Origin of the sequence: Shewanella sp. c952, assembly GCF_019654975.1 — a bacterium.
Classification (GTDB): Bacteria; Pseudomonadota; Gammaproteobacteria; order Enterobacterales; family Shewanellaceae; genus Shewanella.
In genome coordinates this window covers 115,343-173,013 of the sequence record NZ_BPEW01000006.1, presented here as the reverse complement: position 1 = coordinate 173,013, position 57,671 = coordinate 115,343, and the positions used below count along the sequence as shown (strand labels likewise).

Sequence of the window (57,671 nt, the reverse complement as noted above, 5' to 3'; positions counted from 1 at the left end):
GATTAATACCATCACGAATGGCAAAAACCAATTTTGGGAATACCGCGGTTTTACGGTTCTTACCTAAGCCAGCAATACGCACTTTCATCATCGACTGTTGAATAAGTCGAGACTCCCACGAAGTCCCCAGTCCAAAACCAAAGGTAACAAATGGCGTTTGACCGTTGGCGGTATGCAATGTGTTTACTTCATACTCAAGTGACTGAAATGCATCATGGCACTCTTTTTCAGTCAATGAGGTCGCAAATGCCTTAGCATCTGTAATTCCCCAAGTTAGTGCCACTTGATAATGCTTGTCGTAACTTTTGGCAACGAAAGGCGCTAACACTTCATCGATACGGTTAATCGTAGTTCCGCCATAAATATGGCTAGCAACCTGAGCAATAATCTGCGCAGTAACCGCAGTCGCTGTTGAAATTGATTTAGGTGTTTCAATCTCAGCGTTGCCCATCTTAAAACCATTGGTCAACATGCCACTGAGATCGATCAGCATACAGTTGAACATCGGGAAGAATGGCGCGTAATCTAAGTCATGATAGTGAATTTCACCTGACTCATGAGCGGCAACCACATCTTTTGGCAATATATGACATTTGGCGTAATGTTTAGCCACAATACCCGCGAGTAGATCGCGTTGAGTTGGGATGACTTTTGAATCTTTATTAGCATTTTCATTTAAAAGCGCAGCATTGCTCTGTTCAACGAGACCGCGGATCTCTTTATTTAATCGACTGCTAACTTCACGCTTTATATCTCTATCATGGCGGTATTCAATGTATACCCGAGCCAGCGATTTATAAGGCCCTTCCATCAATAAGTTTTCGACAGTATCTTGTAAATCGTGGATGTTTATTTCATCTAACATAGCGACAGAATCAGCAGCATTTTTTGCCACTTTTTCTGCATAGGCGCTATCATCAATACCTGCCGAGTTAGCAGCTGCTATCACTGCATCTTTAATCCTTGTTTCGTCAAAAGGCGTACGGTAACCATCCCGTTTAATAACCACTGGCATTGTATAGCTCCTATTTAGCATCATCCACAAGTAACACTACATATAGTATTACTTTAAATCAAAATCACAACATGTGGCGCATTAAGCTATAAAAAGACAAGCAGTACTTTGATCCAGATCATTATTTTACACAACGAAGATAATAAGAAAAAATAACTGGGGACGATCCCGCTTATCTAAAACTATGCCCTTGACGATGGCGATTAAGATCGCTAGTAGCAGGATAAAATTGGGATAAATTGTGGATAAAAATACAGAAGACTTTCGCGCCTAGGTTTAACTCGCTGGCATGACAACAGGAAATGAATCTAAGCCGCTACAAAACGCTATTATTGCGCCGTAAAGCCGACACAATAACAGTCAGATTAGTGTTAAATACTATTTAATCTTTTTAACAATAAATGTCTTTAACAGAGACGTTAAAAGGCCTATCAGTTTAATGCTGTTTTGCCAGTGCCAGATAACTGTTTAACTGGCCGGTTGCCTGTTGATGTTCACCCGTCATTGAGGCTAGCTGCATTAACGACTTTATTCCTTGATATTGGTTTTTCTGTTGATCGGTAAGTGTTCTATCAGACTCCAGCAGCGCCGTAATGTCACTTGCCACTCGATTTGCTTTTTGGGCTACCACTGGCGATTGAATCGCATCCATAGTGCGCATAACCCATTTTGCTTCATCTAAGGTGCCAGCCAACTCACGGTCTTCACTACTGTTGGTAAGTGTCGCACGCTGCTCGTCAATAAAATCAGCTAAAGATTGCTCTTCAGTCGGAGGGATATCAAAACCACTATTGGTCAAGCGATTCAACTGTCCATCCGACAGAATGCCATCTTGATATAAGCGTTGTATAAGGCTGGGGAGCTTTTCGCTGCTAAAGCTACCATCTTGAAAAAAATCTTTCGCCATCGCTTCAATCTTTTGCGCCCGCTCTGCACGGCCTGATAATACAAGACCGTTATCGTCCTTACTCGGAGCATTTGAAGCTGATGTTGAAGCGTTAGCATTAACGCCTTGAACGCCATTAGCACTGCCAACACTTGATTGGCTGCCAGAAGCACCATAGGCATCGGCAAGAACTGCACCGCTATTAACAGGGTTATTGATACTACTTAATGGATTCATCGTCAAAAATTCGGCACAGTGGTAATCATGCAACGATTAAAGCAGGAACTGTGCCGCTTTTTGAACGATTAAATTGACTGCTTACTTTTGATTCAACTGCGTAGTCAAGTTCAAGCATAGTACTCGCAGAGACTCAATCTCCTGCTCAGTCATACTCACCTTCTCTAATAGTGTTTGCTTTTGTGACAGCGCGTCGGCTTGCAGCGCCAAGCCGGTATTCGTTAGTGCTATCACCTTTTTACGCTCATCGGTTTCATCTGGCAGTCGCTGCAGAAACAATTTTGTCTCCAATCGCTTTACGATTGGTGTCAACGTGCCCATATCCAAACGTGTAGCTTGAGATAACTGCGTCATACTCGCCCTATCTTTTAGCCATAGCGCTTGCATAACCAAATATTGTGGATAGGTCAGTTCATACTGATCCAACAAAGGGCGGTAAGCGCGCATAAGTGCATTGCCAGCGGTATACAGCGCAAAACATACATTATCTGATAAACATGTTGGGCTATCATTATTTGACACTTGGTTATCCGCCACAGGTTATTACCTCAATTAAGTGTGGCAATTTTACCTGACTAGAATTAACAAAACTAGCCAATCTGCATTTAATTTGCGCAGAGTTATTTTGCGCGCAAACTATTTGCATAGCTCTCAATCTTTAGTTATGATGCGGGCAATTACTTTGCGCACAAACAAAAATAAAGGATCACTATGAACGCTAAGCAAATCCAACTTAAATCTCGCCCTGAAGGCCTGCCTAACGCTAACAATTTCGCTGAAGCTGAAGTGGCGTTAGCTGCTATTAAAGACGGTGAGTTTTTAGTTAAAAACTTATGGATGTCAGTCGACCCATACATGCGTGGCCGCATGATTGATAGAAAAAGCTACATTGCACCTTTTGAAATAGGCGCTGTACTTGAAGGTGGCGCAATTGGCGAAGTGGTGGAATCGAACAATAGCGAGTTCCCTGTTGGCAGCAAGGTTAACAGCATGCACGGCTGGCGCAGTCATTATGTTACCGACGGTACAGAGATCACTCGCCTGCCTCAAACACCTATCAGCGAATCACACTTCTTAGGTGTGCTTGGTATGCCTGGTATGACTGCTTGGACAGGCCTTAACCGTATCGCTGAACTAAAATCGGGCGAAACCTTGTTTGTCTCTGCAGCATCAGGCGCCGTTGGTAGCGTTGCGGTACAAATTGGCAAACTCATGGGCGCCCGAGTGGTTGCGTCGGTTGGTTCTGATGAGAAGGCAGAGCACATCAAGTCCCTCGGTGTAGATGCTGTGATCAACTACAAAACCTGTGGCGATCTAACGGCTGCGCTAGCACAAGCTGCGCCAGAAGGTATTGATGTCTATTTTGAGAACGTTGGCGGTGAACACTTAACCGCTGCGCTTAACAATATGAAAGATCATGGCCGCATCGCTGTTTGCGGCATGATTGCCCAATATAACGATACGGCGCCGACACCGGGACCTGCAAACTTAGCGCAAATCATTATGAAAAAACTTAAAATTGAAGGCTTTATTGTGTTTGAACATTGGGCACATTACCCCGAATTTGCCAAGCAGATGGGCCAATGGTTAGCTGAGGGCAAAGTCACCGCTGAACAAACAGTTTACGAAGGCCTCTCGAATGCACCTGAAGCCTTTATCGGCTTGTTCGAAGGTAAAAACCGCGGCAAGATGATTGTGAAGTTGGCTTAATCAATATTTGATAATGCAATAAAAAAGGGCTTTAAGCCCTTTTTTATTGTCCGATTTTTAAGGTTTACTCGCTTATCCGATGTGGTGCTAAAGCCGCTTCAATAAGGTGCGCGACTTGCTCTACAGCCGCCTCTCCTGCCGCAATTGCCTCTTCAGCGCGATGAAACTCCATGGTACCGATATCACCCAGATCCGGCACAATACAAATATCAGGCGGATCGCCCATTAATCGAGCTCTTTTATGCCGTTGCTCTAATATGTCCATAGATTGCGACATTACCGCTAACATTCCTGGGTTTGGGCTTTGGCTATTTTCGAGCTTTTGACTCAATGAAAGCTTATCAGTCAGGCCGCTAATGTAGTCTCTTCCTCGAGCTAACAAATCAGTAAAACCTTTCTCTTGATGCTTTTCAGCTTCCGCTTCTTCCTCTGTAGTAGGCTTGTTACTCTTCATATTGACTGGTAATACTTGTAAACGGCCACGGCGCAAACCATGAAGATCAACCGCTATCACAATATCGACGCCCATTGCACGACTAACTGACACCGGTACAGGGTTCACTACTGCGCCATCCACCAGCCAACGTTCGCCCACTTTAACAGGCGGTAAAATACCAGGCATAGAGCATGATGCTCTCACTGCATGGCGCAAATCACCCTCCGTAAACCAGATCTCTTGCCCTGAATAAAGATCGGTCGCTACTGCTGCAAATGGTTTTTTAAGCTGCTCAATCTGCATATCGCCCATGCGTTTTTGCAGCACGTCGAACACTTTTTCGCCACCGATTAAGCCACCTTTACGCCAACTCAAATCCATGAGCCCCAATACATCCCAGCTACTAAAGCTACGCACCCAATTTTCTAGTTCAGGTAAATTTTCATTAGCATATGCGGCGCCTACCACTGCACCAATGGAGCAGCCAGCAATTTTATCAGGGTAAACCCCCAGCTTAGCCAGCCCATTCAACACACCAATATGTGCCCAGCCCTTTGCAGCGCCACTTCCAAGGGCCAGTCCTATTCGAACGGAGTGATTTTTTTCTATCACAATTTGTGACTCCTAAAGCCAATAATAAGCTCAGCTACGAGCGACTAGCATTTTGAACGATGCCGATTTTACCACTCTAATGAGTCCTTCAGCTACACTCAGCCTATCCTAAGCGTTTAATTCAACTTCTTTAAGATAAACTTAATAGCTAGTCATAGCCCTGCTCTATCTATCTAGGCTATAATACGCGGTCAGATTATTTAAGGAGTTCACCTTTGCAATTCACCGATTTTTCACTGGATCAACGTCTGTTACAAACATTAAAACACATGGGCATAGACACCCCTACTGAGATCCAGGAACAAGCCATACCCATTGCCCTTGCTGGCAAAGATCTAATGGCATCATCTAAAACAGGTTCAGGCAAGACCTTGGCGTTTTTGCTACCTGCAATGCAAAGGATGATTTCGTGTAAAGCATTGAGTAAGCGCGACCCTCGTGCGGTTATTTTGCTACCCACTCGTGAGCTTGCAACCCAGGTTTATAGTCAACTGCGTTTATTAGTTGCTAATACACAGTTTAAAGCCACTAAAATTCTTGGTGGTGAGAACTTTAACGACCAAGCAAAAGCACTGGCTCGTGACCCGCACTTTGTTGTGGCCACACCGGGTCGCTTGGCCGATCACCTGAAACAGCATCATCTGCACCTCAATGGTCTCGAGCTACTTATCTTCGATGAAGCCGACCGTATGTTGGATTTAGGCTTTGCTGAGCAGCTTAAACAAATTAACGATGCGGCCGATCATAAACGTCGCCAAACATTGATGTTTTCGGCAACACTTGATCACGGCGATGTCGATGACATTGCTGCAGAGCTGCTTAAAACCCCAGAACATGTTGCTATTGGCGCTGGTAACTTAGAGCACAAAGATATTACTCAGCGTATATTCCTTTGTGATCACCTTGATCATAAAGAAGCGCTATTAACGCGCATTTTAAAAGATGAACAGCAAAAGCAGATCATCATCTTTACCGCGACTCGACAAGATACTGATCGCTTAGCGAAGAAACTTGCTGATGATGGCTTTAAAACAGCATCACTCAGTGGCGAGCTAAAACAAAATGCCCGTAACCAAATCATGGATGAGTTCAGCCGTGGTTTACAACAGATATTGGTGACTACTGATGTGGCATCTCGTGGTCTAGATTTACTCAATGTTTCTTTAGTGATCAACTTTGATATGCCAAAGTTTGCCGAAGAGTATGTTCACCGTATTGGACGTACTGGACGTGCTGGCGCTAAAGGCGACGCGGTTTCATTAGTCGGTCCTAAAGATTGGGTTAATTTTACCCAAGTACAAACCTTCCTGAATAAGCTGTTTGCTTTTAGTGAACTAGAAGGGTTAAAAGGTAAATTTACTGGCTTGAAACCGAAAGCACAGAGCAAGAAGAAAGCAAAGCCTGCCGCAGCAAAGAAAAAAGCGGCAACCGCGAAGAAAAAGTCTGCGGCTAAGGCTACAGCAAATCGCGATAGACGCTTTGCTACTGGCGTCGACGTCGGTGATGCTCCGATGCTTAGAAAGCCAAAAGCTAAGCTACAGGATACACCAGAAGATTAAGCTAATTACATAACGCTTTAAGCCGCTGTGATAGAGCACTATCACAGCGGCTTTTTATTTAAACAAGATCAAAGTTGAGGGTTTACTTAGCTATTTTTTCCAACCAGTTTTTGTCTGCACGCTCTATATATAAAGCGGTATCTTGTAACCATGTCTCCCGCACGCCAAGGCTATAGTTTAAGTAAAGCTTATTGTTCAAGATGGTAAATGCACTTGGGTCAGTGTCCACCACAAAGCCTTTCGACATGCCGTAGGCACAGTAACCACCGTATTGTGGTAGGTATTGTTGCTGATTTTGCTCAAACAACAACTTGTGTTCTTCACTGCTAAAAAGCCATTGGGTATCTTTATAATGGCTGCTAAATTCAAGGTTCCCCTTAACAGGTTGCTGCTCAGTAAAATAGGCAACCACATCGTAACCATTAACCGCAATGCCTTCATCTTGAAACGTAGGCTCACCGCCTAAGCTAGTACAGCCAACTAAAACAATACTCAATAAAATAGCCGTTAGATTGTAGATCCGCTTCATAACTTCCCCTCTTTTCCAGTACACAATACATAATACCAATTCCATTATGGATATACTCAGTTCAGTGCTTTCTCAGCGCTTTCAATTCAAGGCGCATTGTGGAAGAAAGGGTTACTCCCTTTTGAGACAATGCAACGCAGCAGTGAAAGTCCTGAGACGCTCACAACGTGCGGCTGATATTAAAGGCATGGAGACATCACTTAATACAGCGCATCTGGCATTCGATATAGAATAACGATTAGCGATAAGCCACTTACTTGTCTAAAGTGATTTTAACTCCCGCTGAATGAGCAACTCTTTATGGAGTTGGTATCATCTACTAGACCGAGTGACGCCTTAACGTATTTCATTGCCACTCATTTAAATGAAGTTAGCTGAAATGTCATACAACAAACCAAAATATATTTGCAATATGCTAATGCTAAACGCTGACCACTGAGCAAAATAACGCTACAATATGCGCAATATTGTTATTGTTAAGGTTTATCATGAGAGTTTGTGGCGTAGAGTTAAAAGGTGGCGAAGCCATCATCAGTTTATTAAGTTATGAAGGCGAAACCTATAATGTGCCTGATTGCCGTCAGAAATCATTCGCTATTTCAAACTCAGCGCAAACCGAGACGATTCGAGAGTTTCACTTTGCCTTTGGTAAACTTCTAGAAGATTACCGTGTTGATGAAGTTGTCATCATTGAACGCGAACAAAAAGGTAAAGGTGCTGGTAGCATAACCAGTTTTAAACTTGAGGCTGCTATTCAGGTATTAACACTGCCTGTAACACTCATCTCCCCTGTTATCATTAAAGCACAGCTCAAGCGTAATCCGCCACAAGTTGACTTTGAAGGTCTTGGGCTTAAGCGATTCCAAAAGAATGCTTTCGAAGCGGCTTATGCTTCTCATAACTTAACCATCTTCAAGGTAGAAGAAGAGTAGTAACAGAGAAATACAGCTAGGGACGTAAACCTTTAAGCAAATTAATTGCTAAAGGCCAGGCTAGATGCCATCGTCCCTTTCGTAATATCCCCTTAATTTACTAAACTCATTATGCAACCTCTTCCCTATCTAAACGGTTACCAAAGCGAGATTCAACAGCAAGTTCAAACCTTATTATCTCAAGGAAAACTAGCTGATGTACTACTGAAAAGACATCCAGAAATCCATTCGGTACGCACAGATAAAGCACTGTATGACTACACCATCGCTATAAAGAACCAATATCTGCGTAAATCTCAGCCACTGGCTAAAGTTATCTTTGATGACAAGATATCCCTAAAGCATCAAGCGCTGGGTCTGCACTCCTACGTTGCCCGTAAGCAAGGTGCTAAGATCAAAGCTAAGAATGAAATTCGTATCTCTTCACGTTTGAAAAAAGTACCTGAAGGTCTGCTAAGAATGGTGGTAGTGCATGAGCTTGCACACCTAAAAGAGAAAGAACACAACAAAGCTTTCTATCAGTTATGTTGTCATATGGAAGGCGATTATCATCAACTTGAGTTTGAACTTAGGCTATTGCTAACCCTCGTCGATGCCGATCAAAACCCCTATCGTTAAATTTCACAACCCACTTTAACTGATAACGATTTTCATTTACAATGTAAGCAATTGGCTAGGGCGGTTAATCTTTCGAGCTTAGTGTTTGTTCGATTATTTACCGTAAAGAATAATGCTTTTAAGGCAAGGCTTGAGCAATGATGCTTTGCTCGCTAAGTGAAAAGCGAGTAACGCAGTAATAAAAGCCAATAAACCGCGGCAAAAACAGCCGTGTAAGATCAACACCCTCTCGATTGCGAGTTGTCATGAAACCAAAGCTGCAAAGTCATCAACACAAATATCAAAACAAGTTAGCTAAATCACAGCGTAAACTTGGGTTTTACTTGTCTTTGACTGCAACAAACTGCATCGAACGTGCAATATCACAGAATAAGCGTCAACGAAAAATAGAGAAATATCAGCTCAAAATTCTCAAGTATCGAGCTAAACTTGCAAGTATCAATAGTATCACCCCACATCCTATAGCTTATAAAAGACTGCACAGTGCTAACGACAATGGTGCGTTTTCATCACTGAAACTCATCAACAAATTAAGCCTCAATAGTACAAGCCCCCATCGTCCTTACAAGCCCACTCCCTGTAAGAGTTGCCCAGCCCTTAGAGGCAAAGCTTGTCTTTGTGCGATGAAACAGCAACAACGGCTGCAAGCTTTATAGGTTTATTTTGTCGAAAATGGACTTAATTAGCCTTTGAAATACCCAGCTTAAACTTGTCCCATCATCATCTTTCTCACCCGCACGAGTTGCTCAAAAGCACCCATCTGCTTTTTAGATAATTGATTTGCCATTGGGATTTTGGCTTTCATAGGATCAACCGCTCGGCCATTAATATGAAATTCATAGTGTAAGTGCGGCCCAGTGATCCTGCCGGTATTGCCCGAAAGCGCGATGACTTGGCCACGAGATACTCGCTGGCCTTTATGCACCAAAGATTTCGACAGGTGTAAATAGCGAGTACGATATTTATTACCATGCTCGATCACCACATACTTACCTGCAAATCGATGATCGGTAACCAAAGAGACAATACCATCACCAGGCGCTATAACCTTAGTGCCTATAGGCGTGGCAAAATCAGTGCCGTTATGGGGTGATGTGCGGCCTGTAACAGGGTGATGACGATGTGGATTAAATCGCGAGCTTATACGATAATTTCGCTGCAGTGGAATTCGCTGAAAGGCACGCGCCAAGCTTCTTCCCTGCTCATCATAAAAATTACCATCGGTAAACTGATAAGCATTGATGCTGCTATGACCACGGTCAATACTCACACCCAAGATATCACTGCCACCAGTAGCCACCCCGTCAATATATTGATCATTGATTAATACTGAGAACTTATCGCCTGCACGCAGATCACGCGCGAAATTCAGCTTCTCTTTCAATAGTGACTCGACCCGTTGGATCTGCGCGGCGTTAAGCCCCATCTTTTGTGCTGAAAGATAAAATGAACCGTTTATTTCACCAGCAACGCTACGATTACGCCAAATGCCCTCAATGTTGACCTCATCAACATTGAAAGTTCCGTCCTCAAAACGGCTATAGGTAACTTGTCTAGCCGCGCTAAAATAGAGTGTTAACTTCTCAAGCTTGTCTGCTTCATCAAGCCAAAACTTGATCTCATTGCCAGGTTGCAATGTATCAAGTGCAAGTACGTTTAGATCTGCCTCTAGCACACGATACATGGTTTGTTGATCAACGCCGCCTTGTTCAAATAGGCCACTTAACGTATCCCCTTTAACAATCACTTTCTCGAATCTAGGTTTATCTAGCAGTGTATTGATTGCTGGTATCGGTGTTGACTGCGAGATCAAAGCGTCAATATCAAGCTCAACAGGGATCCTTTGTGATAATAACTGTTGGTTCTGTGGCAGCATAAATGCAGCGCCAAACAACAGTACTGAACCGATTAATATTTTCCGATGCAGAGGAGGCAGAGCTGCAAAACGAAAAAGCGACATTTTAAAAAAAGAAATTTTACCTGACTGCAACCTAAGTCCAACCTTGAATTATTATTTGTTTCATTCACGCCGAATGCCCCCTATTAATGAAGGCTAGCGCCAATTTATACCAAATAATCTCCCTGTAAAAAACTCTTTCAGCGCACAAAACAGCAATTTTATTGCATGTTTAACCTGAAATTCATCAGTCATAATCCTGCAAACAGATGAATTGACATGAAATAAAGTGTCAATATAGATTCTTAATCGATACAAAAAAGGCCTAAATCGAATATTTAGGCCTTGTTAAAATCTTAAAGCGGGTTTCTAACGGCAAGCACTATCACTTTAAGGCAGAACAATAGAAATTTCGCTACCAACGGCACTCTTGTTGATATCGATACGGGTGCCAATCTGCTCTTTCATTTCAGAAACATGAGAGATAACACCTATCATGCGCCCAGCTGATTGCAGATCCATTAAGGTGCGAACGGCCAAGTCGAGCGAGTCTTGATCTAAACTGCCAAAACCTTCATCAATAAATAGGGTATCAAGCTTAATACCACCAGCATAAGCCTGCACCACATCAGATAACCCCAATGCCATAGACAGTGCAGCCATAAAGCTTTCACCGCCGCTGAGTGTCGCCACAGGCCTTACCTTTGAGGTGTAAGCATCTTCCACTTCAAGCTCCAGCCCTGATGCTTTATTACCTTTGGCACGCTCTTCTTTGCGGATTAAACGGTAACGTCCCTTACTCATCAACTGCAGGCGCTCACTCGCTTCAAGTAATACATCGTCGAGTAATACGCTCAATACAAAACGCTGTAAACTCACTTTATTGCCAGTTTGCCCGTTAGCTACATCAGCCAGAGTGCCAACAATGGCATACTCATCTTCTAACTGTTTAGCTTGAGAGTCAGCATCGTTGAGCTGTTTTTGAGCTTGTGTTAGCTGAGTAACGCGCCCTTGCAACGCTTGCCACCCCTGCTCGGCTTGCTGTTGTTCTGTTTGCAATTGGCTCATTTGAGCAGCAATATTGTCCAATTCAGGTTTAGATTGTTGCTGCAGTTTTTCATGTAACTGCGCCAAATTAGCTTGGTTGGCTACACAATCTTGTTGATATTGATTTATCTCGGCAGCGAGTTGCTGTAGCTGCGCTTCCGGCAGCAGTGCTTGCATTAATGCCTCTAGCTCACTAAAGCCCGATGATATAAGCTGTTCATTCAGCGCTTGCAGCGCTTTATCAGCAAGTTCAGTCGCTTGTTGCAGATTGACCTCAGCACTTGCCAGCGCTGCTTTGGCTGATGCATCTTGCTCCAGCGAATGAGTGTGAGATTGACGAATAGCGTTTATGGTTTTATGTTGCTGGCTAAACCGTTCATTAGATTTAGCTATTGCGCTATTCAGCGAATCGACAGTGCGATATTGCTCTGGAATAGCCGCTAAAAGCTGCTCTAATTGCCCCTGCAATGTGGCAACTTGTGTCTGTACCCCTTGGTAAATCTCGCGCTCAGCATCAAGTGCAACTCGCAGCGCCTGCTCCTTAACTTGCCAAGTTTGCAGCTGCTCTCTTAATGTTGCTAGATGCTGTGTTGCATGGCTTCCGCTCTCAACCTGCTTTTTAAACGCTTGTTGTTGTTCGCTAAGATGCTCAGCAGATATCACAGCACTATCAGCGACGGTCTGTTCAATTCTTTGCTTCAGCTCATCAGCAACTTTTATTTGCTCTTGCAGTTTAGTACTGAGGCCTGAGTATTTAGCTCTAGCTTGAGTGAGAGCCTCCGCAGCTTGTTCCTCCGCATATTGAGCTTGTTGCAGCTGCTCTTCAGTCGGCAATTGCTGCTCACTTTGAGCAAGGTTAGGATGCTCAGCACTGCCGCAAACAGGGCACGGCTGACCAGAACTTAACTGTTGGGCTAATATCGCTGCCTGCCCGCGGTGCCAAACTAACTTTAATGTTTGATGCTGAGTCTGCGATTGTGTAAATAGCTGCCTACACTGCTGACCTTGCGCTTTTGCGGCTAGCAAAGCAGTCTGCGTGATCTCTACTTCAGACTTGGCTTTTTGCCAATGAACAAAGCGTTCCATTAGTTCAGTGTGCCCACTAAGTGCTTGTTGAGCATTCACCAAATCTGCAGCGACTAATTCCAATTGCGGTAGTTGTTGCTGCGCCGTTTGTCTTTCGGCTAATAACGCATCAAGCGCCGCTTTAGCGTTAACTCCTTTTTGTTTTGCCTGCTCGCGCTGAGTGGTTGCGAGAGCCAAGGCATTTTGCGCACTATCGAGCCCCTGAAGCTGAGGTACTAGTTGAGCTAGCTGCTGTTGCTCATTTTGAGTTTGTTGTAGCTGTAGCTCTAGTTCCGACAAACTATTAAATTGAGTTAAGCTGAGCGCTAATACGCGCTCTGCTTGCTGTTTAGTTAATTGCGCCTGCACTACCACATGCTGAGCTTGCGATGCTTCGGTATCGCGTGCTAAAGACATATCAAGCACGGGTTTAAGCAGCAGTGCCTTTTGACCAGCGTCTAGACTCGATTGCTGCAGATCCACTGTCTCTTTACGCGTGGCTAATTCAGCAGCAACTTGCTTAAGTTTATTTAAATGTTCAAAATCACTTAGCAGTAGTTTAGCCATTTCAAACTGCTTATTAACCTCAATCAAAGCCAGCTTGGCGGTTTCCTTTTGTTCGGCTGCCACTGCAAGTTGTGGCTCAAGGTTATTAAGCTCGTTTGACAGCGCTTCATCTGACTCCACTGCGATATTGTGCAACATACCGTCTCGTTTATTACGGTGATCCCGCACAGCGCCTTTTATTGCTGCAGCCTTAAACTTAAGCTTGTCTTCTATTTTGCGATAAATTTGCGTCTGGAATAACTGGCTAAATATTTTCTCTCGATCTTTAGAGTCAGCCATTAGCAGCTCTCTAAATTTACCTTGAGGTAACACCATTACTTGCCGAAATTGATCGGCATCGAGTCCGGTCAGTTGCTCAATTTCTGCTGTGGCTTCAGACACTTTACTCGGTACCAGTAGATGCTCTTTGCCATCTGCATCCAGCTTATAAAGCTGCGCTTCAGGCTTTTGTACCGTATAGCCATCGCCACTTTTCTTCGCTCGCTGTTGCTCTGGTACCCGGCGAATACGATATTGATTGTCAGCCAATGCAAACGTAAAAGTGACCTCTGTCAGCAAATCATCATTGGCATTATCGCAGCGCATCTGGCTGCCCTCACGCTCATCACCGGTTGTTTTACCGTATAGCGCAAAACAGATTGCATCGAGCAGTGTTGTCTTACCCGCACCCGTCGGACCATTAATCAAAAACAGTGGATGGCTGCCGAGTGCTTCAAAATCTGTCACTTGCTGGCCACTAAACGGCCCAAATGCAGACATTGTTAAATTAATAGGTCTCACGCTTGCTCTCCCTTATGCAGGGAATCAATAGTGTCGACAATGGCACTGTGTTGCTCCTCAGTTAACGACTCACCATATACTTGAGAGAAGAAGTCACTGAACATATCCAGTTCACCTTTTTTGATATGCTCTTTGCCAATATCAAGTTGCTGGTTTTGTGCCATTAGTCCAGTTCGTTCAAGGTGCAGTACATTGGGGTACACCGCGCGTAGTTTACCCATCGCGTCGAGAATGGCGCTTTTATCTAGCAGGCGCACCATTAGGTAATCATCTCTGTTCGGGTCAGTTTGACCTGCGAGTAGGATATCCGATAACAGTCCTCCAACGATGCGAACATCCCGCATGGCGCTTAAAGGCAGCAGGCTAATATCTGCTGTGCCAGTTGAGTCAAATTCAACCAGCGTGACTGACTTTTTCTGATTTTGTTCACTAAAAGAATATTTCAACGGCGAGCCAGAATATCGGATCTGCTCACTGCCTTTATATTGAGGACCATGCAAATGCCCTAAGGCTGTATATTGATAATCAGAAAATAGACTTGGTGATATTTTATCTGCGCCGCCGATGCTTATTGGCCTTTCTGAATCAGACTCAGTGCCACCATCTAAAAAGCAGTGGCTGATCACCACTTTTGGTAACTCTTTAGCATCATGTTCTGTCACTTGTTCAAGCAGTTTTTTCATCGCCTCTTCATGGGTGCTGACTTCACACTCAAACACATGCCGCACCATGGCAGGATCAGCATAAGGAAGCGGATAAAACATGGCACAGCCCTGCTTTCCTTTCAGCTTTATAGGATTTAAAGAAGCGCTTAAAGGCCCCACAATATGCAGTCCACTTTCTTGCATCTGCCTTGAAGCAAAACCTAAACGCTCATGGCCATCATGATTACCAGCTATCATAATGACTGATATTTTAAGCTCATTAACCAAGGTGTTTAACACTTCATTAAGCAATGCCACCGCATTTGCTGGTGGCACTGAGCGGTCATATATATCACCAGCAATGATCAGCGCATCGACATCTTTCTCTTTTGCCATTTCGATAATTTGCAGCAAGACATGTCGTTGATCGTCGAGTAGCGACTGATTATGTAATTGTCTGCCAATATGCCAGTCAGAAGTGTGGATGAATTTCATGCATTCTCGTTTATAAATGAAGGAGATGAGAGAGGCTTCTATAGTAAGAAAAGCCTCTTTGCTATACAAGTGTGATTGCCCACCTTGGTTGCTTATATTGTTGAAAGGGCTTTAGACCAGTATGCTTCTATTAGATCTTACTTTAGCACTTAAGAAAACCCAATGACGCCTATAGGGAAATTGGGGGCATTTACTCCTGTTTCTAGCATTAACTTTTTGTAATGAATCATCCACGTTGGTGCAAGGAGCACAACGTACAATTCAGTTCTCAGCAAACAACTCATTAGGATAACAAAATGAAATGTACTAAATTAATCTGTATTGCATTGGCTTTCACACCACTCGCAGCCTTTGCCGATAAAGAAGACGATGCTTTAGCAACATTGGCATTACAACGAGCGAATTTTAGCTTAGAGCAGGCTGTCGATAAGGTCACTGCAGATTATGCTAAACACATAGTCGAATTTGAAATTGATGATCATAATAATCAAGCGACCTACGAAATTGAAGCCGTTAACCTTAAAGCGGAAGAAAAACATAAAATTGAAATAAGCCTCACTGATGGTGCAGTGCTAAAACACAAGACTAAAAATGGTTTAAGTCGATTAGATGATGAGGATCTTTTAGCGCTACAAGAATTACAAGCATCAAACTTTAACTTAAGCGCAACCATTGCCCAATTAAAACTAAAATACACTGCTGATATCATTGAATTTGAGTTAGAAAATAAAAAAGGCATTACTTTCTATAAATTTAAATTAATGGGTGAACAAGGCCTAACACGCGTCATTGTAGATGTCACAACAGGTAAAGTTATACCTGTCATGAAGCGCTAATTCAGTCTATTTTATGGGGGAGATAGACTCCCCTTAGGAGTATTTTTGCGAATTCTTGTTATTGAAGATAACCTAACAACTCGGCAATACTTACAAAAAGCCCTTAAAGAGCAGGGTTATGAAGTTGATTTGGCTGAAAATGGCCAAGATGGTTTATTTTTAGCCCTTGAAGGCGACTACCAATTAATTTTACTCGATCGGATGCTACCTAAACTAGACGGTTTAACGGTATTAACCACGTTAAGAAATGCGGGCAAGCAAACTCCCGTTTTAATTCTAAGTGCTTTAGACAGCGTTTCTGAAAGAGTAAAAGGACTGCGCGAGGGCAGTGATGACTACTTGATCAAACCTTTTGCTCTTTCTGAATTGCTAGTGCGTATTGAGATATTGATTCACCGTAAAGGGTCGAATAGTGACAAACAAACCAACGTTTTGCAGGTCGCGGATCTAAAGATGGAGCTTCTGTCTCGAAAAGTATTCAGAGGAACAAATGAAGTCATTCTTCAGCCGAAAGAGTTTAAGCTACTACGTTATTTAATGGAGCATAGCGGACAAGTTGTGTCTCGCTCATTACTGTTTGAAGCCGTTTGGGATTATCAGTTTGATCCACAAACTAATGTGATTGATGTGCATATGGCAAGGTTACGAAAAAAGGTAGAATTTGATGGTCTTCCCTCCCTTCTTGAAACAGTACGTGGTGTTGGTTACCGTATGGTGGAACAGGGTTAAATCAGCTCACTCAGTATGGCGTTTAACCCGTTTATATACAGGCTTATTACTATCAGTAGTCGCCATATTGCTTGTTGTACTGTACCAATTAAGCATTGGTCAAATGAACCGCCAACAACAATTACAAATGACAAATATTATTGCTCAACAATCATTACTTGCTGAGCAATTGACGACTGCACAATTTATTGAACAATTTGAACTACAAGCTCAAAGTTCAAGGCAATACATCTTAAGCTATCAAACTAAACAACAATCTATTGGTAGATTGAGTGAAGCCCCTGCATTACCTCAATGCCCAAGCCTGGGCCGCTTCCCTATTTGGTTAGATCAATACGATGAAATTAGACTGGTTTCTGGTTGTGCACAGCCTTTAGGCTCTGGAAAGCTCATTGTCGCGGTCGATGATGAATCATTATATGAGCTTAAAGCACAATTCATTAGCGCGTCTGCGATAGCTTTGTGTTTGGCAATCTTGTTAGGCCTAATAACAGGCTTGGTATTCTCCATACGAGTGTTAAAACGTATCAATGGTTTTAACCAAGTGGCGTTGCAAGTTGAAGCAGGTCATCTTAGCGCGCGGGTTGCGGTATCAAAGCAGAATGATGAATACGATCACATGGCATTACATATCAATACTATGCTTAACCAATTGCAGCATTCTTTTGAAACTATAGCGGGTATAACTGATGCTATAGCCCATGATTTACGTACCCCCCTTAGCCATTTAAGGCAACAAATTGAATCAGAAATATTGGATAAGCAGCTTAAAAACCTGCCGACTGAATCATTGGAATCGATGCAAAGTAAACTTGATGGGGTATTGTTCACCTTTAGTTCAATGTTAGAACTTACTCGATTGCAGCAGCAACGCGAGGACAATAGCCAAAATTTCGCTACAGTTGATTTACAACAAGTCATCATCGACGCAGTCGACTTAATCGAGCCTCTTGCTGAAGAGAAGCAACAACTTGTGACTCTGCAGCTACCGTCTCCTTTATCAATCCAAGGTGATGCCACTTTACTGTTTCGTGCCATATACAATCTATTAGAAAACGCCAGTAAATATGCAGGTGTTAATGCACAAATTGAAGCGAGATTGACGCCTAACGGATTTATCATTAGCGATAATGGCCCTGGGATCAGCGATAGCGAAAAAGAGAAAGTCTTTCAGCGGTTATATCGCATTGAAAAAAGCCGTGGAGTAGCTGGTTTTGGCCTCGGTTTAACCTTAGTAAAAGCCATAATACAACTGCATAGTGGCACCATTGAGTTGTTGGATAATAAGCCAGGGCTCGCTGTTCAAATTACATTTCAGGATTGAGTGCTACTCAGAATTATCGACTTGTCGCTTACTCTGCACTTTTATTGCGCTTTGGCATTAATAAGTTCAACCATCCTGCTTGGAGAATGGTCCGCCATAGTGACAGGTTGTACCAACAAGAGTAAAAATATGTGGTTATAGAGTTAGCAACAAAGAAGAATTGCCTTAGAAATGGAGATGCCGACTGCAGAAAAAAGTGCAATGATGAACTTGCTCTGGGGCAGATTATGCCATTCACAGTGTACTCCACGATTAGAATCTGCAAATTAAAGTGGTAAACAAAGTCAGCTCAGGTAAGACAATCAAGCTTAACGACTAACATTGACCGCTTTAATGGCTAATACTGTAATGTGGACAAATAATTTACGATTTATCCTACAAAACATGACCCATTGCAAATTAGTCACTATTAAATAAAAAAATCAGTGCGTTTGTCGGTGAATATTGTTACTACAGGCTCAGATAAACCCTTTCGTCATTTTCAGGTATCGTTTTCATGCAGTATTCAAAGTTTGGTGAGAAATTTAATCGTAACTCCGGCATTAACCAGTTGATGCAAGATCTTAACGACGGACTGCGCACACCCGGTGCGATTATGCTGGGAGGCGGCAACCCTGCCAGCATTCCTGCAATGCAAGATTACTTTCATCAAGCATCAGCAGAAATGCTAGCAAATGGCGAACTTGTAGCAGCCTTAGGTAATTATGATGGTCCTCAAGGGAAAAATACTTTCTTAAAGGCGTTGGCAAACTTACTTAAAGAGACCTACGGCTGGGAGATCAGCGAAAAAAATATCAGTCTCACTAATGGCAGTCAAAGTGCATTTTTCTACTTATTTAATCTGCTCGCAGGCAAGCAAACTGATGGCAGCCACAAAAAAATTCTACTGCCTTTAGCACCTGAATATATTGGCTATAATGATGCGGGTTTAGATGATGATATCTTTGTCTCTTACCGTCCTGAAATTGAGCAACTCGATAACCGCCTATTTAAATACCATGTCGACTTTGAGCAACTAAAGGTTGATGACTCCGTGGCAGCAATATGTGTATCTCGCCCCACTAACCCAACGGGGAATGTACTGACTGACGCCGAAGTCGCCAAGCTCGATCAATTAGCCCGTGATAATGACATACCACTTATCATCGACAATGCCTACGGTACGCCGTTTCCAAATATCATTTTTGAGGAGGTTACTCCTTTTTGGAACAGCAATACCATCTTATGTATGAGCCTATCAAAATTGGGGTTGCCAGGCGTTCGCTGCGGCATCGTGATAGCGAGTGAAAAGATAACACAAGCATTGACCAACCTTAATGGCATCATCAGTCTAGCACCTGGAGGTTTCGGACCTGCGATTGCCAAGCACATGATTGAATCTGGCGATCTACTGCGCTTAAGTGAATCGGTTATTAAACCTTTTTATCAGCAAAAATCTGAATTTGCGCTGTCATTACTGCAGCAGTCAATTACTGATAAACGATTCAAAATACATAAACCCGAAGGGGCAATGTTTCTCTGGCTCTGGTTCGATGAACTGCCGATAACGACTATGGAACTTTATCGCCGCCTTAAAGAGCGTGGCGTATTGATTGTTCCTGGTGAGTATTTCTTCTTTGGTCAAAAAGAGGACTGGTCACACGCACATCAGTGTTTGCGGATGAACTACGTTCAGGATGAAGACAAAATGCGCGCTGGAATTGCGATAATCGCTGAAGAAGTGATTAAGGCGTATAAACAAGCATAGATTACTAAACAGAGCTTATAGATCATATAAGCTCTGTTTTACTTATCTGCAGCGCAATTTAATACGACAATGAATGCCAAACACCTTTAGTCAAAAACTCGTACCACTTCGGTAATGTAATGCCCTAATGTAGAAAGCTTTCTAATACGGGGCAGCAATGCAATATAACAATTTAAGAAAAAATTCCATATTGATCAGACAGTAGCTTTACGCTCATGGCAATAGACATAACAACCACCAATGGCTTGATTATTTTGGTACCTTTAGTGACCACTAAACGCGACCCTAATGTTGCTCCTATTGCTTGACCAACAAGCATGACTGCGCCAAGCATCCAGAAAACTTTACCGCCGATGGCAAAGAAAGTTAGTGATGCAATATTGGTGGAAAAGTTAAGTACCTTGGCATGGGCTGTCGCTTTTGCTAAACCAAAACCTGCAAGTGACACAAATGCTAAAGCAAAAAAACTACCAGTGCCGGGGCCAAAAAAACCGTCATAAAAACCAACGCCTAACGCCGCTGTAAAGGCAAAAACTGCAGGCGTAAGTACTTGATGCTTGTCCTCTTCGCTGATTTTCTTTGAGAATAGAAAGTAAGCACCAATCCCTAGAATAAGAAACGGCAACATCACCTCAAGAAACGCAGTATCTATCATCTGCACAGCAATAGTGCCAAGAGCGGCACCAACAAACGCGCAGGCAATACTGAGCTTCATATCTGCCAGGCTAACGAGGCCTTTACGAACGAAATACATACTGGCAAAAAAACTTCCGCCGCAGGCCTGTAACTTATTGGTAGCTAGCGCTGCTGTTGGTGGTAATCCCGCCCACATAAGGGCCGGAATAGTTAACAGACCGCCTCCTCCAGCAATTGCGTCGATAAAACCGGCTAGCATTGCCACAAAAAATAGTAGAGCAATTAACTCTAGAGTAAGTTCGATTGTCATTCAGATTAGAGCCCAAATCATTAAGTGCAGCTATTAAACGAGGTTTGCAGTAGAAACACAAAGGAGTTATCGTATATTTAGCGTGAGCAAAACTCACACAAGCATTAATAAGGTATGACGAATGTACGCACATCTTCCGCCACTTAACTCACTAAGAGCATTCGAATCTGCTGCGAGGCTCATGAGTTTTACGCTTGCTAGCAAAGAACTATATGTCACCCATGGTGCTATTAGCAAACAAGTAAAAATATTAGAAGAGTATGTAGGCATGCCGCTTTTTATACGGCAACACCGCAGCCTAAGACTCACTGATGAGGGTGAAATGTACTTCGTCAGCGTTCAATCAGCGCTGCAAACAATAAATAGCGCTAGCGCTGATTTGATGATTCAGCCATTACAGGCACAAACACTGGCGATTAATGTGTTGCCAAGTTTAACCATCAGCTGGCTTATTCCTAGAATGGAGCAGTTTAAAACGCGCTTTCCACATCTTTATGTTGATCTCTCGATTGGTGATTTTGAGGTTGATTTCAGCAGTGCGAAGTACGACATCGCAGTGCGCAGCGCCACAAGTGCACCGAAAGGCGCCAATGTAATGAAGTTGATGGATGAAGATCTTTGCCTTGTTTGTTCGCCAGAAATGAGCCTGCAACTATCCTCTTTGGAAGCCATCAATCAAATGACACTGCTCAAACACACGACTCGGCCCGATCTTTGGAATGTCTGGGCTGAAGATGTCGGCATAAATCTCACCACCGAGAACAAGTTTGGCGTAGAGCATTTTTATATGCTGAGCCAAGCTGCTGCGAGTGGTATGGGAGTGGCTCTCATTCCGCGTTTCTTTATTGAAGATGAACTCGCGAGTGGCAAACTGGTGATCCCCTTTGATGCAAAATTTACCAGTCCATACAGTTATTACTTATTAACGCCAAAATCGAGCAACCTATCTTTAAAGGTACAATCATTTATTGATTGGTTACTGGAAATCTTTCAACCTTATCGTAATTGATAAAGCGGGCTTTAATTAGGGACTGTTATCCCCGACCTACTTCAGCATAATCACCGAAGTAGGATGAGGACACTCTCTAGCTCTAAAACTCCTCTTCAGTGAGATCAAACAACTCTAAGTAATTCATCCCAGGTTGTATATTTATCTCGAAGCGTAATACCTTTTGGCACACATCATAGAGTGCCTCTCCGAACCATTCTCGGTCAAATGCATCAAGTGCTTGTATGATCCCAGCTTGTCCTAAATCGCCCTTTAGGTTGCCTGGAGTTAATGCATCGATAAAGCTCGCCACCAAACCATAAAGATCTTTCTCTGCCGGCCCCTCAACATCCCAAAGTGTAGGATCAGCATATTGACTTGCGTAATGACTTGCAGCGATATCTAAACCTATTCCGAAATTTACCAAAATTGCCTTATTGGGGTTACAGATTATATTTTTAGGACAAATGGCGCCGTGGTAGATATCCATTTGATGCATATACTGCAAACCAGTAATTAACTGTGTAAACCACATTATCGGTTGACCCAGTTCAATATCGGTAAGCTCATCAATTGAGACCCCATACTCCCAAGCTCTGGCTATGAACAACTCTTCACTTTGCGGTAACTGTCCAAAACTAAGCACTTTCTCTATATGAGGGTGGTACACTTTGGCCAAGCTTCGGTAGATGTTACTCAACATTGGCCAAGTCGCTTCTACACTGCTGTATATTGACACACCACACTGATACTGGCCTTGCAGGTGTTTAGCACGCCAAAACTGACTCGTGCTAGTGGCTGCAATAAACTGCTGTAACTCAAAGTGGTGATCAATGATTGCCCCTTTGGTAACATCAATCTTTTCTGGAACCGTGTCACACACTCCTTGATCAATCAAAGCTGACAGATCGCATCGCAATGCATCTAAATCGGTTGTTTCACCCGCAACAGCTGCTCTGTACCACTGGTAAACTCGAGGCTGTTTTGTTTGCTCCGCCAGCGCCAAGAAACCTTGCGCGTAAGCTTTAATATCGCTGCTAACACTCAATGTGTCCTTAATATCGATAAACTCAACATCACCCATGTCTGTCACAAATACACAATTACTCGTCCAGCCGCTGACCGTGAAACCGCGGCGATGGATCTGCTGCAATCCAGACACACTTCGGCGCAGGATCTCCAGTAACTGATATGTGGTCATCTGTTCAGATTCAAGTACATTGAGCGGCACACCACGAGGCATTCGAATAGGCAGCACTAATTGCTCACCATCTTGTATTAACGGCGCACAATACGGTACGCCACTGCAGCCTGATAGCGCCTGTAAACGTTGAAATTCGCTTCTTAACTGAGCCTCATGGGTTTCAGATTGGCTGCGATCTGCAAACTGAGTCGGGATCAATACTTTCAACAACCAAGGTGCAGTCCACTCACCTGGATTATATTCGGCTTGCCATACTTCTAGACCACTTTGAATAAACAAACATTTTAGTTTGGTAAAATCTTGAATTTTGTTGTTTCGTTGCTCAACAATTGCCACTTGGCCGATTGTTTCAAGTACCAATTCTTTCTGAGTATCGGTGACTTGGTGTTTTCTCGGCGCAGTAAGGCCCCACTCTTTGGTAAGGGCTGCGACTATCTGCTTTGGCGTGTAGATACTTAATGAGCCTTGATGCTTCTCAAGTTCAATCTCTTCGCCTTTTCGCCCAGTAATAAACACCATACCTTGGCACCAAGGAGCATAAACGCCGACCGGGATTTTGTGCTTGACGTTACCCGCTAAAACTCGCGCTACATAGTTTGCTTTAGCTAAGCTATTATCAACTTCTCGTCCATCAAGAGACCATGCATGTAATCCTGCATCTAATCGGCCTATGTAACCTTTAACATCGACGACATAAACGCCCCACTCACCAATAACGAGCGCATCAACTTCCATTGCTTGGCCCGATTTAGTCGGGATCTCAACATTGGTCAATAAAATATAGTCTTCTGGAAGCTCATCAGCCAACAGGGAGAATGCCCAACGTTCGGCATCATTAACCGGTGTTCCAAAACTAATCATTCTTGCCATTCTTATCTCCTTCAGTGGCAATTATATTATCTTCAACATTCTCAACGTCTGGACACAAAAAAGCCACTTATTTAAGTGGCCTTTTTTAAAACTAACATCTTACGCTTAATTTATGCGCAATTTAGTGTTTGCAGTCATCGCTGCATTCGTGGTCATCTTCAGCGAACTCATCGTCGCCCTCTTGATGCTGCATAACGCCCCAGCCATCGGTGACACCACCAAACTCTTGTGCAAACTCATGCAGGCTAAGCTCTTGCTCTACTATTGTATCGTACTCAGGGATCATATTCAGACATACGATCAATTCCCACTTACCAGAGTCATCATTTAATAGAAGCTCTATCTCGCCTTCTAAGTCTGACTTACCTAACTCTTCAATCGCAGATTCGGCATCGCGTTGATCTTCAAACACCAAGAAAAAATCAACATCGAGTGCTACGGATAGATCGATACCAGCATCGGCCATCGCTGCAAGCATTTTGCCGTTGTCATCATCTGGAAACTGCATATAAACCTCGTTTAATTGTTAAGCTTCGGCAATAATCTGCACAGATTCACCGTTAAAGCTAACCACTTCACCGGCAATCACTTTTTTACGTTTACGGGTTTCAACTTCACCGTCAACAGTCACCATACCTTCAGAAATAACATGCTTGGCTTCTCCGCCACCGCCTATCATTCCCTGTACCTTAAGTACTTTGTATAATTCTATGTATTCTTCGCCTGACTTTAATGTCAGCGTTGGAGTATCTGAACTCACTGTAATTCGCCTTAAAATAACTAAATTGACGGTATTATAACACTCTATTGGCAATCGACCTGAAAGCTTTTGCTGTGATTACACTCTTTCTGCGACGAGCAACCCATATAGGCGTTCATCTAGCCATGTATCACCGACTTTCCAGTTTTGCCTTAGTAGGCCTTCTTGGATAAAGCCACACTTATCAAGTACCTTAGTTGAAGCAATATTATCGTTTGCACAATGAGCTATCAGTTTATGTGGCGCATGCGCTAGGCATACCCAATCAACCAATGCGTTGAGTGCTTCACTTGCATAACCTTGGCCATGGGCCTCAGTATGCAACATATAACCGACCTCTAGTTGCCCTAGCGCCTCGCTGATATTATGTAAGCTAATAAAGCCTACAAATAAGTGTTGATGAACATCTTCTATCAGCAGTAATAATGTATCGTCTTCTTCCAAATTATTCGGTTTAATAATACGCTCGAACTTTTGTCGTATAACCGCTTCAGATTGAGGTTTGCGTACAAACTTATTCAACTCTTCACTTGAGTGAGTATAGAGAAAGTTGTCCCAATCACTGCTGACAACACTCCTTAATCTAAGTCTATCGGTATATAGTTCGAGCATATATTGTCCTACTTAAAACAAATGCGATTAGCCTCTGCTTGTTACTTCTAATAAATGGTAACCAAACTGAGTCTTAACAGGGCCTTGAACTTCGTTCAAAGGCGCGCTAAACACAACTTCGTCGAATTCTTTAACCATCATACCAGGGCCAAATGAACCTAGATCGCCACCTTGAGCTGAAGATGGGCAAGAAGAATTAGCTTTCGCTACATCACCAAAATCAGCGCCAGCTATAATCTGTTGCTTTAGCTCTTCACATTTTTCTTCTGTTTCTACGAGTAAGTGTCTTGCAGTTGCTTGTACCATGGGTTAACTCCTAATGTTATATAAACCTGTCAGTCGATACTTATGTATTGTTGACGAATTTTAGAAAATAAAAACCCAGCTAGTATATTGATAAAAGCTGGGTTTAAAAAGTATTTATATTACCTGCAGCTCAAGCCGCGAAAGTAAATTACTTCTGTGACGCAATCCATTCGTTCACTTTCAGTTCCATCACTTCCATTGGCAATGAACCTGAGGTGAGTATTTGATCATGAAATGCTTTCAGATCAAATCTATCACCTAAAGCTTCTTCTGCTTGTGCACGAAGGGCGAGGATCTTTAACTGGCCGACCTTATAAGATAATGCTTGACCGGGAATAGCCATGTAACGCTCAACTTCAGCAATGATGTCTGACTCAGCCATAGGAGAGTTATCCATCATGTACTGGATCGCTTGTTCACGAGTCCAGCCTTTGGCGTGTAATCCGGTATCAACAACAAGTCGCATAGCACGAAGCATCTCATCAGATAACTTACCAAAGTACTGGTATGGATCTTCAAAAAGTCCCATTTCAATGCCTAAGTATTCAGCATACAAGGCCCAGCCCTCTTCAAAGGCGGTGTAGTTACCAAAACGCTGAAATTCGGGAACACCGGTTAGCTCTTGCTTAATCGCAATTTGGAAATGATGTCCAGGTGCAGCCTCGTGTAATGACAAAGTCGTCATGCCCCACTTTGGCTGCGCTTTTAGGTTATAGGTATTGATGTAGAAAACGCCAGGACGCGAACCATCAACAGCTGGTGATTCATAAGATGCCCCAGCAGCTGATTTCTCTCTGAAACTTTCTACCGGTTTAACAACATAATCTGCTTTTGGCATAACGTTAAAGTATTTAGGTAACTCAACATTGATCTTGTCTTTTAACGCCATATAGCCATCGACTAGGCCCTGACGATCGTCAAAGAAATACTGTGGCTCAGAAGAAAGGGATGCGAAGAAAGCGGTCAAATCACCTTTAAAACCAACCTGCTGACGAACTTTATCCATCTCTGATAGTATTCTGGCAACCTCTTCAAGGCCTATTTTATGGATCTCATCGACAGGCATTGTGGTTGTAGTATGAGTATTGGCTAAATGTTGATACCAAACTTTACCATTTGGTAAGCCCCACCATCCATCACTTGCGCGTGCAGATTTGAGATACGTATTCTGGAAATAATCTCTCAATGCCGTCATTTCTGGGATCAGCTTGCCAGCAACAAGCGCTGTATATTCGGCCGTTAGCGCTGCTTTATCTTCAGCAGAGAAGGAATCTGGCATCATGCTGATAGGTGTATAAAACAAACTATCTTCTGGCTTAGCAACTAACTGAGCAGTCAGCTGTGGGATAATGCGATCGACTAGCACTCGCGGTAACACAACTTTGCTCTCAATCCCTTCATTCATACGTACTTGTGCTTGCTTCATCCACTCGATAAAACCAAGTAGACGTTTTTCCCAATTCCGATAATCTTCCTCCGTTTTAAATGGTTGAGCGCTTTCGCCGCTGCCTAACTGAACCATGCTAATCACAGTGCTATAAAACTGGTTCATCGGCATAAAGTGATTCGGGAATGTCTCATCAGCTAAGGCGACATTACGATCATAAGTAAACATGTCATAACTGAGTCTAAGATCTGCAGGTAACTGACTGCGATCTAACTTTTTAACTTCTGCTAAGTAGCGCTTATTTAAGTTATGACGCTTCGTGAGGTATGCATCAGACAAACCATCACCGAATTGGTCGTTGAAATCATTAACGCCAACAAAAGTGGCATAAATAGGCTCTAGTTCAAGTTGATCTTGGAAAAAATTATCGACTAATAATAGGTACGCTTGCTCAACCGTCTGCTCTTGGCTAGCGACTGGAGTCTTAACTGTATCTACTTCATTTAATTGGCTGTTTGATTTATCACCACAACCTGTCATAGCAAGTGCCATGCTTATGGACAATGCGACTATCGCCTTTTTCATTCCAAATCTTCCTTTTATTCAATGTAAGTGAGCGATCTTTTCTATACTTAACCATCAGTCGTATAGGAGTGACTCATGATTTACTCTTTTAGTAATTCTGGTTTTAGAGATCCTGAAACTGGCGTATATAACCAAACCTATTTCATGGAAGTATTCAATCGTGAATGGCATCGCCATATACGCGACCACCAAAGTCTGGCCTTATTGTATCTATGCCCGCACATTCATGAAACTATTTCCCAACCTCAATTGTTAGAATTATTCATGAAGCAGGTTCAACAGGCGTTAATGCGCACCACAGATCTGCTCGCTAGGATAAATAATCAATCATTTGCGCTAGCTATTTTCGAAACAGATATTAATGGTGCCAAGGTTGTTATCGAGCGTGTAGAACATAAAATAGCGGATTTCAATAAAACCTACCAAAGCCAAGCGCATACGGAAATATCCTATGAACTCAATGGCTGCATCTGTCTGCCTTCAGCCAATAAATACCCAGAAACACTATTTGAAACAGTCGAACAGCAAAGTCTCAGCATGCGTGATAATCACTCTAGAGCAGGTCAACTCATTAAACTTTGAGCCCAATATTTATAAGTACATAAATACCAATCAGTATAAAGGTTTGATCGCTCAGCGAGAGTTTAGCGGCTCAGAGGCAAGGCTATGAATGAAGGACATAGTTCTATCTACGTTCAAGTTCATTAAAGCAGCATCATTACCGCTAAAGCTGGCCTGTAGGAGTGCTTTTGGCTTCCTACTTCTGCGTTGCATAAACTCATAAGGGAATAACCATTATGTCATTGTTCACTTTGGATTAATCTGCCTTGAATTAGTCCGCAAAAAACACTCTGAGTAGATCAACTTCCTATACTGAGTGGGATAAACGATGTTATCTTCAGTTTCATTTACTACAGAAATAAAAAAAGCCTCTATAAAGAGGCTTTTTTTCACTCGTTAAAGTTAAAGCGCTACGTTATGAACACGTGCTTTTTCTTTAATGTAAGAGATATAACTTTTAGCTGCACGACCTGTTTTCTTGTCGTTTGCCGCAAGCTTGGCATACTTGTATGCGCTCTTATATTGCTTCAGATTAAGGTAAGCAAGTGCAAGTTCAAACTGAACTTCACCTGGGCTCTTAACGCCAGCATCAAGTGCTTTCTTAAGTGCTGTAATTGCCGGTTTACTTTTTCCGTCCAGAGACAAAATACGTCCTTGGCGAAGGTAAAGCTTACCATCATTGTCTATAGCAGCAGCTTTACCGTAAGTCGCAGCAGCCTCTTTCAGCTCCTTTGAATTATGGTAAAAACCAGCCAAGATAGTTAGCGTTTTCTCATCTTCTTTAACTAAACCTGACTTCATATGCTTAGCATAGATTTGAGCAGCGCGGTATGGCGAACCATTCTGTGCTAACAACTGCGTTAAACGTTGAATGTTACCCGCAGTTTCCAAAAATCCATTCTTGTAAGCTAAGTCATAAGTCGCTAGCGACTTGGTGAAGTCTTCAGTCATAAGATAGAACTGAGCGAGCTGAACCCAAAGGCGCTTATCTTCTTGGAACAATGGCACCATTGTTTCAAGTACTTTAACCGCTGCTTTGTAGTCCTTTTTGTTGAAATAAGCAGTCAACTTCATCTGATACAAACCTTTATCTGGCTTGTCAGAAATAGCTAAACCCTTATCGGCAACTTTAAGAACATTATCCCACTGCTTTTGTTCGGAGTAAGCAATACCTATACGACGATAGACCTGTGCATCTTCCTTACAGGTAAACTCCATCCAGCTGTAATAAGCTGGGATAGACTCTTTAAACTTCTTCTCTTGAATTAAGAGATCAGCATAAAGTCTTTGAGTTCCCGCATGGTCAACGCCGCCTAAAATATCGGCATCAACTGCTGTTTTTAAATACTTAACAGCGGTTTTCATCTGACCTTTTTCAGCGTAAAAGTTACCTAACATTCTCGCGACATATGCTTTATCAAAATCACTTTTAGCGTTTGCTTCCAGCAATATAGCAAGTGCTTCGTCAAGATTGCCTTCGGTATAGGCATCAAAAGATTTCTGAACTTTTTTAGCTACACTTTGACCTACAGCTTTAGATTTACGCTTATCTATCGGACATTTCTCTGCTGCAGATACAGCAGGGACGATAGCAAGGCTTCCGCCTAGAGTAAGCAATAAGGCGGCTGCGATAGTATTTACTTTACGCATAACTATCTTCCTCCTTTATCTAAAGTGAAATCAAGTTGAACAGTCTGACCAGGTACCCTTTGCGCTTTACCATCAATAATTCTAGGCTTGTATTTCCACTTTTTAAGTGCTCTACGAGCTTCTTTATCAAAGACACGCTTTGGTTGAGCTTTAATGACTTTTACGTCTTCAACACCACCAAGTTCGTTAATAGTAAAGCTTAGCTGTACCCAGCCTTCTTTACCATCACGGGCTGCTGCTATTGGATACTGAGGTTCGATTCGTACGATAGGCGTAGCATCGCCGTCTCGAGTCATCATGTTACCCAGTTTAAATCCAGTGTTAGCTCCGCCGGCATCGACTCCACCCATGTTAAATGACATATTTGTATCTATGTCAGATGAACTATCTGGTGGCGTCGTATCCGGTTTTGGCGGCTGCTCTGGGGGTGTAGGCGGTTTAGGCTTAACCCTTGGCTTTTTCTGCGCTGATGCATCATCTTTGTTCATGGTGATTTCAATGACAGGAGATTCTGTCGAGGCATCGTGGCGGGTTGGACCGCCACCTACCAAAAACGCCATGAAGACAAACAAAGCAAAAGTCACAGCACCACCAATAATGAATGATACTATTCCTCTCAGCATATTATTCGTTCCCCGCCGATACAGATATCTTATCGATACCCGCAGCTTTAACGTTATCAAGAACCTTAACCACTAAACCATGCTTAGCTTCTTGGTCTGCTTGAATTAATACTGCAGCCTCAGGTGCTTCTGCAAGCATACGCTCTACGTTCGCAGTTACACGCTCGATATCAACTTGACGGTTTTCCATCATGATGACACCAGTCTTGCTCACACCAATAAAGATGTTAGCAGAAGGCTTCTTAGTCGCTTGTGACGCTTCAGGCTTGTTATAATCAAGGCCTGATGGCTTTACAAACGAGGTTGTTACAATAAAGAAGATAAGCATGATAAACACGATGTCGAGCATCGGTGTCATATCAATCTCTGCTTCTTCGTCTACGCTTGAATGCTTTCTACGTGCCATGTTCAATCTCTCTCTAGTGGTGAGGCATGCTGTCTTTTAGCTTTGCTAAACTGATTTTCATTTTTGCATCAAGGCGAGTACTAAAGAATACTCCCGATAATGCTGCAACCATTCCCGCCATTGTCGGCATGGTTGCCATTGAAATACCAGCTGCCATCATACGAGCATTACTCGTCCCATGAACTGCCATCACATCGAATACTGAAATCATACCGGTTACGGTACCTAGTAGACCTATCATAGGACAGATTGCTACTAGCGTTTTGATTAACAGCATACGTGCGGTTAAATCTTGCTTCGCTTGGGATACCCAAGCTTCACGGATGCGGTGAGCGTACCAAGAGGTTGAATCCTCTCGTGCTTCCCATGCGCTAATGATTGCTTTGTGCTCTTTTGGAGATATCCAATTTAGATACCAGTAGCGTTCAAGCATCAATACCCACATGACAAACAATACAGCCGCAACCAGCCAGAGGACGTCGCCCCCGGAGGCCATGAAGCCCCTGACGGAATCCCAGATATCCATCAGGAATAACATTAGGCTTTCCTCTTCTCAGCGTGTGAAGCAACAATACCCGCACTTTGCTCTTCTAGAACTTGTACGATTGACTTGCTACGCGCAATAACAACGGCATGCATCAGCATAAGTGGTAGAGCAGCAACTAGACCTTGTACAGTAGTCATAAGTGCCATAGAGATACCACCAGCCATTAGCTTAGGATCACCCGTACCAAACAGCTGAATGCTTTGGAAGGTTGCAATCATACCGGTTACAGTACCAAGTAGACCCATCATAGGTGCGATAGCCGCTAGAACCTTAATGATAGAGATACGAGTTTCAAGCGCAGGCGTTTCTTTTAGAATTGCTTCGTCAAGTTTCAGCTCTAGCGTTTCAACATCAACATCTTTGTTGTCTTGGTAAGCTTTAAGTACACGACCTAATGCGTTGTTACCAGGGTTTTCAACATTCTTACGTTGTGCATTCACTTTAGCGCCAACAACACCAAGAGTAACTAAACGCTCGATAGAGATTAGAGCACCAAGAACAAGTAGACCGATAATGATGTAACCAATTGTTCCACCCGCTTCAATACGCTCTTCAATTGTTGCTTTCTGCGTAAAGATATTCAGTAGAACACCTTTAACAGGGTCAATATAAAGCTTAGCAGTGCCTGAAGTCGTTGCTTCAAACTTAGCGACTGGGCTTACTTGGTAACCGTCTGGTTGCTGTGATAGCTGCTGAACTAGGCCTAGGTCAGCGTTGTAAACAACATACTTACCATCAGCAAGTAGGTTGAAAGGACCAACACGAGTAATTGTTGTGTTAGTCACGCTACCGTCAATACCCGTTACTGAACCGTCAAACTTAACAACTTTTCCAGATTCAGCCATTTCAAACAACTGCTCTTCCCAGAAACGCTCAAGCTCGTCAATTTTTGGTAGTTGCTTACGAGCACCAAGGTCAGCAATAAATACGTCACGACCAGGATACTGTGCAGAGATGTTTGAGCCGCCTAACTTACCAGCGAAATCACCAGCATCACCTTTAACAACACCAAACATTTCACCCAAGTCACCTTGAGCTGTTTTCAAGTCTTCTTCTAACTGGCCAATTTTACGCTCATTGTCCAAGAAAGCTTGGTTTAAGTCTTTACCGCGTTGACGCTCTGCAGCTAAAGCATTTTTCTCACGCTTTAATAGTGCAGCTTTATCGCCACGCTCGTTTTTGAACTCTTGCTCACGCTTTGCGTTAGTCTTAGATGCATTCGCACGGTCAACTTTAACTTGATTAAGTAGTTGATCGATTGTTTTTGGTGCATCAGCAGCGCTAGCAAAACCTGCAGTTAATGTCAGGCTCGCAGCAACGATTGCTGTAGTAATTAACTTCTTCATTATTGTGCAGCCTCCGCAGCAGGAATTGGTAACGAGAATAGATCCGGAGCACCCTGTTTACGTGCAATTCGAATACCTTTAGTCAGTTCACGTAGATAGCTATCATCTAATGCGTCCCAACCTTTTGTTTCATCGTTATACATCCAAGCAGCCTTACCGTCTAAGCTTTGTGCGTATAGAGCAACACGGCCTAGGTTAAAGAAATCAACAAGCACTTCTTTACCGTCAAGTTCTAACTGACCTGTTTTAACAGCTACGAAACTGCCGTACTCACGCTCAATTGAGTATGCGTCTAGAATTAGACGATACTTTTCAGCAAGTGTGACTTCAGCACTATTAAGAAGGTTTTTAAGGTTTTGAACACGCTCTACACGTGTTTCAGTGTTAAATGGTAGATCAAGAGCGACAAACTGCTCTAATGCGTCAACCATCTTAAACATCAATGGCACAACGCCTTGACGTAATGCATCAACACCGTTGATGTCATCTTGAATAGATTTCATGGTAGCTTCTTGGTCTGCAACCAAGCCTGCTACGTAATCGTTATAAGATTTTAGTGATTCACGCTCATCAGCAACTGAACCATACTCGAACAACATGTCCTGAGCTTGGTCAAAATACTTATCAACTTTCTTCTGAGACGTTGCCGCTTCAGCGTGAATTTTACTGTCTGCTTTCTGAACATCAGAAAGAGGATCGGCAATCACTAAGTTACTGCCTGCTAGGGCTAGTGCGCCTATTAGCGCTGTAGCGATTTTTGTTTTATTGCTTACCTTGGACATAGTTCCCAACCAATTTGAAGTGATTAAAAAAGCTTTAACTTATCGACAACAGGGTGCGTACGCTTATTTTGCTTTAGTTCCCAGTGCCTAAGCTCGTCTTTCTATTGTGATTGTTAATTATTATCTTCCCTTTTCTACACCTTCGAGGGTGTAGACCCGCTGGCATCATTTCACAAAATGTTGACCTGTGTCAACATTTGGAATTGGCTAAAACTGTCTAAAAAGAACCTTAAAGGATGTAAAATAGTCAAAAGGGACTTTTTTTGAAATCTTATGTAATCGGCATTCTAGTTTTACGGTAACAATATAATGAAATGTCTTCATAATAGGTTGTTATATAAAGAAATAGATATAGAGGTCAAAAAACATGCAAGTTAACAATATCGCAACATGAATTTATATAGGGAGTGATAGATAAAACACTAACTTGTATTAAACTAGCTTAAAAATAACATTCACTACTTCGGGGTAATTTATTGTCTCGTTTGAATAGGGGCTAAAGGTGTTTAGTAAAAGGCAATAGGCCTTGAAAACGACCTGAACAATAAGATTTATTGCCTAACTACAATGTGGTCTTACCACGCAAAGCAAAAAATAAAGCCTCAACTAAGCGTTCTCAATCTTCTAGTTCAGGACTGTATAATCGCTAAATATCACTTTGTTGGAATGATGATTGGTAACCGCCCAAGTGATAGTGTCAACCTCATGCTGATAACGTAAACCTACCTTATATACGAGCATTTAGCCCTATTGAAGTACTTAGTTACTTCCTTTAGGTTCGCCTTATCACACTGTTCTTACCGAATAATTTTCAACCATATAACTGCATTATAAATGATTAACTCTAAACTTTTATTTCTGAGCGTAGCAAGGCTTTACTGCGCCATGTAAATCAATCTATATCTGTTTAACCTCACTTTGCCTTTTGACTGCTTGTAAACTCATCTAGCTTGCCCCGAATAGATAACCTTCAAGCATTAGATATCGCTATTAAGAATGATATTCAAAGAGAGATATTTTTCCATTGGAGGTTTACAGCAAATTAAGCTAGCTGCTTTTTACTTAGACGATGTCAGTATTCCTTATCTAGATTAGATAGGATTTGATTGAGCACTAAATTCGCTCAGTACTCATCTAAGAGCGGTGTTGATGAGGTTTTATTGATAGTGTTTTAGTTCTTGGGGGATGTCTCCTCCCTAAATGAGAGAGTTTCCCTATCAGATACACAAACAAAAAAGCCAGCAACATAAGCTACTGGCTCTTAACATTTAAACGTTTTTCAAGCGTTACAGCGTGTAACGAATACCAATTGCGATACCGTCGTCTTCTGAGATTTCCATAGCTGCTTGCTGCGCTTTATCTGCACTAGTAAAGTCACTAAAATCTTTACGACCTTCTAAGTAAAGTACAGTGTTTGAATCCCAAACATAGTGAACACCTGCTACTGCGAACTGACGTTTAAACACATCACCATTATATGCAGCTTCATACTCGTCACCCGCATCTAAAATGTTGTAAGAAACGAAGGTACGGATACCGTTATCAAACTTGTATGAGAACAGTGATTCTACACCCCAAGCTTCTGGAAGCATGCGACCTAGGTTGTCTGTATCATGAAACTCTTGCTTGTTAACGTTTGCAGCGCCGTAGAAGCCTTCACCGTCCCAGTTACCCCAAGTGATACCTGCACCATAAATAGAATCTGTTTCAGTGAAACGTTGGCCTGCTGATGTTGTAGCTTCAAACTCGCCTAAGTTAAAACCAGCGGTAAGTGTTAGCTTGTCAGTAACGTTATAAGTTGCCGCACCACCGTAGGTGTAGTTGTATTCAACTGTTGTAACAGCATCAGTAGTATTTGTGCCAATCGCTTTAACAGCCATAAAGTTAGCCGTTGGCAAAATAGGAGAAGAACCATCTTGCTCTTCATCTACATTAAAGCTGTCTTGCTTTAACTGTGCTTGTAGCGCGAAGCTAAAATCACCGAATGCATTACGGTATTGAACTGTCTTGTCGCCACGACCTGTACCATTTACTGCACCGTCTGCTTTGTTGTATGTGTAAGTACCCGAGGCATTACCATCCCAAACAAAACCGTAGTTAGTGTTGTAAACAACATCGTACCAAGCTCCCCACTGCTTACCAATGGTGATAGAACCATAAGTATCGTGGCTCAAACCAACATAACCTAAACGGTTATTAAGAAAGTCACTGCTTTGAGATTCAAAGTTACTTTCACTGCTGTATGCGATAGAGCTGTTACCGAATGGGTTAACGCCCCACTCTAGTTTAGTGTAGGCCTTCCAACCGTCGCTCATTTCACGTGTAAAACCGAAGTTAATGCGTGAAGCGCCGTTTACGACTTGAGTATCACCCTGAGTGTTAATGATTCGAGCATCAATGAAGCCGCCGATTTCAACTGCGTTTTTACTGTCTTTATAAATTTCGATTGCTGATGCTGTTGGTGCAAAGATCACTGCGGCCAAAGCCGATGCTACTAAAGTCTTTTTCATGTAATGCCTAACCTTTAATTATGTTCAGTCTGCTTCATCAATATTTAGTCCATTCCGTTGTTTTCTTTCTATCCTAATTGCAAACGAGGTTAGCAAAAGATTAGCAATCACTCAAAGACGAACATCACAAAAACAGCCATGTTTTGCACTAAATTAACTAGTGAAACCACAACCCACAAAGGATTAAACCATTTGTTAACATTTAATCAGCAGGCCATTAATAGCTATCAATCTAAATTAACGTCATCTGATTTGATGTCACTTGACTGAAACTTTTATTCATTATTGAAAGTATTGGTTCGGCAACCGGCCCTAATTGACGATTAATGTAATAATCAAAATCAATCGGTGATGTTTGATGTGACACAGGTTCTGCACCAGATACTGTCATTACATATTCGATTCGAGCGCCTCTTTTAGTCACACTCTCATCGTTGGTAGCGTCAAACAGTAATCTAGCCGCTTTTAGATGTGGGGATGACTTGGCGGTATAGTCTTCAAGATTGCGTCTTAGGTTTTTTACGAAGATCAGCTCCTCGCTATATGCCCCTCGATTTAACTCTTCAATCGTGGATTTAATGTAGCCCTCTACATCTTGATGATTGAACAATCGCTCATACAGCTCATATTGCACACGCCGAGCTAAGGGGGACCAATCACTCCTCACTTGCTCCATCCCTTTAAAAATTAACTCCTTCTCACCTTTATTGGTTAGTTTTGTGCCGACGTAGCGTTTTTTAGAACCTTCAGCAGAGCCGCGGAGTGTTGGCATAAAAAACTGTTCAAAATGGGTTTCAAACTCCAACTCAAGAAAACTCTCTAGTTTAAAGTCTTCGGTTAGTTTTTGCCGCCACAGCTGATTAACTTGTGATGCTAAGTGCTTACCCGTCGCTTGCACTTTATTGTCGTCAAAGTCATTTCCCAGCCACACAAAAGTTGAATCGGTATCGCCATAGATCACCTCAAAACCCGCTTTTTCTATCCAGCTTCGCGTTTGTTTCATTATTTCATGGCTACGCATAGTGATGGAGCTTGCAAGCTTGGCGTCATGAAATACACAGCCACGGGAACCAAGTACCCCATATAACGAATTCATGATTATTTTAATCGCTTGAGATAATGGCGCATTCTGGTTGGTTTTGGCCAGCTCTCTTTGCTCAGAAAGGTGCTCAATCAACTGCGGTAATATGGGGGTTTTACGACTAAAACTTGCCCCTAAATAACCTGGTACTGTTTCTGTTTCAGCTTGCTCTGCAGATTCAACTAGTCCTTTAGGATCGATAAGGAATGTCCGAATAATTGACGGATAAAGGCTCTTAAAATCTAACACTAAGATATGCTTATACAGTCCTGGCACAGAGTCCATCACATAACCGCCTGGGCTTTCAATACCATCACTTGCAGGCGAGCTTGGCGCAACATATCCACCGCGATGCAAATGCGGTAAGTAGAGGTTCATGAATGCAGCAACAGAAGCTCCAACTCGCCCAAGCTCTAGGCCAGTCAGCTTGGCTCTTTCAATCGCAAAATCAAACAACTGCGTTTTCTCGAATATGTCCCATACCAATCGGCTGTCTGTTAGGTTGTAATGCGCTAAGGCAGGCTTATCATTTGCAAAGAGTTCATTAATCTCATCCATTCTATTACCAACATTGTCGATAGCCTTCCCTTCATCCAGCAAGGCTCGAGAAACAAACTCCAATGAATAGCGATCAAACTGGTAAAAAGCGGCTTTTAACCAATCAATACCATCAAGCACTACTCGGCCATACAGTGAGAGCGTCTCTGGTCGATATTTATCTTCGACTTTCCAGGATAAGTTTTGCTTATTGCGTCCAATGGCCAGTGCTATGCCATGATGCTTAGCACGGCGATATAGCAGTGCTAAGTCAAATGTCACTACTGACCAACCGATAATGATGTCTGGATCGTATTCGTTAAACCAAGCGATAAGCTCATTGATCAATGCCACTTCATTGGAAACCCATTGGATGTAATTAACCTCAACCTCTTGAGGCTCTCCTACCATAATCACTTTTTCAAAAACCACACCATTTTCCGTCTGGCCATATAAGCCAACGGAATAGAGTTCACCAGAAAAACTACATTCAAAATCAAGCGAGATGGCTTTTAGAGGCTGGACTAACTCAGCTGGCCGAGCTTTTTTAGCGATAAAGCGCCGGTCAATATCGTGTTCAGCTTCCACATAATGCCCAATAAATTCTACATCTAAGGCGATAAAGCGCTCAATGAGAAATCGATGTTCAGCCTTAATATCACTTTCATACAGCTCAATAGCTTGATCTTTCGCGACTCGAATTAAATTACGTTGTTGCCTTATATCACTACTGTAAAGCGCGCTAACTTGTTCGAGTTGGAAGTTTCTTAGCGGCAAGCGCTTGCTGCGGATATTGGTAAGCTCTCGGTGTTGGTTGACTAGCCCTTCATCTGTTGTACGAATAAAACAAACATGCTCTTGCTCCGGTATTTCAACGATGACTGGACCCGATGCAGTTGCAACTACATATTCTAAACTTAACCCCGTTTTTTGCTGAGTGACGTGACGAGTTAGCACACGACCTTTCAATATCTGTGACGCACTAACAGTAGGATTCATGGCTATAGACTCAATTAAATTCACGAATAATCACTTAACTCTTCTTAGGCTATGTAATCACTGTTATTATGTACAGCATTATTTACTGGACCAGTGCATTCATGTTATCTGCAGACGTTAAAACCCAGATCCGTACTATATATAAAGGCATCGCTTCGTCTTTGCCCAACTTTCGCTCTCGGCGAGAACAGAACTATATCGTCGCGGAGATCTCGAAAACGCTTGCGGGTGAATACGATAAGCAGCGCCGAATAATAGTGGTAGAAGCAGGTACTGGTATTGGTAAGTCACTGGCATATATTCTAGGGACTATCCCACTGGCATTAGCCAGTAAGAAAAAGGTCTGTATAGCAACGGCGACTGTAGCGTTGCAAGAGCAGTTACTGCACAAAGACCTGCCCTTTTTCCTGCAGCACTCAGGACTAGATTTCACCTTTGGATTAGTCAAAGGACGTCAGCGTTATGTGTGTTTATCAAAGCTAGAGATGCTTGTTGGTCCAGACAACAGCAACCAAATGGCAATGTGGCAATCAAAGCCCGATCAAAGCCAGGTCGATATGCTCGAAGGACTGCTTAAAGATTATAAGGAGTCCCGTTGGAATGGTGAGCGCGATACGCTCACTAAACCACTGCCTGATCATCTATGGCAACAAATAGCCTGTGATAAACACAGCTGTCACAAACAACTTGCCAGCCATAGAAACTGCCCGTTTCATAAAGCACGCGAAGACATAGACACTTGGGATGTACTGATTGCTAACCACAGCTTATTATTTGCAGATTTAGAACTCGGTGGCGGTGTTATTTTGCCCGATCCTGAAGATCTCTATTATGTCATTGATGAAGCACATCATCTGCCTATCGTTGCTCGTGATTTTAGTAGTGCACAAGCCACAATTCGAGGTGCCACAGACTGGCTAGAAAAGCTAACCAAAACGACTTCGAAGCTGCAAAACCAGATTAAGAGCAATTATATTATTGCCCCGGCGCAAGCAATGCTTGACCATATTGGCGATATCAGTGGTTTACTTAATCAGGTCGCCCATTTTTGTGATGGCCAAGCTAAACAGTTCGATAATCCTGAAAACCGCTTTCGTTTCGAACACGGCAAACTGCCACCCGCTCTACTTATTCTCGCAGAAAACTTAGCCACTGCCTCTAATGTAGCCCTTAAACAGTTTAACAAAATGCTCGCCCTGCTCAATGAGGCGATAAAAGATGGCGATATCCCTAAACATCAATCAGAAGCATTACTGTCAGAAACTGGCTTTATGCTGCAGCGTATCGAGAATTTACAAAAGCTGTGGAAGATGATGGCCAAACAAGATAGTCCTAAAGGCGCACCAATGGCTCGCTGGATAGAACAACTAACTGGTAAACAATCGGATTATTTATTCAGTGCTTCACCGATTGAAGTTGGCTTTATGCTTGAGAACTTACTTTGGGATAAAGCTGCAGGGGTTGTGCTGTGTAGCGCTACACTGAGAGCTCTAAACAATTTTAACCATTTTACTCATCAAGTCGGTCTATCCATTAATGACGGTAGCCGATACCTTGCGCTCGACTCACCGTTTGATTTTGAACAAAATGCCACGCTGTTTCTACCACAAATGGATACAGAACCAACCCATGACAACTATACCGATGAGCTGGCAAAACAGATTATCGCGCTTGTTGAAGATGAGATGGCAAGCTTAGTTCTATTTGCATCTTACTGGCAGATGGAAAAAGTGGCGGATCTGGTTGAAAATAAAATCAAAACAAGCCTACTCATTCAAGGTACCTTGCCACGACAAGAGATCTTAAAGCAGCACAAAGCCCTTTGTGATGACGCCAAACCAAGTATTATCTTTGGTACTGGCAGTTTTTCAGAAGGACTCGATCTACCGGGGGATTACTTAACAAATCTCATCATAACTAAACTCCCCTTTGCCGTGCCGACTTCCCCTGTAGAGCAAGCTCACTCAGAATATATTAAAATAAAAGGTGGAAATCCCTTTTTGCAACTCACAATCCCAGATGCTTCGCGCAAACTGGTACAAAGTTGTGGTAGATTACTCCGAAAAGAACAGGATTATGGCCGAATTTCTATTTTAGATAGGCGCTTAGTGACCAAGCGTTATGGAAAATCTCTATTAGATGCCCTACCACCTTTTCGACGTGTTATTGAATAGGACAACGATTGGACTTAATACTAGACCCGAGTAGCTGGGCTTTACTGGCATTGATAGGGTTAATAGCAGGATTTATCGACGCGGTTGCTGGCGGCGGAGGACTGCTATCAATACCTGCTTTGCTCACCATGGGGGTACCACCTCACATGGCACTGGCTACCAATAAGCTAGCAGCTTGCTTTGGCTCATCAATGGCTGCGTACACTTATTATAAGCAAAGGCTATTCTCTCCTAGCCTTTGGTATCACACATTTATAGCCACTTTTATCGGCGCGGTTATCGGTACTTTTATCGTTTCGATAATCGATAATCAATGGCTAGAAAAGTGGTTACCACTGATAATTATTGCTATTGCTATCTATACTCTTTTTCAGCCCAATGCCATGGGTTGCAAAAACTGTGAAATTCCAGTGAAGCCCAAAAGTAAGTTTAAACAGTGGCTACAAGGTCTGCCGCTTGGGTTCTACGATGGCTTTGCTGGACCTGGTATAGGTGCATTTTGGACGGTAACCAGCACCGGTATGCATAAGTTGCCATTGCTTTATAGCTTAGGGCTTGCTCGAGCGATGACTTTTACCAGTAATTTAACGTCGTTGATTATATTTTTAATTATGGGTCAGGTACATTTAGCCATTGGGCTAGCGATGGGGGTTTGTATGATGATTGGCTCGTATATAGGTGCGCATTCAGCCATTAAATTTGGACTCCCCTTTATTCGGCCTATTTTCGTCACCATGATTTTACTTATTGCTGCTCAGTTAGCTTGGAGTGCTTGGGCATGAACACCAATGAACTCATCAATAAGCTCAAGCAGCAATTAAAACAATTAGAACAAGACGTATTACAGCATGATGCTGCCCTGCCGCCAGGGCAACGCAAAATGATGCAAGATGTAGAGCGTTTTAACAATGAGCTCTTTATACAAGAAGGCGCTCAACTTAAACCTTGTATCGATCAGTTATCTAAAAACATAGCCCAGCTACAACAGCTGCTTAATGCAAATCGCTCGCATCATACGATTATCTCTAGCTGTGAGAAAATCCAAGACCGATTTAGTGCAGTGCGCAGAGCGCTCTCTACCACGAATATCAATATCAAATCATTAGAGCAGCAAAAACGTACACGTCGAGCACATGCTATTAAGCGGGGAACTAAGGCTCATCAACAAAGTGGTTTTAGCTGGATCGCATCAAATGTCATGCAAAATAGCCATCAACTGTATGAAGAACTTAACAAACATTTGAACTGGGCTAAAATTATTGAACAAAAAATTGAAAATTTGCAATCTTCTCTTGAAAACTGTCATAGTGCTGACAAAATCAAGCTACAGAATGAGATCCTTGCTCAACACTCTCGCCTCGGAAAGTGTCGGCAAGCTACTAGCTATATTGAAGATCGTATCCAATTATTCGAGCGACCTTTTAAGAGCCAAAATCGTTAAGGAGCAACAATGAAACCGCTACTACCCATCACCGCAATTCTCGCTTTATGTGGTTCCTCTGCGGCATTTGCTGCAAATTTAAATATTCCTATGGCATTTGAGTATATTGCGCTTGATGGAAAAGAAGTTGAAACCAGTTTGTTTAACCACAAATCTGAGCTTGAACTGGACAACGGCACCCACAAAATTGCCATTCGCTATAACGATCTTGTCGAAGATGACTTTAGCGATAGTGAGACCAACATAAAATCCTCCCCTTTTATTATTACGCTTAATGTTGACGGTGATTATGAATATCACCTGAAACCAGCTGATGGTGACTTTGTTAAGCACCCGAATAAGTTTGCTAAATCACCTCAAGTGGTTATTACTCGTAAAGATAATGGCAGCGTAAACTACCAAGTAAAGCAGACCAATATCGCTGAAGAATCATTTGTTTCTCGCCTATTTAGTGGTAACTCCGCAACCGATGTCGATGTGGAAGCAGCCGTAGCAACAGGCGCAGCAGTCGGTGTGGCATCTTCAGCGCCAACCGCGCCAGTAAGTAAAGCTTCACCAGCTGTTGCAGCAACGGCAGTTACAGCTGCTGCAGCGAATAAAACGGTCACTACCGCTGATGACGCAGCAAAAGCTGAGCAAATGTTACAATACTGGTGGCTTCACGCTGATGAAAAAACCCGTAAAGAGTTCATGAGCTGGGCTATCAAACAACTTTAAGCAATTAGAGCATGCTACCGCTGATCTATCACGCCAGCTATTCTAAGCTGGCGTTACCCTCCAAACACCGCTTCCCTGCAACTAAATACCTTTATCTATACCAGTATTTATTACAGCAAGGGATCGCACAACCATCTCAATTTTGCGCTGCACAAGCAGTGACACAACAAGCATTAACTGAAACACACTGCAGCAACTACGTAAGTCAATTCATCAATGGCACACTTGATGCCAAATCAATGCGACGCATTGGATTTCCTTGGAGCAAGTCCCTATTAGAAAGAACATTGCGCTCTGTCGCGGGTACTGACTTAACCTGCATAAAAGCCATAGAATATGGCTGCGCCATCCATTTAAGTGGAGGCTACCACCACGCCCATCATCATTTTGGCAGCGGCTTTTGCATTTTCAATGATTTAACTTATGCAGCTCAACAAGCTTTAAAGCAACCAGACATAGACAAGGTACTCATTTTTGACTGTGATGTGCACCAGGGTGATGGCACAGCTACAACCGCTGCTGCTTTTGATAACATCATCACTTGCTCTATTCATTGCCAGCAGAATTTCCCTGCCCGTAAGCAGCAATCTGATTACGATATAGAACTTGCTCGCGGTACTGCCGATAAACACTACTTAGAAACTGTAAGTCAAACTCTTAACTACCTTATTCGCCTACATCAGCCCGACCTTATTATTTATGATGCCGGTGTCGATATTCATACTGATGACAACCTTGGCTACCTTAATATCAGCACTGAAGGGATTTATGCCCGCGACAAGTCGGTAATACAGCAAGCATATTCAGCCAAAATACCCATTGCTTGTGTGATTGGAGGGGGATACAGTAATGAACAGGAGCTATTGAATATTCGACATAGCCAACTATTTTTAGCCGCTAATTCAGTTTTTGGGGTTGGCCTCTAAAAATAGGTTTATAGATTGGAGCATCAGGGATTACTCTGGGAGAAGTATATGCAATTAGAGATAAGAAATTACTACGAAGTTCTGTTACTTGAGATGCTTTCAGACGAAGGACTGTTAGATGAGTTACCTGCAGATTATCTTGCAGATCTATGCTGTATTACACTGAATAAATTACCGACTCGATATATTCGACATTTGGTTGATACCTACTTCTTTGAAGATTATGCCGAGCTAACCAAAATGAAGTCGGAGATCCAACAAGCATTAGAAGAATCTAGAGCATTTTTGAAGGCAAATCAAAAAAAAGAGGCTTAACACAATAATGGCAAGCTTACAGAATATTTGCTGGTTTCCCTAGAGCCACACCACATTGGTAAGAACCACATGAGTCACTATTAATATTTGGCTGAGCGCAAAAAGTCTAAGATTTATAAAGATAACAGCTAAGAGAGTTACAACTAGAAAGGATTTGGAGGTTTCCCTAGAGCCACACCCCGGCACATGAGTCACTTGCTGCGGTTGCTCCCTTCCAGGCCTGGCCGAGTTCACAAGTTATCATTGCGGGGGGACCCTAGGGTCACCACTGATTTCGTTGAAAGCAGTTGCTCTCAAGAACGGCAGCATTATCTACCATGAATCGAATCCAAGCAAGTCATTATCGAGTTTCAGCCGCTACTTTTGGTTCAATCGCTGATTCTATAGACAAAAGCCTTCAATAGAAGGCTTATTTATCCAGAACTGCCTGCATAAAACGATATCGCTACAGACTCAACACTGCCTTATTTTGTTCTATCAGCTTTTCACCGATACCTTTTACATTTGATAGGTCACTGATTGAGCCAAACTTACCATGTGTCGCTCGGTAGTCCACTATTGCTTTCGCTTTGGAATCACCAACACCTTTTAGCGTCGATAATTGAGCAACGTTGGCAGAATTGATGCTAATAATCTGTGCACTCTTTTGAGTAGATGCTTTATTAGTTTCGGCAGCAACGTTGTCAACTGCTGCTTGTGCTGATGAAAATGACATTAGGCTGGTAAGTAATAAAGCTGGTATTAATTTCTTATTCATTGAGTATATCCTTGTATGTTCCATTAGTTGGTAACCTCACTCCGTCTCCTTGGTTACGTTGCAAAATGTAGATCACACCCACGAAATGCGCCACAAACCGACCAACATCTCACGCTAAAGTTTTACGCAGCGATCAAGATCACAAAACGACCTTACAAATAAACTTTCAATTATTCTAAATAAGTATTCAAATCGATTCCGTTTGACGGATAAATTTGTAAGTCGCAAACGCACTTTACACACACAGCTCAAACTTACCCACTTTATGCGCCCCGCATCACTTTAGTGGCGCTTCAGTTTTGTTAGATAATAACAACTCAACTCATTTTGAAGTTAATCACGACTGCTCTAGAGTGTTTCAATCGACAATAATAATGGACTGACAAATGTCATTAGACTCTACAGAAGCACCTAATCCAATCAGCAGTAGCATTACTGCTCAACAGAAAAAGCTAATAATACTAGCCGCAGATATAGTATTGCTTTTCCTGATGTATAATTTTCTCCCTTTTGAACAGGGAGTTAATACTGGACTCGCTTTGCTGACCTTTGCAGCCATATTGTGGCTAACAGAAGCAATACACATCAGTATTACCGCTATTATGATCCCGATACTCGCGGTGCTCTTTGGTGTGTTTGAAACACAAGCTGCGATGAGCCATTTTGCCAACCCCATCATCTATCTTTTCTTTGGCGGATTCGTATTGGCTGCGGCCTTGAATCATCAAGGGATAGACCGACTGATTGCGCAGAAAGTACTCATGGCATCTAAAGGCCGGTTATCTGTAGCCTGTGTCATGCTATTTGGGATCACAGCATTACTGTCGATGTGGATAAGCAACACGGCTACCACCGCAATGATGCTGCCCCTTGCACTTGGGATTTTGCATCAGATAGACATAACTAAACATAAAAGTACTTATCTATTCTTACTTCTCGGTATTGCTTATTCTGCAAATATTGGTGGTATTGGTACATTAGTGGGTAGCCCACCGAATGCGATTGCTGCCGCTCAAGTCGGTTTATCTTTTAGCGATTGGCTAGAGTTCGGTTTAATCACTGTCGCTATCATGCTGCCGCTGATGTTAGTGGGCCTTTACTTATATTTAAAGCCCGATCTGTCGATGATCTGCGAAGTAAAAGCCGAAAAGCAATCACTGACTTTCCAAGGTAAATTAACACTACTTATATTCATCACAACAGTTTGTTGCTGGATATTTAGTAAGCCGCTTTCACAGGCATTGGGCGGCATCTCTAAGTTTGATACCGTTGTGGCGCTTAGCGCTGTTGTGACCCTCGCGGGACTTGGATTAGTGCAATGGAAAAAAATTGAGTCAACGACCGATTGGGGCGTATTAATTCTATTTGGCGGTGGCCTCACGTTAAGTGCTGTACTTAAAGCTACTGGGACGAGTGTATTTTTGGCCCATTGGGTTACCGATATATTTGGCAATGCTCACATGGCATTATTTATTTTTGCTGTAATAGCATTTGTTGTCATGCTGACTGAGTTTGCCAGTAATACCGCCAGTGCAGCACTTTTAGTACCCGTATTTGCTGCTATTGCAGAAGCGCTGGGACTATCACCTGTGATGCTGTCAGTCCTCATTGGTATTGCAGCTTCTTGCGCATTTATGCTGCCAGTCGCCACACCACCCAACGCCATCGTTTATGGCTCAGGCTACATTAAGCAGTCCGAGATGATGCGAGCCGGTGTTATTATTAACTTTATCAGTATGTTTGCGCTTTACATTATTGCGCACACCTTCTGGAATATTTAGCGCTTCCGAGATCAACTCTAGCGTTTAACTAATAACGCAATTTGATTGAGTCAGTAAAGCCGCTGTAAGTGAACACTTACAGCGGCTTTACTGCTTGAATGACTCCAATTTATAACGCAGTTAATCCTTTATCGAGCGCAGAAATAATATCTTCAACGGCTTCCAATCCGATTGAAATCCGCAGTAGATTGTCCGTTATTCCCGCCTTTTCTCTTTCATCGAGCGTATAAGGTGAGTGTGTCATTGACGCCGGATGCTGAATTAGTGACTCAGCATCTCCTAGGCTCACGGCAATAGAGAACAGCTCTAACTGATTTACAAACTTAATAGAAGCTTGCAGATCCGCATCGAGTTCAAAGGCTATTACGCCACCAGCTCGTTTCATTTGATGCCCAATAAGCGCATTTCCATTGTGACTTTTTAGTCCAGGGTAATAAACCTTTGATACGTTTACATGCCGCTCTAAAAACTCTGCCACACGTTCAGCGCTATCACAGTGACGCTGTAATCTGACATCGAGAGTTTTAAGGCCACGTAGGATGAGCCAAGCATCGTGAGGAGAAATAACCCCACCAATGTCTTTAAGCACCTCATACTTAATCACGTCCATCTGCTCACGGCTTGCACACACCACTCCCGCAATCACATCGCCATGTCCATTGAGGTACTTAGTAGCACTATGGATCACAATATCAATACCGTGTTTTATTGGTTGTTGCAGCAACGGGGTCATAAACGTGTTATCAACCACACTAACCAGCTTATGTGCTTTTGCTATACGGGCAATGGCATCAAGATTGAACACCTTTAGATGGGGATTAACTGGGGTTTCACAAAATATGACTTTAGTATTGGGTTTGATAGCCACTTCAATTTCATCGAGATCACTAAAATCGACTAAACTCACCTCTATACCAAATTTGGCGAGCTGTGAGTTCATCAACGCAAACGTACAGCCGTAGACAGCATTAGAAGCAACGAGGTGATCGCCACTCCTTAAATTTGCCAATAATGCGGCCGAAACCGCCGCCATCCCCGATGCGGTCGCCGCGGCACAATCACTGCCCTCGAGTGCTGCGATTTTGCGTTCTAGCTCAGCGGTAGTCGGATTACCTAAACGAGTATAAATAAAGCCAGGTTCCTCCCCGGCAAATCTAGCCCCGCCCTGCTCTGCACTGTCAAACACAAAAGTTGCACTTTGGCATAGCGGTGTAACCAGCGCACCATGTTCATTAGATATATGCCCAGCATGAATAACCTGCGTTGCTTGCTGCCACTTGTCCTGCATTTCAATCTCCCACTCAATGCTTGTTGAGCTGATGCGATTTAATAGTTTTTGTTTGCATCTGCCTGGAGCCAACTAAATCATAGGTAACAATTAGAACAGCATAGCTGGCTACGATGTAGCTCATTTCATTAGGCCATTAATGGCCGATGACTTTGAGCTCAAATTACACACGTTTTAGATAATTACCTTGGACTAGTCCAAGGTAATTAAAAACTATTGAGTGAAGATTAATATCTTGCGGCTTGTAAAATAAATGTTACGTGAGGGCGACATGTGTTTATCTATAGGGCACTGCAGTCGGTCAAAACTTGCTATCTCTTTTCAACCTCTTGCTGTTCCTTCTTGACTGTTTTGCTCAGTACCACTGAGGTTAACTCTTTTAAATCCAGTAACAGCTCTTTATGGATCCCTTTTAACTTAGGTTTTGTCTGTTCATTAAATTCAAGTGGCCGACAGAGCGCCATCGCTTGATAGCCTAGACGTGCTGTCAACAGTCCTCCGCCAAGTCCTTGCCCTAAACGTGCAGACAGCTTACCCGACATTTCAACTGACAATAGTTGAGTACCTAAATCGGTGACGATTTCACTGGTACCCGCGTAGATAATATTGCCAATAATGCCACGAATGAGCTTAATGCGGCTCCAATATCCTAGTTCAATGCCATAACATTTAGCGAGTTGGTTAATCATGCTTTGATTACGCCAAAGGATAATTGCCATATCAAGCACAGCTAATGGGCTAGCAGCTAACAATAGCGCTGATTCTTGCGCAAAACGTCTGACTATTTTTTTAGCTTGTAGATCTCTATCGACCAGTACACAAGCCTCAAATAACACCAGTTTCTCAGCGTCGTTATGCTCTACACTCACTTGCTGTAAATAACGTTCACTGTGGCTGTTTCTGGGGAGTTGAGCTAATAACTTATCGATAAATAGATCGGCTTCTCCCATCTGCATACTATTAAGCAGTCGCATACCTGTAGCCTGAGTTTCCTCCACCTTTTTAAGCCTTTTCAGTTTACGCCATTCAGTAACGCTGACTTTTAGTGCCCAAGATACCACCAGTGTTGCCACAACGGCGTACAAAGTAAACAACCAAGAACTTTGGACAAATGCATCATATAAACCGAGGGCTGTCTCAACGATTGCAATGGCTAACACACCAAGTAGACAGGCTCTGCCTAACCAACCACGCTTTGTTTGTTTCGTGGAAGAAAGGCCATCATTAAGCTGCTCGACATTATCAAAGTGCTCATCTAACTTAGTTTCCAACTCTTGCTCAGATAATGACTCAATTTCGACAAATTCTTCATTCGTCGAAAAGCTAGATGCCGGCGCAATGTCCAATACCGTGTCTTCATCAACGGATTCGAATCGCTGTTGCTTTTTAATTGAAATGTTATCTGTATTCACTTTAATTTATCACCAACTAGATACTGCAATACATGATCGAGCCTAATATGCTCAAAGTCAGCCTTATTCCCTTGCTTTGTAGCGACCTTACGCGGCGCAAAACTGACAAAATCAAAGCCTTGTTGCTGCCAAAAATCTGCAGCTGGCAGCGATTTAGGCACCTCTCCAGGAAACAGCGTAACCACTTCACGATTATCAAGATCGATCCCTTTTACAACTTCAACGTCACGGCCATTTTGTTTTACCATACCGTGGGTCGTCGACTTAATGGCACTGATAGCCATAGTCTCAACTTCACAGCCCTCAAACTTGGCATGTTGCTGACTTTGTTGCACCAACTGACTAAGCAAAGACAAAACATTACCTTGTTGATCGCGGGTAACATGATCAATTTTGCTTGCGGCAAACAGCAATTTATCAATTTTGGGAGAAAACAAACGCTTTAATAAACTTGATTGGCCAAATTGAAAGCTTTCCATCACCGCTTGAAGTGCATTTGTCATATCGTCAAACTGCTGCTTGCCCCGATTTAACGGCGTAAAGCAGTCGACCAATACTAACTGCCGATCAAATTTTGCGAAGTAGTCATGATAAAAAGGCTTCACTACGCGAGAGACGTATTCAGCGTATCGCTGTTTCAACGTATGATAAAAGCTATTTGATTCAGTTTTTTCTAGTATAGAGAACTGCTCAGCGCTCACATTTATCAATGGAAAAAGAGCCAGTACAGGCGTACCTTCGAGCTCTCCAGGCAGCAGCAGTCGCCCTGGTTGAGCATAGTAAAATCCATGCTGCTCAACGCAATCGAGCAATAGCTTTTGATAACTATCAGTAATTTGTTGTAGCTTTGCTTCATCAGCAACGGCCGCTAATTCAATGCTATTGAGGACTGCCATAAAGTCGCTAAAATAGCTTGAACATTCAAATATTGCTACCCGCTCAAACTGCGACTCTGACCACTGTTGAAAACTCTGTTTTAACATTGGCAAGTCAAGCAACCACTCACCTGGGTAATCAACAATATCTAAATAAAGAGTGGCACTATCGGTTAGCTTTGACAGCAAACCTTTTGCCGGGCGGTACCTAATGGCTAGCCTAAGCTCACTGATATTTCGGGTTGATTGAGGCCATGCTGATGGCTCATTGCTAATCGCGCTGATGGCGCTTTCATAGTTAAAACTTGGAATGGTCAGATCTGGTTGTAAATCTCGTTTAACACCGTAAAGGCGACTGTCTCTAGCAACCCGCCATAAAGGTAACTGACTGTTCCCCTCAGTGATGCCACTGTGTAATAGTTGATTAACCAGTCCAGTGATAAAAGCGGTCTTACCTGCGCCAGCAAGACCCGTTACCGCTAAGCGTAAATGTTTATCGGTAGTTCGTAGGGCTACCGCTTGGGTATTTTTACCGAGTTTTTTGAGAGAGCGTTTGATACTTGCCATAGGCAGAATTCGAACCTGTTGAGGGGAGTTCTAGGGCAGTATACGGGTATATACTTGTATATGCTGCCCTGCTTCGAACTATAGGTTATTGATTTCGTTTTTTAGATCGTAATTATCAGATGTCACGTGTCGCTCTAAGCCCTGTAATCTAAGCTCTAGCGCTCTAAATTGGCTGTTTACATCCCTTAACGCCATTTTAGCGGGTTCACCCGATTGCCAAACTTTCTTTTTTACTTCAATCTCTTTATGGCTCGACTTGCTTTTATCTGTGCCTGGCTTGATATCTAAAATCATCCAAAGCAGTACATAGATAATCAATACAATTCCAGAGCCACCGAGTAAAAAAATAGACGCTGCGAGCACTCTGACTAACCATGTTTCAAAATTGAAGTACTCAGCAATCCCTGCACATACTCCCGCTATTTTACCTGATTGAGGAATTCGATATAAAGTTCTGCTTGTGCCTTCACTCATGTCTAACTCCTCCCTTATTTAATTGCTAGCTTGCAATGACTTACTTCAGTGGAAAAACCCTGTGATTTATTCATCACGTCCCCTCCACTGTGGTGCCTCGGTGTCTAAAATTGCCTCAAGCGTTTCAATTCGTTGTGACATCTTGTCGGCTTTAGCAATTAGCTCATTTAATTGAGCAAACTCTTCATCGGTAAGCCCCTGACTCACTTGTCTTTTACTGCGATAGTGCAGTATTAACCAAATCGGAGCCACGATAATCATAAAAATAATAATTGGGGCTATCAAAATATCCATGTCCATAACTCACCTCTGCTCCGTTATTATTTAGTTTTCGCTTTAGCCTTGCTTCCCTTCATTTTAGCTTTAAGCGCTTCAAGCTCTTCGTTTACAGAATCTTCTGCTTCCAATGCTGCAAACTCATCGTTAAGGGTTTTCTTGTTACCTAGGTCATAAGCATCAACCTGTGACTCTAACCCTTCGACACGACGTTCATACTGTTCAAACTTACTCATCGCGTTGTCAATCTTACTTGAATCTAACTGCTTTTTAACTTCTAGACGTGAAGATGCAGTTTGTTTGCGCATGATAATAGTCTTTTGACGTGCTTTGGCATCAACAAGCTTCTCTTGTAATAAGCCAACTTCATCTTTCAAGCGAAGGATATGCTCTTCAACAACAACCAATTCAGCAGCTAATGTTTCGGCAAGCTCGTTGGCTTTTTGTTTTTCAATTAAGGCTGCTTTAGCAAGGTCTTCGCGATCTTTCGACAATGCCAGTTCAGCTTTACTTTCCCAATCTTGTACTTGTTGTTGTACTTTAGCGATTCGACGGATGATCTCTTTCTTTTCAGCAAGTACTTTCGCTGATGTTGAACGTACTTCAACTAGAGTATCTTCCATCTCTTGGATGATCAGACGAACCATTTTTTCAGGGTCTTCAGCTTTATCAAGTAATGCGCTGATGTTTGAATTTATGATGTCTGCAAAGCGTGAAAAAATTCCCATAATATTTTCCTTAAATTAACGTTGGTTTCGATAATTACTATTCAGCATTCGTGCCAACTTTTCATTTTCATTATAATACAACAAGTTAACCAAAATATTAACTTTTCCTTCCATTTATAAACAGAGCATCATATTATTATTTTCACCAATAATTAGCGTGAAAGACTAAAACTTACTGTGAGTAATCAATTTCAGCAAGATAATCTTATTGGACAATCTAATGCATTGTTAGAGGTCCTGGAACATATTTCTCAAGTTGCTCCTTTGTCTAAGCCAGTGCTAATCATTGGTGAGAGAGGCACGGGCAAAGAGCTCATTGCAGAGCGTTTACACTACCTATCAAAGCGTTGGGACGAAAGCTTTATCAAGCTTAACTGTTCATCGTTGAGTGAGAATTTACTCGAAAGCGAACTGTTTGGCCATGATGCAGGCGCCTTTACAGGCGCAAGCAAGAAGCATGAAGGCAGATTTGAGCGTGCAAATGGTGGCACCCTATTTTTAGATGAACTGGCCAATACCTCAGGGCTCATTCAAGAAAAACTGTTAAGAGTGATAGAATACGGCGAATTTGAGCGGGTTGGCGGTAATAAAACCGTTAAAACCGATGTTAGACTTATTTGTGCAGCCAATGAAGATCTGCCCTCATTAGCTGAAGCTGGCGAGTTTAGACCCGATCTATTAGATAGGTTAGCCTTTGACGTAATTACTTTGCCGCCACTGCGTCACCGCACTGAAGATATCATGGCACTCGCTGAATACTTTGCAGTAGGCATGGCAAGACAACTAAAGTTGGAACTGTTTGAGGGTTTCAGCCCACGTGCGATGCAACAGTTAATGGAGTATCGCTGGCCAGGTAATATCCGCGAATTGAAAAACGTTGTTGAACGCAGTGTTTATCGCAATGCAGAAACAGGCATAGCAATTAATGACATTATTTTAGATCCGTTTGCCTCACCTTATCGACCGACTACGCGGGTAAAAACCAAAGAGAGACAACAAATTGCTGATGCTCCAGTTGCTAGTGTAGCAGCAGAGCCTAGTAGCAGTGCCAACATCAATGAGCCAGTACGCTTCCCTATCGACTTTAAAACTCATTGTGAAGAAAATGAAGTGAACTTGCTCAAACAAGCGTTGGAAGCGGGTCAATTTAATCAGAAAAAAACCGCCGAACTACTGGGGTTGAGTTATCACCAACTTCGCGGAATTTTAAAGAAATACAACTTACTGGATAAATAATTGCTGTTACGCTGTTGGCACTGTTAAAATGCCTGTTAACGTTCAGTATAAAATAATGATTGCTTAATGAAACAGCAGCTCAAGCGAATAGGTCAAGTAATCTGTTTATCTGCGATAAACATGTTACTTGTTGCCTGTGGCCCGCAAAAGATCCCCACAGGCCTTGTCTATTGCTCCGAAGGCAATCCAGAAAGCTTTAACCCGCAAACCGTGACATCGGGAACGACTATCGATGCCACCTCGCAACAATTATATGGCACGCTAGTTGATTACGACCCCGTGACGAGCTCAATTGTTCCAGCACTTGCCACTTCTTGGTACAGCAGTGATGATGGCTTGAGTTATCGATTCAAACTGCGAAGCGGCGTTCAATTTCACCAAACTGATTACTTTACTCCAACTCGTCATTTCAATGCTGACGATATTTTATTTTCATTTAATCGCATTATTGATAGTGAAAACCCCTATCACGAGGTTGCCGCTAATGGTTACCCATTTTTCCAGAGCATCGGACTTAGTCAAACAATCAGTTACATAGAGAAAGTCGCCGATAATGAAGTCATATTTCATTTGCGCCATAGTGACGCCTCTTTCTTATCAAACCTTGCAACAGGGTTTTCGATTATTTTATCTAAAGAATATGCTGATAATTTACTCGCAAATGATAAAGCTGAAAATCTCGACAGGTACCCGATAGGTACCGGACCTTTTAAGTTAACCAAGTACGTAAAAAATGAATATATTCGTTACCACCGAAATGAACAGTTTTGGCGAAAACTCCCAGAATTTGAACACTTAGTTTTTGATATAACACCGAGAAGCACCGCTCGACTAACCAAACTCATCACCGGTGATTGTAATGTGTCAGCGCTTCCTAAAGCAGGTGAGCTGCCAGTAATTAAACAACACCCGCATTTAGAGCTAGATACCCAGCTCGGGTTTAACGTTGCATTTTGGGCTTTCAATACCCAAAAAGAACCTTTTAATGATGTAAGAGTCAGGCAAGCACTCGCGTATGCCGTAGATACACAGAATATTTTAAGAGCCGTATATCAAGAGACAGCCATTGAAGCTACAGGAATGCTGCCTCCACAGTCATGGGCATACAGCTACAATAAAAGTCGCTATGATTATAACCCACAAAAAGCTAAAGCTTTGCTCAAGCAAGCAGGTATAGATAAGTTAAATATTGATGTTTGGGCGATGCCTGTTGCCAGGATCTACAATCCAAATGCATTAAAAACAGCGGAACTGATTCAAGCCGATCTGGCAAACATAGGTGTAACTGTCAACATTGTTACTTATGACTGGAGTGTTTTTAATCAAAAACTCAGCCGTAGAGACTATGATTCAGTACTCATAGGTTGGAATGCTGATAACAGCGATCCAGATAACTTTTTCTCTCCAATGTTAAGTTGCGATGCACAACGCTCTTCCAGCAATAGAGCCCAATGGTGTAACGCAAAGATGGATGATATTTTAGCTAAAGCCAAGGCCACAACAATTACAGCCGAGCGAAAAGCACTTTATCAGCAAGCTGAAAAGCTCTTTCGTGAGCAGTTACCTATGCTACCTTTTGCTCACGCGACTCAATTAACAATTAAACAGAGAAATATCAAACAAACCCAACTCACGCCATTTGGTGGGATTTCATTTGAAAACACCATGAAAATAGTCCCTGAGGACAAACACTAATGGGCCGTTATCTACTAAGAAGGCTTAACCTATTTCTAGCGACATCTTTGGTACTCATTGCCGTGTTGTTTATCACCACGAGTTACTTTCCAGTGGATCAGCAGTACGCACTAACAGGCATAGAGTCACCCACTTTACAGCAGCAGGCGTTAAGCCGCGATGAGTTTAAACTCGACAGCAATGGCTTCAAGCAGTTTCTTGCCTACACTGAGCAGCGACTGAGCGGTAATCTTGGTCTATCTGTTACCTCACAGAAGCCCGTGATTGACGAGTTAACTCAAGTGTTACCCGCATCATTCGAACTGGCCATTGTTGCTGGATTATTGGCGATACTTCTCGGTGTTCCACTTGGGGTCTTAGCATCATTAAGTAAAAATAAAATTACTCAACACAGTATTATGGCGATTACCCTAACAGGGTATTCAATCCCTGTGTTTTGGCTAGGGCTTACCTTGTCACTTTGGTTTGGAGTGGAACTCGGCTGGTTACCTATTTCCGGGCGTATAAATCTATTATATGAGATAGAGCCGATAACTGGCTTCATGCTAATAGATACACTCTTATCAGATTCTATCTACCGCATATCTGCCTTCCTAGATGCGCTGCAACATATCGTACTGCCAGCAATTACACTTGCGGTATTACCCTTTACTGTGGTGGTAAGGATCACCCGAGCCGCAATGCTGCATATTATGAATGAACCTTACATTCGCGCTGCCGAAGCTCGTGGCCTGCATACGGGAACCATTGTATTGCGTCATGCACTTCCAAACGCATTAATCCCTGTACTTAAAAATATGGGACTGATGCTAGGCACCTTTGCCAGTTACGCAATGATTGTAGAGGTCATTTTCTCATGGCCTGGCGTTGGCAGTTGGCTGGTTTCAGGGATTTATCAACGGGACTACACGGTGATCCAAGGCGGTGTTTTAGGGGTGGCATTGATTATCATCTTTTTCAGTATCCTGATTGAGGTACTTCACAACGCCATCAACCCTATCAGCAGGAAAGAAATTTATGCCGCGAATTAGCATTTATCAGGAAGATGACATCCCATCTCCGATGCGTAAGCTCTGGCAAGCCTTTGCTGATAACCCATTTGCACTCATGGGATTATGGGCGGTAACTTGCTTATTGTTTTTGGCCATTTTCGGCCCATGGATAGCACCATTTTCACCTGAACAACAAGACCCATTAGCACTGCTGCTGCCCCCATCATGGGATGCCAGTGGTACCGTTGAGCATTTTCTCGGAACGGATGATTTAGGCCGAGATATTTTTAGCCGACTGCTTCATGGCGCACACTTAACATTTGGCATGGCGCTAGCAATCGTTATGGCTTCTCTCGTTGTAGGGTTCGTGATTGGCTCGATATCAGGCATGATGAAAGGGCTGAAGTCTTCAATATTAAGCCACTTGCTAGATGCGTTGTTATCTATCCCATCTCTGTTAATGGCTATTTTAGTGGTCGCCGTTATGGGCCCTGGCCTAAGTAATGTCTTTTGGGCTGTAGGGATCGCATTAACGCCACAATTTGTTCGGGCAATTCACCAAGCTGTGCATGAAGAACTGCAAAAAGACTATGTTACAGCTGCTAAACTTGATGGTGCAAACTCCATCCAAATATTTTGGTATGTGATTATGCCAAATGTTTGGGAAACTCTTATTATTCAAACTACCTTAGCTATTTCTGCCGCCATTTTAGATATTGCAGCGCTTGGTTTTCTCAATCTCGGCGCTCAGGCACCGAGCCCTGAATGGGGAGCGATGGTGTCCCAAGGGCTCGATAACCTACTAACAGCGCCATGGACAGTTACAATTCCGGGTGTTGCTATCCTATGTAGCGTACTTGCCATTAACCTAGTCGGTGATGGATTAAGGTCGGCGTTATCGCCGTTAAGAAACTAATATTATGCCTCTTCTCGACATTAGAAACCTCACCATTGAACTCGACACCCCTCATGGGCGAGTCAGAGCTCTTGAACGAGTCTCTTTAACCATTAACCCTGGTGAGCTACATGGTTTGGTTGGAGAGTCGGGTTCCGGACGGAGCTTATTGGCTAGAGCTATATTAGGTGTACCGGGTCATAATTGGACCATTACAGCTGATCGCATGATGTGGGATGGACAGAACTTAATGGAGATGTCCAGCAAACAACGACGCAACTTAATGGGCAGTGAGATTGCAATGATCTTTCAGGATCCAACCAGTAGTCTTGACCCCGCCATTTCTGTCGGCAGCCAAATTATTGAAGCGATGCCCATCGATAAGAGTTTACCGTTTTGGAAGCGCAGTAAAGTTCGCAGAAAAATAGCGGAGAAGTGGTTGCATAAAGTCGGTATTAAAAACACTGATAAGGTCATGGATAGCTATGCTTGGGAGCTCTCTGAAGGTGAGTGTCAAAAAGTAATGATCGCTATGGCCGTTGCTAATCAACCAAGATTATTGATTGCCGATGAACCAACAGATTCAATGGAGCTCAGTACCCAAGCACAAATTTTCCGGTTATTGAGTAAGCTAAACCAACTGCAAAATGTATCCATTTTACTAATAAGCCATGAACTTGAAACCTTGTCTGGTTGGTGTGACCAACTCACCGTTCTATACTGTGGCCAGGTGATGGAGTCAGGCCCTACAGCAGAA

53 protein-coding genes and 1 other RNA gene (2 of these 54 running past the window's edge) are annotated in these 57,671 nt (G+C 42.7%); 23 read left to right on the top strand and 31 right to left on the bottom strand.

Annotated elements, in window-relative coordinates:
- The 3 genes from nrdD to K5R16_RS06890 all read right to left on the bottom strand — a co-directional run.
- Positions 1 to 1,015, bottom strand: the start of a protein-coding gene (gene nrdD / locus K5R16_RS06900) for an anaerobic ribonucleoside-triphosphate reductase (protein WP_220736792.1). It extends 1,103 nt beyond the left edge of the window; the window shows 1,015 of its 2,118 coding nt (coding positions 1–1,015); the start codon lies at positions 1,013 to 1,015; its stop codon lies beyond the left edge, outside the window.
- Between the two features lie 436 nt (positions 1,016 to 1,451).
- Positions 1,452 to 2,138 (bottom strand): hypothetical protein, encoded by a 687-nt coding sequence (locus tag K5R16_RS06895; protein ID WP_220736791.1) that lies wholly within the window; start codon positions 2,136 to 2,138, stop codon positions 1,452 to 1,454.
- 81 nt (positions 2,139 to 2,219) lie between these two features.
- Positions 2,220 to 2,660 carry a MarR family winged helix-turn-helix transcriptional regulator gene (locus tag K5R16_RS06890; RefSeq protein ID WP_259649784.1) on the bottom strand — a complete coding sequence of 147 codons (441 nt, stop codon included), beginning with the start codon at positions 2,658 to 2,660 and terminating at the stop codon, positions 2,220 to 2,222.
- A 189-nt stretch (positions 2,661 to 2,849) separates the two neighbouring features.
- On the opposite strand from K5R16_RS06890, the gene K5R16_RS06885 reads away from it, so the two are divergent.
- Entirely contained in the window at positions 2,850 to 3,848 is a 999-nt protein-coding gene (locus K5R16_RS06885; protein WP_220736790.1) for an NADP-dependent oxidoreductase, read from the top strand.
- A gap of 64 nt (positions 3,849 to 3,912) precedes the next feature.
- On the opposite strand, the gene rssA is transcribed toward K5R16_RS06885, so the two are convergent.
- Complete coding sequence (gene rssA, locus K5R16_RS06880; RefSeq protein WP_220736789.1) at positions 3,913 to 4,896, bottom strand: patatin-like phospholipase RssA; 984 nt, start codon at positions 4,894 to 4,896, stop codon at positions 3,913 to 3,915.
- Positions 4,897 to 5,111: 215 nt separating this feature from the next.
- Between rssA and K5R16_RS06875 the strand changes: the two genes are divergently transcribed.
- A complete protein-coding gene (locus K5R16_RS06875) occupies positions 5,112 to 6,455 on the top strand; it encodes a DEAD/DEAH box helicase (protein ID WP_220736788.1) in 1,344 nt (447 codons plus the stop codon).
- Positions 6,456 to 6,537: 82 nt separating this feature from the next.
- Here the strand turns inward: K5R16_RS06875 and K5R16_RS06870 are convergent, their stop codons facing one another.
- Positions 6,538 to 6,984 (bottom strand): YHS domain-containing (seleno)protein, encoded by a 447-nt coding sequence (locus K5R16_RS06870; protein WP_220736787.1) that lies wholly within the window; start codon positions 6,982 to 6,984, stop codon positions 6,538 to 6,540.
- Between the two features lie 488 nt (positions 6,985 to 7,472).
- On the opposite strand from K5R16_RS06870, the gene K5R16_RS06865 reads away from it, so the two are divergent.
- The 3 genes from K5R16_RS06865 to K5R16_RS06855 all read left to right on the top strand — a co-directional run bounded on the left by K5R16_RS06865 (position 7,473) and on the right by K5R16_RS06855 (position 9,190).
- Complete coding sequence (locus tag K5R16_RS06865; protein ID WP_220736786.1) at positions 7,473 to 7,916, top strand: DUF3010 family protein; 444 nt, start codon at positions 7,473 to 7,475, stop codon at positions 7,914 to 7,916.
- 111 nt (positions 7,917 to 8,027) lie between these two features.
- The gene (locus tag K5R16_RS06860; protein WP_220736785.1) at positions 8,028 to 8,534 is read left to right on the top strand and encodes a M48 family metallopeptidase; all 507 of its coding nucleotides are present in this window, start codon (positions 8,028 to 8,030) and stop codon (positions 8,532 to 8,534) included.
- 245 nt (positions 8,535 to 8,779) lie between these two features.
- Positions 8,780 to 9,190 (top strand): hypothetical protein, encoded by a 411-nt coding sequence (locus K5R16_RS06855; RefSeq protein ID WP_220736784.1) that lies wholly within the window; start codon positions 8,780 to 8,782, stop codon positions 9,188 to 9,190.
- A 47-nt stretch (positions 9,191 to 9,237) separates the two neighbouring features.
- Here K5R16_RS06855 and K5R16_RS06850 read toward each other — a convergent pair whose 3' ends face one another.
- The 3 genes from K5R16_RS06850 to K5R16_RS06840 form a co-directional block, all read right to left on the bottom strand.
- Complete coding sequence (locus K5R16_RS06850) at positions 9,238 to 10,524, bottom strand: peptidoglycan DD-metalloendopeptidase family protein (protein ID WP_374758383.1); 1,287 nt, start codon at positions 10,522 to 10,524, stop codon at positions 9,238 to 9,240.
- A gap of 297 nt (positions 10,525 to 10,821) precedes the next feature.
- Complete coding sequence (locus tag K5R16_RS06845; protein ID WP_220736782.1) at positions 10,822 to 13,890, bottom strand: AAA family ATPase; 3,069 nt, start codon at positions 13,888 to 13,890, stop codon at positions 10,822 to 10,824.
- Positions 13,887 to 15,029 (bottom strand): exonuclease SbcCD subunit D, encoded by a 1,143-nt coding sequence (locus K5R16_RS06840; RefSeq protein WP_220736781.1) that lies wholly within the window; start codon positions 15,027 to 15,029, stop codon positions 13,887 to 13,889. The genes K5R16_RS06845 and K5R16_RS06840 overlap by 4 nt, the downstream gene beginning before the upstream one ends.
- Positions 15,030 to 15,325: 296 nt before the next feature.
- Between K5R16_RS06840 and K5R16_RS06835 the strand changes: the two genes are divergently transcribed.
- The 4 genes from K5R16_RS06835 to K5R16_RS06820 all read left to right on the top strand — a co-directional run bounded on the left by K5R16_RS06835 (position 15,326) and on the right by K5R16_RS06820 (position 19,665).
- Positions 15,326 to 15,865, top strand: coding sequence for a PepSY domain-containing protein (locus tag K5R16_RS06835; protein WP_220736780.1), 540 nt, complete (start codon positions 15,326 to 15,328; stop codon positions 15,863 to 15,865).
- Between the two features lie 45 nt (positions 15,866 to 15,910).
- A complete protein-coding gene (locus tag K5R16_RS06830; RefSeq protein WP_220736779.1) occupies positions 15,911 to 16,594 on the top strand; it encodes a response regulator transcription factor in 684 nt (227 codons plus the stop codon).
- On the top strand, positions 16,530 to 17,918 hold the full coding sequence (locus tag K5R16_RS06825) for a HAMP domain-containing sensor histidine kinase (protein ID WP_220736778.1): 1,389 nt from the start codon (positions 16,530 to 16,532) through the stop codon (positions 17,916 to 17,918). The genes K5R16_RS06830 and K5R16_RS06825 overlap by 65 nt, the downstream gene beginning before the upstream one ends.
- Before the next feature lie 496 nt (positions 17,919 to 18,414).
- Positions 18,415 to 19,665: a valine--pyruvate transaminase gene (locus K5R16_RS06820; RefSeq protein WP_220736777.1), complete on the top strand. Its 1,251-nt coding sequence runs from the start codon at positions 18,415 to 18,417 to the stop codon at positions 19,663 to 19,665.
- Positions 19,666 to 19,837: 172 nt separating this feature from the next.
- Here the strand turns inward: K5R16_RS06820 and K5R16_RS06815 are convergent, their stop codons facing one another.
- The gene (locus K5R16_RS06815; protein ID WP_220736776.1) at positions 19,838 to 20,611 is read right to left on the bottom strand and encodes a TSUP family transporter; all 774 of its coding nucleotides are present in this window, start codon (positions 20,609 to 20,611) and stop codon (positions 19,838 to 19,840) included.
- Positions 20,612 to 20,732: 121 nt separating this feature from the next.
- On the opposite strand from K5R16_RS06815, the gene K5R16_RS06810 reads away from it, so the two are divergent.
- Positions 20,733 to 21,620: a LysR substrate-binding domain-containing protein gene (locus K5R16_RS06810; protein WP_220736775.1), complete on the top strand. Its 888-nt coding sequence runs from the start codon at positions 20,733 to 20,735 to the stop codon at positions 21,618 to 21,620.
- Positions 21,621 to 21,702: 82 nt separating this feature from the next.
- Here the strand turns inward: K5R16_RS06810 and K5R16_RS06805 are convergent, their stop codons facing one another.
- The 6 genes from K5R16_RS06805 to K5R16_RS06780 form a co-directional block, all read right to left on the bottom strand.
- Positions 21,703 to 23,673 (bottom strand): NERD domain-containing protein kinase family protein, encoded by a 1,971-nt coding sequence (locus K5R16_RS06805; RefSeq protein ID WP_220736774.1) that lies wholly within the window; start codon positions 23,671 to 23,673, stop codon positions 21,703 to 21,705.
- 121 nt (positions 23,674 to 23,794) lie between these two features.
- Complete coding sequence (locus tag K5R16_RS06800; RefSeq protein WP_220736773.1) at positions 23,795 to 24,181, bottom strand: ribonuclease E inhibitor RraB; 387 nt, start codon at positions 24,179 to 24,181, stop codon at positions 23,795 to 23,797.
- A gap of 18 nt (positions 24,182 to 24,199) precedes the next feature.
- Positions 24,200 to 24,433 carry an RNA-binding S4 domain-containing protein gene (locus K5R16_RS06795; RefSeq protein ID WP_220736772.1) on the bottom strand — a complete coding sequence of 78 codons (234 nt, stop codon included), beginning with the start codon at positions 24,431 to 24,433 and terminating at the stop codon, positions 24,200 to 24,202.
- Between the two features lie 78 nt (positions 24,434 to 24,511).
- The gene (locus K5R16_RS06790; RefSeq protein ID WP_220736771.1) at positions 24,512 to 25,045 is read right to left on the bottom strand and encodes a GNAT family N-acetyltransferase; all 534 of its coding nucleotides are present in this window, start codon (positions 25,043 to 25,045) and stop codon (positions 24,512 to 24,514) included.
- A gap of 27 nt (positions 25,046 to 25,072) precedes the next feature.
- Positions 25,073 to 25,351 (bottom strand): peptidylprolyl isomerase, encoded by a 279-nt coding sequence (locus tag K5R16_RS06785; protein WP_220736770.1) that lies wholly within the window; start codon positions 25,349 to 25,351, stop codon positions 25,073 to 25,075.
- Between the two features lie 148 nt (positions 25,352 to 25,499).
- On the bottom strand, positions 25,500 to 27,323 hold the full coding sequence (locus K5R16_RS06780; RefSeq protein WP_220736769.1) for a DUF885 family protein: 1,824 nt from the start codon (positions 27,321 to 27,323) through the stop codon (positions 25,500 to 25,502).
- Positions 27,324 to 27,398: 75 nt separating this feature from the next.
- Here K5R16_RS06780 and K5R16_RS06775 point away from each other — a divergent pair, with 75 nt between their 5' ends.
- The gene (locus K5R16_RS06775) at positions 27,399 to 27,905 is read left to right on the top strand and encodes a diguanylate cyclase domain-containing protein (protein ID WP_220736768.1); all 507 of its coding nucleotides are present in this window, start codon (positions 27,399 to 27,401) and stop codon (positions 27,903 to 27,905) included.
- A gap of 381 nt (positions 27,906 to 28,286) precedes the next feature.
- On the opposite strand, the gene K5R16_RS06770 is transcribed toward K5R16_RS06775, so the two are convergent.
- The 8 genes from K5R16_RS06770 to K5R16_RS06735 form a co-directional block, all read right to left on the bottom strand.
- Positions 28,287 to 29,534, bottom strand: a complete 1,248-nt coding sequence (locus K5R16_RS06770) for a lipopolysaccharide assembly protein LapB (RefSeq protein WP_220736767.1) — start codon at positions 29,532 to 29,534, stop codon at positions 28,287 to 28,289.
- Between the two features lie 2 nt (positions 29,535 to 29,536).
- A complete protein-coding gene (locus K5R16_RS06765) occupies positions 29,537 to 30,157 on the bottom strand; it encodes an energy transducer TonB (RefSeq protein WP_220736766.1) in 621 nt (206 codons plus the stop codon).
- 1 nt (position 30,158) lies between these two features.
- Positions 30,159 to 30,563, bottom strand: a complete 405-nt coding sequence (locus K5R16_RS06760) for a biopolymer transporter ExbD (RefSeq protein WP_020913264.1) — start codon at positions 30,561 to 30,563, stop codon at positions 30,159 to 30,161.
- Between the two features lie 13 nt (positions 30,564 to 30,576).
- Positions 30,577 to 31,101: a MotA/TolQ/ExbB proton channel family protein gene (locus K5R16_RS06755; protein ID WP_044555952.1), complete on the bottom strand. Its 525-nt coding sequence runs from the start codon at positions 31,099 to 31,101 to the stop codon at positions 30,577 to 30,579.
- A complete protein-coding gene (locus K5R16_RS06750) occupies positions 31,101 to 32,456 on the bottom strand; it encodes a MotA/TolQ/ExbB proton channel family protein (RefSeq protein ID WP_220736765.1) in 1,356 nt (451 codons plus the stop codon). The genes K5R16_RS06755 and K5R16_RS06750 overlap by 1 nt, the downstream gene beginning before the upstream one ends.
- Positions 32,456 to 33,238 (bottom strand): DUF3450 domain-containing protein, encoded by a 783-nt coding sequence (locus K5R16_RS06745; protein ID WP_044555953.1) that lies wholly within the window; start codon positions 33,236 to 33,238, stop codon positions 32,456 to 32,458. Before K5R16_RS06745 ends, K5R16_RS06750 begins: the two co-directional genes overlap by 1 nt.
- Before the next feature lie 1,286 nt (positions 33,239 to 34,524).
- Entirely contained in the window at positions 34,525 to 35,748 is a 1,224-nt protein-coding gene (locus K5R16_RS06740; RefSeq protein WP_220736764.1) for a porin, read from the bottom strand.
- Between the two features lie 232 nt (positions 35,749 to 35,980).
- Entirely contained in the window at positions 35,981 to 38,365 is a 2,385-nt protein-coding gene (locus tag K5R16_RS06735; RefSeq protein ID WP_220736763.1) for a DNA polymerase II, read from the bottom strand.
- A 101-nt stretch (positions 38,366 to 38,466) separates the two neighbouring features.
- On the opposite strand from K5R16_RS06735, the gene dinG reads away from it, so the two are divergent.
- From dinG to K5R16_RS06705, 6 genes are read left to right on the top strand one after another with little or no spacing between them, the layout of a single operon-like run.
- Positions 38,467 to 40,539: an ATP-dependent DNA helicase DinG gene (dinG, locus tag K5R16_RS06730; RefSeq protein WP_220736801.1), complete on the top strand. Its 2,073-nt coding sequence runs from the start codon at positions 38,467 to 38,469 to the stop codon at positions 40,537 to 40,539.
- A gap of 8 nt (positions 40,540 to 40,547) precedes the next feature.
- Positions 40,548 to 41,321 (top strand): TSUP family transporter, encoded by a 774-nt coding sequence (locus tag K5R16_RS06725; protein WP_220736762.1) that lies wholly within the window; start codon positions 40,548 to 40,550, stop codon positions 41,319 to 41,321.
- Positions 41,318 to 41,980: a primosomal replication protein gene (locus tag K5R16_RS06720; protein ID WP_220736761.1), complete on the top strand. Its 663-nt coding sequence runs from the start codon at positions 41,318 to 41,320 to the stop codon at positions 41,978 to 41,980. Before K5R16_RS06725 ends, K5R16_RS06720 begins: the two co-directional genes overlap by 4 nt.
- A gap of 9 nt (positions 41,981 to 41,989) precedes the next feature.
- A complete protein-coding gene (locus K5R16_RS06715; protein WP_220736760.1) occupies positions 41,990 to 42,697 on the top strand; it encodes a DUF2057 domain-containing protein in 708 nt (235 codons plus the stop codon).
- A gap of 11 nt (positions 42,698 to 42,708) precedes the next feature.
- A complete protein-coding gene (locus K5R16_RS06710; RefSeq protein WP_220736759.1) occupies positions 42,709 to 43,623 on the top strand; it encodes a histone deacetylase in 915 nt (304 codons plus the stop codon).
- Between the two features lie 48 nt (positions 43,624 to 43,671).
- Positions 43,672 to 43,938 carry a late competence development ComFB family protein gene (locus tag K5R16_RS06705; RefSeq protein WP_220736758.1) on the top strand — a complete coding sequence of 89 codons (267 nt, stop codon included), beginning with the start codon at positions 43,672 to 43,674 and terminating at the stop codon, positions 43,936 to 43,938.
- Positions 43,939 to 44,101: 163 nt separating this feature from the next.
- Here K5R16_RS06705 and ffs read toward each other — a convergent pair.
- Both ffs and K5R16_RS06695 read right to left on the bottom strand, forming a co-directional pair.
- An RNA gene (gene ffs, locus K5R16_RS06700) (signal recognition particle sRNA small type) lies at positions 44,102 to 44,198 on the bottom strand.
- 185 nt (positions 44,199 to 44,383) lie between these two features.
- On the bottom strand, positions 44,384 to 44,695 hold the full coding sequence (locus K5R16_RS06695; protein WP_220736757.1) for a helix-hairpin-helix domain-containing protein: 312 nt from the start codon (positions 44,693 to 44,695) through the stop codon (positions 44,384 to 44,386).
- A 386-nt stretch (positions 44,696 to 45,081) separates the two neighbouring features.
- Here K5R16_RS06695 and K5R16_RS06690 point away from each other — a divergent pair, with 386 nt between their 5' ends.
- Positions 45,082 to 46,476, top strand: coding sequence for a DASS family sodium-coupled anion symporter (locus K5R16_RS06690; protein WP_220736756.1), 1,395 nt, complete (start codon positions 45,082 to 45,084; stop codon positions 46,474 to 46,476).
- A gap of 109 nt (positions 46,477 to 46,585) precedes the next feature.
- Here the strand turns inward: K5R16_RS06690 and K5R16_RS06685 are convergent, their stop codons facing one another.
- The 6 genes from K5R16_RS06685 to pspA all read right to left on the bottom strand — a co-directional run bounded on the left by K5R16_RS06685 (position 46,586) and on the right by pspA (position 52,096).
- Positions 46,586 to 47,764, bottom strand: coding sequence for a PLP-dependent aspartate aminotransferase family protein (locus tag K5R16_RS06685; protein WP_220736755.1), 1,179 nt, complete (start codon positions 47,762 to 47,764; stop codon positions 46,586 to 46,588).
- A gap of 311 nt (positions 47,765 to 48,075) precedes the next feature.
- Positions 48,076 to 49,176, bottom strand: a complete 1,101-nt coding sequence (locus K5R16_RS06680) for a TIGR01620 family protein (RefSeq protein WP_220736754.1) — start codon at positions 49,174 to 49,176, stop codon at positions 48,076 to 48,078.
- The gene (locus K5R16_RS06675; protein ID WP_220736753.1) at positions 49,173 to 50,618 is read right to left on the bottom strand and encodes a YcjX family protein; all 1,446 of its coding nucleotides are present in this window, start codon (positions 50,616 to 50,618) and stop codon (positions 49,173 to 49,175) included. The genes K5R16_RS06680 and K5R16_RS06675 overlap by 4 nt, the downstream gene beginning before the upstream one ends.
- Positions 50,619 to 50,696: 78 nt before the next feature.
- The gene (pspC, locus tag K5R16_RS06670) at positions 50,697 to 51,092 is read right to left on the bottom strand and encodes an envelope stress response membrane protein PspC (protein WP_220736752.1); all 396 of its coding nucleotides are present in this window, start codon (positions 51,090 to 51,092) and stop codon (positions 50,697 to 50,699) included.
- A gap of 66 nt (positions 51,093 to 51,158) precedes the next feature.
- Positions 51,159 to 51,392: an envelope stress response membrane protein PspB gene (gene pspB / locus K5R16_RS06665; protein WP_220736751.1), complete on the bottom strand. Its 234-nt coding sequence runs from the start codon at positions 51,390 to 51,392 to the stop codon at positions 51,159 to 51,161.
- Positions 51,393 to 51,412: 20 nt separating this feature from the next.
- On the bottom strand, positions 51,413 to 52,096 hold the full coding sequence (gene pspA, locus K5R16_RS06660) for a phage shock protein PspA (protein ID WP_220736750.1): 684 nt from the start codon (positions 52,094 to 52,096) through the stop codon (positions 51,413 to 51,415).
- Positions 52,097 to 52,273: 177 nt separating this feature from the next.
- On the opposite strand from pspA, the gene pspF reads away from it, so the two are divergent.
- From pspF to K5R16_RS06635, 5 genes are all read left to right on the top strand, one after another.
- Positions 52,274 to 53,332, top strand: a complete 1,059-nt coding sequence (gene pspF / locus K5R16_RS06655) for a phage shock protein operon transcriptional activator (protein WP_220736749.1) — start codon at positions 52,274 to 52,276, stop codon at positions 53,330 to 53,332.
- Positions 53,333 to 53,398: 66 nt separating this feature from the next.
- Positions 53,399 to 55,027 carry an ABC transporter substrate-binding protein gene (locus K5R16_RS06650; RefSeq protein WP_220736748.1) on the top strand — a complete coding sequence of 543 codons (1,629 nt, stop codon included), beginning with the start codon at positions 53,399 to 53,401 and terminating at the stop codon, positions 55,025 to 55,027.
- A complete protein-coding gene (locus tag K5R16_RS06645) occupies positions 55,027 to 56,058 on the top strand; it encodes an ABC transporter permease subunit (RefSeq protein WP_220736747.1) in 1,032 nt (343 codons plus the stop codon). The genes K5R16_RS06650 and K5R16_RS06645 overlap by 1 nt, the downstream gene beginning before the upstream one ends.
- On the top strand, positions 56,045 to 56,935 hold the full coding sequence (locus K5R16_RS06640) for an ABC transporter permease subunit (protein ID WP_220736746.1): 891 nt from the start codon (positions 56,045 to 56,047) through the stop codon (positions 56,933 to 56,935). The genes K5R16_RS06645 and K5R16_RS06640 overlap by 14 nt, the downstream gene beginning before the upstream one ends.
- 4 nt (positions 56,936 to 56,939) lie before the next feature.
- Positions 56,940 to 57,671, top strand: partial view of an oligopeptide/dipeptide ABC transporter ATP-binding protein gene (locus K5R16_RS06635; protein ID WP_220736745.1) — the 5' portion only. Its footprint extends 276 nt past the window's final position; 732 of the gene's 1,008 nt are visible here — the first part of the coding sequence; the start codon lies at positions 56,940 to 56,942; the stop codon falls past the right edge of the window.

Coding starts and splice junctions, on each gene's coding strand:
- K5R16_RS06895 (WP_220736791.1), bottom strand. CDS start 2,138: ATGAATCCATTAAGTAGTATCAATAACCCTGTTAATAGCGGTGCAGTT.
- K5R16_RS06885 (WP_220736790.1), top strand. CDS start 2,850: ATGAACGCTAAGCAAATCCAACTTAAATCTCGCCCTGAAGGCCTGCCT.
- K5R16_RS06870 (WP_220736787.1), bottom strand. CDS start 6,984: ATGAAGCGGATCTACAATCTAACGGCTATTTTATTGAGTATTGTTTTA.
- K5R16_RS06865 (WP_220736786.1), top strand. CDS start 7,473: ATGAGAGTTTGTGGCGTAGAGTTAAAAGGTGGCGAAGCCATCATCAGT.
- K5R16_RS06860 (WP_220736785.1), top strand. CDS start 8,028: ATGCAACCTCTTCCCTATCTAAACGGTTACCAAAGCGAGATTCAACAG.
- K5R16_RS06855 (WP_220736784.1), top strand. CDS start 8,780: ATGAAACCAAAGCTGCAAAGTCATCAACACAAATATCAAAACAAGTTA.
- K5R16_RS06840 (WP_220736781.1), bottom strand. CDS start 15,029: ATGAAATTCATCCACACTTCTGACTGGCATATTGGCAGACAATTACAT.
- K5R16_RS06835 (WP_220736780.1), top strand. CDS start 15,326: ATGAAATGTACTAAATTAATCTGTATTGCATTGGCTTTCACACCACTC.
- K5R16_RS06825 (WP_220736778.1), top strand. CDS start 16,530: ATGGTCTTCCCTCCCTTCTTGAAACAGTACGTGGTGTTGGTTACCGTA.
- K5R16_RS06820 (WP_220736777.1), top strand. CDS start 18,415: ATGCAGTATTCAAAGTTTGGTGAGAAATTTAATCGTAACTCCGGCATT.
- K5R16_RS06815 (WP_220736776.1), bottom strand. CDS start 20,611: ATGACAATCGAACTTACTCTAGAGTTAATTGCTCTACTATTTTTTGTG.
- K5R16_RS06810 (WP_220736775.1), top strand. CDS start 20,733: ATGTACGCACATCTTCCGCCACTTAACTCACTAAGAGCATTCGAATCT.
- K5R16_RS06805 (WP_220736774.1), bottom strand. CDS start 23,673: ATGGCAAGAATGATTAGTTTTGGAACACCGGTTAATGATGCCGAACGT.
- K5R16_RS06800 (WP_220736773.1), bottom strand. CDS start 24,181: ATGCAGTTTCCAGATGATGACAACGGCAAAATGCTTGCAGCGATGGCC.
- K5R16_RS06790 (WP_220736771.1), bottom strand. CDS start 25,045: ATGCTCGAACTATATACCGATAGACTTAGATTAAGGAGTGTTGTCAGC.
- K5R16_RS06785 (WP_220736770.1), bottom strand. CDS start 25,351: ATGGTACAAGCAACTGCAAGACACTTACTCGTAGAAACAGAAGAAAAA.
- K5R16_RS06780 (WP_220736769.1), bottom strand. CDS start 27,323: ATGAAAAAGGCGATAGTCGCATTGTCCATAAGCATGGCACTTGCTATG.
- K5R16_RS06775 (WP_220736768.1), top strand. CDS start 27,399: ATGATTTACTCTTTTAGTAATTCTGGTTTTAGAGATCCTGAAACTGGC.
- K5R16_RS06770 (WP_220736767.1), bottom strand. CDS start 29,534: ATGCGTAAAGTAAATACTATCGCAGCCGCCTTATTGCTTACTCTAGGC.
- K5R16_RS06765 (WP_220736766.1), bottom strand. CDS start 30,157: ATGCTGAGAGGAATAGTATCATTCATTATTGGTGGTGCTGTGACTTTT.
- K5R16_RS06760 (WP_020913264.1), bottom strand. CDS start 30,563: ATGGCACGTAGAAAGCATTCAAGCGTAGACGAAGAAGCAGAGATTGAT.
- K5R16_RS06755 (WP_044555952.1), bottom strand. CDS start 31,101: ATGTTATTCCTGATGGATATCTGGGATTCCGTCAGGGGCTTCATGGCC.
- K5R16_RS06750 (WP_220736765.1), bottom strand. CDS start 32,456: ATGAAGAAGTTAATTACTACAGCAATCGTTGCTGCGAGCCTGACATTA.
- K5R16_RS06745 (WP_044555953.1), bottom strand. CDS start 33,238: ATGTCCAAGGTAAGCAATAAAACAAAAATCGCTACAGCGCTAATAGGC.
- K5R16_RS06740 (WP_220736764.1), bottom strand. CDS start 35,748: ATGAAAAAGACTTTAGTAGCATCGGCTTTGGCCGCAGTGATCTTTGCA.
- K5R16_RS06735 (WP_220736763.1), bottom strand. CDS start 38,365: ATGAATCCTACTGTTAGTGCGTCACAGATATTGAAAGGTCGTGTGCTA.
- dinG (WP_220736801.1), top strand. CDS start 38,467: ATGTTATCTGCAGACGTTAAAACCCAGATCCGTACTATATATAAAGGC.
- K5R16_RS06720 (WP_220736761.1), top strand. CDS start 41,318: ATGAACACCAATGAACTCATCAATAAGCTCAAGCAGCAATTAAAACAA.
- K5R16_RS06715 (WP_220736760.1), top strand. CDS start 41,990: ATGAAACCGCTACTACCCATCACCGCAATTCTCGCTTTATGTGGTTCC.
- K5R16_RS06710 (WP_220736759.1), top strand. CDS start 42,709: ATGCTACCGCTGATCTATCACGCCAGCTATTCTAAGCTGGCGTTACCC.
- K5R16_RS06705 (WP_220736758.1), top strand. CDS start 43,672: ATGCAATTAGAGATAAGAAATTACTACGAAGTTCTGTTACTTGAGATG.
- K5R16_RS06695 (WP_220736757.1), bottom strand. CDS start 44,695: ATGAATAAGAAATTAATACCAGCTTTATTACTTACCAGCCTAATGTCA.
- K5R16_RS06690 (WP_220736756.1), top strand. CDS start 45,082: ATGTCATTAGACTCTACAGAAGCACCTAATCCAATCAGCAGTAGCATT.
- K5R16_RS06685 (WP_220736755.1), bottom strand. CDS start 47,764: ATGCAGGACAAGTGGCAGCAAGCAACGCAGGTTATTCATGCTGGGCAT.
- K5R16_RS06675 (WP_220736753.1), bottom strand. CDS start 50,618: ATGGCAAGTATCAAACGCTCTCTCAAAAAACTCGGTAAAAATACCCAA.
- pspC (WP_220736752.1), bottom strand. CDS start 51,092: ATGAGTGAAGGCACAAGCAGAACTTTATATCGAATTCCTCAATCAGGT.
- pspB (WP_220736751.1), bottom strand. CDS start 51,392: ATGGACATGGATATTTTGATAGCCCCAATTATTATTTTTATGATTATC.
- pspA (WP_220736750.1), bottom strand. CDS start 52,096: ATGGGAATTTTTTCACGCTTTGCAGACATCATAAATTCAAACATCAGC.
- K5R16_RS06650 (WP_220736748.1), top strand. CDS start 53,399: ATGAAACAGCAGCTCAAGCGAATAGGTCAAGTAATCTGTTTATCTGCG.
- K5R16_RS06645 (WP_220736747.1), top strand. CDS start 55,027: ATGGGCCGTTATCTACTAAGAAGGCTTAACCTATTTCTAGCGACATCT.
- K5R16_RS06640 (WP_220736746.1), top strand. CDS start 56,045: ATGCCGCGAATTAGCATTTATCAGGAAGATGACATCCCATCTCCGATG.